This is a genomic window from Elizabethkingia miricola (genome assembly GCF_001675285.1).
In the GTDB taxonomy this organism is placed as follows: domain Bacteria; phylum Bacteroidota; class Bacteroidia; order Flavobacteriales; family Weeksellaceae; genus Elizabethkingia; species Elizabethkingia miricola.
Genome location: NZ_LSGQ01000007.1, coordinates 173014 through 230684 on the forward strand (window position 1 = coordinate 173014; position 57671 = coordinate 230684).

Annotated in this window: 48 protein-coding genes and 1 tRNA gene (2 of these 49 only partly in view); 32 read left to right on the top strand and 17 right to left on the bottom strand. The window is 34.7% G+C overall.

What is annotated here, in order from left to right:
- From ATE49_RS09025 to ATE49_RS09075, 11 genes are all read left to right on the top strand, one after another.
- Positions 1-1223, top strand: the 3' portion of a protein-coding gene (locus ATE49_RS09025; protein WP_065081906.1) for a TSUP family transporter. 289 nt of this gene lie to the left of the window's left edge; 1223 of the gene's 1512 nt are visible here — the last part of the coding sequence; its start codon lies off the left edge, out of view; its stop codon occupies positions 1221-1223.
- A 1144-nt stretch (positions 1224-2367) separates the two neighbouring features.
- Positions 2368-4017 (top strand): FISUMP domain-containing protein, encoded by a 1650-nt coding sequence (locus tag ATE49_RS09030; RefSeq protein WP_065081907.1) that lies wholly within the window; start codon positions 2368-2370, stop codon positions 4015-4017.
- Positions 4018-4154: 137 nt separating this feature from the next.
- A complete protein-coding gene (locus tag ATE49_RS09035; RefSeq protein WP_065082011.1) occupies positions 4155-4355 on the top strand; it encodes a hypothetical protein in 201 nt (66 codons plus the stop codon).
- A 128-nt stretch (positions 4356-4483) separates the two neighbouring features.
- Positions 4484-5428 carry a helix-turn-helix transcriptional regulator gene (locus ATE49_RS09040; protein ID WP_065081908.1) on the top strand — a complete coding sequence of 315 codons (945 nt, stop codon included), beginning with the start codon at positions 4484-4486 and terminating at the stop codon, positions 5426-5428.
- 121 nt (positions 5429-5549) lie between these two features.
- Entirely contained in the window at positions 5550-5882 is a 333-nt protein-coding gene (locus ATE49_RS20190; RefSeq protein ID WP_090346970.1) for a hypothetical protein, read from the top strand.
- Between the two features lie 26 nt (positions 5883-5908).
- Positions 5909-7702, top strand: coding sequence for a hypothetical protein (locus tag ATE49_RS09050; RefSeq protein WP_065081909.1), 1794 nt, complete (start codon positions 5909-5911; stop codon positions 7700-7702).
- A 928-nt stretch (positions 7703-8630) separates the two neighbouring features.
- Positions 8631-8951 carry a helix-turn-helix transcriptional regulator gene (locus ATE49_RS20575; protein WP_234108077.1) on the top strand — a complete coding sequence of 107 codons (321 nt, stop codon included), beginning with the start codon at positions 8631-8633 and terminating at the stop codon, positions 8949-8951.
- 305 nt (positions 8952-9256) lie between these two features.
- A complete protein-coding gene (locus ATE49_RS09060) occupies positions 9257-9466 on the top strand; it encodes a hypothetical protein (RefSeq protein ID WP_065082013.1) in 210 nt (69 codons plus the stop codon).
- Between the two features lie 25 nt (positions 9467-9491).
- Positions 9492-11279 carry a hypothetical protein gene (locus tag ATE49_RS09065; RefSeq protein ID WP_065081911.1) on the top strand — a complete coding sequence of 596 codons (1788 nt, stop codon included), beginning with the start codon at positions 9492-9494 and terminating at the stop codon, positions 11277-11279.
- 790 nt (positions 11280-12069) lie between these two features.
- Positions 12070-12606, top strand: a complete 537-nt coding sequence (locus tag ATE49_RS09070) for a helix-turn-helix transcriptional regulator (RefSeq protein WP_234108076.1) — start codon at positions 12070-12072, stop codon at positions 12604-12606.
- A gap of 198 nt (positions 12607-12804) precedes the next feature.
- Positions 12805-12999, top strand: a complete 195-nt coding sequence (locus tag ATE49_RS09075; RefSeq protein WP_065082014.1) for a hypothetical protein — start codon at positions 12805-12807, stop codon at positions 12997-12999.
- Between the two features lie 222 nt (positions 13000-13221).
- Here the strand turns inward: ATE49_RS09075 and ATE49_RS09080 are convergent, their stop codons facing one another.
- From ATE49_RS09080 to ATE49_RS09100, 5 genes are all read right to left on the bottom strand, one after another.
- The gene (locus tag ATE49_RS09080; RefSeq protein ID WP_065082015.1) at positions 13222-14259 is read right to left on the bottom strand and encodes a threonine aldolase family protein; all 1038 of its coding nucleotides are present in this window, start codon (positions 14257-14259) and stop codon (positions 13222-13224) included.
- A 1053-nt stretch (positions 14260-15312) separates the two neighbouring features.
- Complete coding sequence (locus ATE49_RS09085) at positions 15313-15954, bottom strand: response regulator transcription factor (protein ID WP_065081912.1); 642 nt, start codon at positions 15952-15954, stop codon at positions 15313-15315.
- A complete protein-coding gene (locus tag ATE49_RS09090) occupies positions 15944-17698 on the bottom strand; it encodes a sensor histidine kinase (RefSeq protein ID WP_233174390.1) in 1755 nt (584 codons plus the stop codon). Before ATE49_RS09090 ends, ATE49_RS09085 begins: the two co-directional genes overlap by 11 nt.
- Positions 17699-18058: 360 nt before the next feature.
- A complete protein-coding gene (locus ATE49_RS09095; protein ID WP_065081914.1) occupies positions 18059-19915 on the bottom strand; it encodes a M61 family metallopeptidase in 1857 nt (618 codons plus the stop codon).
- A 148-nt stretch (positions 19916-20063) separates the two neighbouring features.
- Entirely contained in the window at positions 20064-20570 is a 507-nt protein-coding gene (locus ATE49_RS09100) for a tetratricopeptide repeat protein (protein ID WP_065081915.1), read from the bottom strand.
- Between the two features lie 435 nt (positions 20571-21005).
- Between ATE49_RS09100 and ATE49_RS09105 the strand changes: the two genes are divergently transcribed.
- Positions 21006-21539 (top strand): TetR/AcrR family transcriptional regulator, encoded by a 534-nt coding sequence (locus ATE49_RS09105; protein WP_065081916.1) that lies wholly within the window; start codon positions 21006-21008, stop codon positions 21537-21539.
- 132 nt (positions 21540-21671) lie between these two features.
- Complete coding sequence (locus tag ATE49_RS09110; protein ID WP_065081917.1) at positions 21672-23420, top strand: FISUMP domain-containing protein; 1749 nt, start codon at positions 21672-21674, stop codon at positions 23418-23420.
- Between the two features lie 309 nt (positions 23421-23729).
- Here the strand turns inward: ATE49_RS09110 and ATE49_RS09115 are convergent, their stop codons facing one another.
- A complete protein-coding gene (locus ATE49_RS09115; RefSeq protein ID WP_081278446.1) occupies positions 23730-25325 on the bottom strand; it encodes a helix-turn-helix transcriptional regulator in 1596 nt (531 codons plus the stop codon).
- A gap of 365 nt (positions 25326-25690) precedes the next feature.
- Here ATE49_RS09115 and ATE49_RS20335 point away from each other — a divergent pair, with 365 nt between their 5' ends.
- The 5 genes from ATE49_RS20335 (at position 25691) to ATE49_RS09135 (ending at position 31617) form a co-directional block, all read left to right on the top strand.
- Complete coding sequence (locus tag ATE49_RS20335) at positions 25691-25867, top strand: hypothetical protein (RefSeq protein ID WP_164474826.1); 177 nt, start codon at positions 25691-25693, stop codon at positions 25865-25867.
- A 51-nt stretch (positions 25868-25918) separates the two neighbouring features.
- Entirely contained in the window at positions 25919-27514 is a 1596-nt protein-coding gene (locus tag ATE49_RS09120) for a hypothetical protein (RefSeq protein WP_065081918.1), read from the top strand.
- Positions 27515-27984: 470 nt separating this feature from the next.
- Entirely contained in the window at positions 27985-29109 is a 1125-nt protein-coding gene (locus ATE49_RS09125) for a helix-turn-helix domain-containing protein (protein WP_065081919.1), read from the top strand.
- 159 nt (positions 29110-29268) lie between these two features.
- Positions 29269-30315: a serine hydrolase domain-containing protein gene (locus ATE49_RS09130; protein ID WP_065082017.1), complete on the top strand. Its 1047-nt coding sequence runs from the start codon at positions 29269-29271 to the stop codon at positions 30313-30315.
- A 165-nt stretch (positions 30316-30480) separates the two neighbouring features.
- Positions 30481-31617, top strand: a complete 1137-nt coding sequence (locus ATE49_RS09135) for a hypothetical protein (protein WP_065081920.1) — start codon at positions 30481-30483, stop codon at positions 31615-31617.
- Between the two features lie 202 nt (positions 31618-31819).
- Here ATE49_RS09135 and ATE49_RS09140 read toward each other — a convergent pair.
- A tRNA-Ser gene (locus ATE49_RS09140) sits at positions 31820-31907 on the bottom strand.
- Positions 31908-31950: 43 nt separating this feature from the next.
- The gene (locus ATE49_RS09145; protein WP_065081921.1) at positions 31951-32976 is read right to left on the bottom strand and encodes an asparaginase; all 1026 of its coding nucleotides are present in this window, start codon (positions 32974-32976) and stop codon (positions 31951-31953) included.
- A gap of 91 nt (positions 32977-33067) precedes the next feature.
- On the opposite strand from ATE49_RS09145, the gene ATE49_RS20580 reads away from it, so the two are divergent.
- The 3 genes from ATE49_RS20580 to ATE49_RS09155 are packed head-to-tail and all read left to right on the top strand — an operon-like array spanning position 33068 to position 34925.
- Positions 33068-33607 (top strand): hypothetical protein, encoded by a 540-nt coding sequence (locus ATE49_RS20580; protein ID WP_260256135.1) that lies wholly within the window; start codon positions 33068-33070, stop codon positions 33605-33607.
- Positions 33570-34232 (top strand): hypothetical protein, encoded by a 663-nt coding sequence (locus ATE49_RS20585; protein ID WP_260256136.1) that lies wholly within the window; start codon positions 33570-33572, stop codon positions 34230-34232. The genes ATE49_RS20580 and ATE49_RS20585 overlap by 38 nt, the downstream gene beginning before the upstream one ends.
- A gap of 9 nt (positions 34233-34241) precedes the next feature.
- Positions 34242-34925 (top strand): TrmH family RNA methyltransferase, encoded by a 684-nt coding sequence (locus ATE49_RS09155; RefSeq protein WP_034866296.1) that lies wholly within the window; start codon positions 34242-34244, stop codon positions 34923-34925.
- Between the two features lie 76 nt (positions 34926-35001).
- Here the strand turns inward: ATE49_RS09155 and ATE49_RS09160 are convergent, their stop codons facing one another.
- Genes ATE49_RS09160 through tsaD form a run of 3 tightly spaced genes read right to left on the bottom strand, consistent with a single transcriptional unit; the run spans position 35002 to position 37172 of the window.
- Positions 35002-35697, bottom strand: coding sequence for an RsmE family RNA methyltransferase (locus ATE49_RS09160; protein ID WP_065081922.1), 696 nt, complete (start codon positions 35695-35697; stop codon positions 35002-35004).
- Positions 35698-35750: 53 nt separating this feature from the next.
- Complete coding sequence (locus ATE49_RS09165; RefSeq protein ID WP_065081923.1) at positions 35751-36110, bottom strand: four helix bundle protein; 360 nt, start codon at positions 36108-36110, stop codon at positions 35751-35753.
- A 45-nt stretch (positions 36111-36155) separates the two neighbouring features.
- Complete coding sequence (gene tsaD / locus ATE49_RS09170) at positions 36156-37172, bottom strand: tRNA (adenosine(37)-N6)-threonylcarbamoyltransferase complex transferase subunit TsaD (RefSeq protein ID WP_065081924.1); 1017 nt, start codon at positions 37170-37172, stop codon at positions 36156-36158.
- A 2-nt stretch (positions 37173-37174) separates the two neighbouring features.
- Between tsaD and ATE49_RS09175 the strand changes: the two genes are divergently transcribed.
- The 4 genes from ATE49_RS09175 to ATE49_RS09190 all read left to right on the top strand — a co-directional run bounded on the left by ATE49_RS09175 (position 37175) and on the right by ATE49_RS09190 (position 43391).
- Complete coding sequence (locus tag ATE49_RS09175; protein WP_065081925.1) at positions 37175-41923, top strand: translocation/assembly module TamB domain-containing protein; 4749 nt, start codon at positions 37175-37177, stop codon at positions 41921-41923.
- A 147-nt stretch (positions 41924-42070) separates the two neighbouring features.
- Positions 42071-42538: an Lrp/AsnC family transcriptional regulator gene (locus tag ATE49_RS09180; RefSeq protein ID WP_009089420.1), complete on the top strand. Its 468-nt coding sequence runs from the start codon at positions 42071-42073 to the stop codon at positions 42536-42538.
- Between the two features lie 69 nt (positions 42539-42607).
- Entirely contained in the window at positions 42608-42991 is a 384-nt protein-coding gene (locus ATE49_RS09185; protein ID WP_034866291.1) for a hypothetical protein, read from the top strand.
- 55 nt (positions 42992-43046) lie between these two features.
- On the top strand, positions 43047-43391 hold the full coding sequence (locus tag ATE49_RS09190; RefSeq protein ID WP_059155207.1) for a hypothetical protein: 345 nt from the start codon (positions 43047-43049) through the stop codon (positions 43389-43391).
- A gap of 35 nt (positions 43392-43426) precedes the next feature.
- Here the strand turns inward: ATE49_RS09190 and ATE49_RS09195 are convergent, their stop codons facing one another.
- On the bottom strand, positions 43427-45283 hold the full coding sequence (locus ATE49_RS09195) for a helix-turn-helix transcriptional regulator (protein WP_065081926.1): 1857 nt from the start codon (positions 45281-45283) through the stop codon (positions 43427-43429).
- A 316-nt stretch (positions 45284-45599) separates the two neighbouring features.
- Between ATE49_RS09195 and ATE49_RS09200 the strand changes: the two genes are divergently transcribed.
- From ATE49_RS09200 to ATE49_RS09225, 6 genes are all read left to right on the top strand, one after another.
- Entirely contained in the window at positions 45600-45920 is a 321-nt protein-coding gene (locus ATE49_RS09200; protein WP_065081927.1) for a DUF4870 domain-containing protein, read from the top strand.
- A 37-nt stretch (positions 45921-45957) separates the two neighbouring features.
- Positions 45958-46419, top strand: coding sequence for a hypothetical protein (locus ATE49_RS09205; RefSeq protein WP_065081928.1), 462 nt, complete (start codon positions 45958-45960; stop codon positions 46417-46419).
- A 3-nt stretch (positions 46420-46422) separates the two neighbouring features.
- The gene (locus tag ATE49_RS09210) at positions 46423-47370 is read left to right on the top strand and encodes a DUF3829 domain-containing protein (RefSeq protein WP_065081929.1); all 948 of its coding nucleotides are present in this window, start codon (positions 46423-46425) and stop codon (positions 47368-47370) included.
- A gap of 208 nt (positions 47371-47578) precedes the next feature.
- On the top strand, positions 47579-48025 hold the full coding sequence (locus ATE49_RS09215; RefSeq protein WP_065081930.1) for a hypothetical protein: 447 nt from the start codon (positions 47579-47581) through the stop codon (positions 48023-48025).
- Positions 48026-48030: 5 nt separating this feature from the next.
- Positions 48031-48543: a hypothetical protein gene (locus tag ATE49_RS09220; protein WP_234108075.1), complete on the top strand. Its 513-nt coding sequence runs from the start codon at positions 48031-48033 to the stop codon at positions 48541-48543.
- Between the two features lie 61 nt (positions 48544-48604).
- Positions 48605-51016, top strand: a complete 2412-nt coding sequence (locus tag ATE49_RS09225; protein ID WP_234108074.1) for a glycoside hydrolase family 3 N-terminal domain-containing protein — start codon at positions 48605-48607, stop codon at positions 51014-51016.
- Positions 51017-51173: 157 nt separating this feature from the next.
- On the opposite strand, the gene ATE49_RS09230 is transcribed toward ATE49_RS09225, so the two are convergent.
- From ATE49_RS09230 to ATE49_RS09240, 3 genes are read right to left on the bottom strand one after another with little or no spacing between them, the layout of a single operon-like run.
- Complete coding sequence (locus ATE49_RS09230) at positions 51174-52121, bottom strand: transketolase family protein (protein WP_034866266.1); 948 nt, start codon at positions 52119-52121, stop codon at positions 51174-51176.
- A gap of 17 nt (positions 52122-52138) precedes the next feature.
- Positions 52139-52990, bottom strand: coding sequence for a transketolase (locus ATE49_RS09235; RefSeq protein ID WP_045183780.1), 852 nt, complete (start codon positions 52988-52990; stop codon positions 52139-52141).
- A 57-nt stretch (positions 52991-53047) separates the two neighbouring features.
- Positions 53048-53671 carry a hypothetical protein gene (locus ATE49_RS09240; protein ID WP_065081932.1) on the bottom strand — a complete coding sequence of 208 codons (624 nt, stop codon included), beginning with the start codon at positions 53669-53671 and terminating at the stop codon, positions 53048-53050.
- 177 nt (positions 53672-53848) lie between these two features.
- Between ATE49_RS09240 and ATE49_RS09245 the strand changes: the two genes are divergently transcribed.
- A complete protein-coding gene (locus tag ATE49_RS09245; RefSeq protein WP_065081933.1) occupies positions 53849-54913 on the top strand; it encodes a peptide-N-glycosidase F-related protein in 1065 nt (354 codons plus the stop codon).
- Positions 54914-55037: 124 nt separating this feature from the next.
- On the opposite strand, the gene ATE49_RS09250 is transcribed toward ATE49_RS09245, so the two are convergent.
- Both ATE49_RS09250 and ATE49_RS09255 read right to left on the bottom strand, forming a co-directional pair.
- The gene (locus tag ATE49_RS09250) at positions 55038-56330 is read right to left on the bottom strand and encodes a glycosyltransferase family protein (protein ID WP_065081934.1); all 1293 of its coding nucleotides are present in this window, start codon (positions 56328-56330) and stop codon (positions 55038-55040) included.
- Between the two features lie 207 nt (positions 56331-56537).
- Positions 56538-57671 carry the final stretch of a YfhO family protein gene (locus ATE49_RS09255; RefSeq protein WP_065081935.1) on the bottom strand. It continues 1398 nt past the right edge of the window, so only the last 1134 of its 2532 coding nucleotides appear in the window; its start codon lies beyond the right edge, outside the window — the gene reads right to left on this strand; it ends in the stop codon at positions 56538-56540.

Genomic DNA, 57671 nt, shown 5'->3' on the forward strand with positions numbered 1-57671 from the left:
ATGCACACGTAAAGGGGGTGTTGGTAAATATAGCCGATAAGCCTGAACTATGTGATTTCTATCTGGGATCCATCGTACGTAAAGGTGAACTGAAAATAGCTATTTCCACCAACGGAAAATCTCCGACAATAGCTAAGAGACTCCGCGAAATTCTGACAGAAACTATTCCTGATGAAGTAGATGAGGTACTGGATAATATGCAGAATATAAGACAGCAGCTAAAAGGTGATTTTGAATACAAAGTACAGGAATTAAACAGACTGACTACAGAATATCTATCCAAAGAAGACAGTAAGGATAAGCAGAGCCTGGAAATAGAAAATCTGACCCGTATTACAAAAATTGTACAGCGGAGAGCTAATATTTATCTGGGGATTATCGGAGTATTACTTCTTATTGGAATACTTGGGATTATAGTTTATCAGTTTAATCTATGGGGAGATATTCAGGTTTTTCTTAACCAGGACGGGCATATATTTTACTGGATGCTGTTTGTAGGATTTCTTGCGGAAATTGTGGCCGGATCGATGGGGATGGGCTACGGAGTGATATGCACAACGGTATTGCTCTTGTTAAATGTACCTCCTCCGGTGGTGAGTGCCAGTATTCACTCTGCAGAATCTTTTACAACTGCAGCAGGCAGTATCAGCCACTATAAACTGGGAAATGTAAATAAAAAAATGGTTTGGGTATTGGTTCCTGTAGCTATTGTAGGTGCTATAATCGGTGCTTTTACCTTATCTCATTTTGGTGAACATTATGCACATATTGTAAAGCCTATCATAGCCTGCTATACTCTATATCTGGGAGCTAATATTCTGAAAAATGCCTTTAAGAAGAAGGGGGTTGCAATAAAGGCCAAAAGGAAAACAAATCTCAGAATACTGGGGTTGGCAGGCGGTTTTATTGACTCTTTTGCAGGTGGAGGTTGGGGACCATTGGTGACCGGAACATTAATGAAAGACGGAAGAACACCCCGTTATGTTGTGGGAAGTTCTACGGTTGCCAAGTTTTTGCTTACCGTAACCAGTGCTATTACTTTCATATTTACAATTGGCATTCATCACTGGAATATTGTATTGGGGCTTTTATTAGGAGGTATTTTCACAGCACCATTCTCGGCAATGCTTACCGCTAAACTGCCGACTAAAAAAATGTTTATTGTAGTAGGGAGTGTTGTTATTATCATGAGTCTTACAACAATTGTAAAAGCTTTGTTCTGATAAAATAAACAGAGTTACTCAGAATGTATAGGTTTTTAAAATCTATAAAGACTGGAACTTATTTGAACCATAAAGAGAATAGCCATTATAATAAAACTGATGTTATATTGAGCTTTTCTGAAAGAAAAAATAGTCGAAATATAATCAGTTTTCGGTCAATATATTGCAAAGCAAGCAGTGCCTTTGTGTTTAATAGTTTGTAGCATTTGATAGATTAGAAATTTATTTTAAACCATTAAGGAATCTAGAGTATTGAGTTTTTGAAGTCTGCTAAATTTCCTTAATCCCCAAATGGTTAAAATTATCTACTCTATTATATTGCACAGCAATTCGAGGCTTTGTGTTTAATGAGTATCTATCGCAAAGAACGCAAAGTTTTCTTTCCTGTTGATGCTGCTTTTTAAGGAACGCGAAGCCGCTAGCGCTTAGCAATGATTACAACCTTTAGATTTCTTAACCCCTATAATTAATGGAACTTATTCGAACTAATAAGAAATCTATCTTTATCCGCGCTCTGTTTAAGTGCTATAAAAAGGCCAGTTTTAAATTTAAAACCGGCCTTTTTATTTTTTTGTTTTATGAAAAGCTATTCACAATACCAATTTTTCATTTTGTTTTATTCAGAATTCTGTCATTTTTTAAAAATGACAGAATTCTGTTATTTCCTCGCCTTTCCTCATCATATACATTTGTAATATCACAAAGAAACAGATTACTATAATTAAAGAAAGCAGATGCTTTTAAAAATACTAATTATAGTAAGCCATAGAGCCTGTTTAAATTTTATTTCAAAAATATGCAAAGCTTTGATAGCTCGTCAGGCACTCATCAACTAAATTCAATCTGGCAACCCTAAAAGAGGGTGTTCTGGATAAGCAATATCACTCTGAGCCCGGCCTGTAGTGAGCATGATGAACTATCGAAGAGTATTAACTGTAAGATTTAAATAAGCTCTTAACATAAAAGCATCAACAGAAATGTTTGTTTCTATTTTTCCGGGTGCGTCTGTAAGATCAGAAGGAGATATTCCTTCTTGAGAAAAATATAACTCTGCTACTAAAATTCAGAGCTATTTCAAATGAATGGCAATAATGTTAAATAAAAGGTTTTGATAACCAATATATACTAATACAGAAAGAAGATTATGAATTTAGTAAAAAGAAAAGTTATAAGCCGGTTTGTGCTGTTTATTTTATTGTGGGGAGTTTCCTGCAGAGGAACAGCGAATTCAGAAAACATAGACGAAGGTACAACTCCAGGGAATACTGCAGTTATCGTCAGGCTACATCAGACCGAGTTCGATGGTGAATTGTCTACTGTTGCAGGAAAAAAGATACCTTCACAGGCAACCACAAAAACTATAAAGCAGGAGGTCTTATTAGATCCCAGTACTATAACGACGGTTGAAATGACATTAACATCTGCTCCAATTACAAATACGGATCAAAAAATAGCGGGACTCAATCCTCAGGCAGTAGTATCCGGAGCCAGTCTGCCGAACGGAACAAAATACAGGATTATAGCATACCGTAAAAATAACGGAAGTTACCATACACACGAAGATTATACGGTAGGAGATCAGAACCTGCCAGAAATGCTGTTAAGCCACGGAACAGAATATGAAATAGTAGCTTATACATTCAATAAAAGCTCTCTCCCGGTTATTTCTGATTCAGAGAAAACTACTATTAACAACGCAAATATTGCATACTCTGCCAGTGATATTAATAACGGATTTCTGTACCAGAAAATTAATTCTTTTACCCCTGTTTACGGAGGTAATAATAATACTCTTGATATTGTGCTGCGGCATAAGATTGCACAGATCACTACAATAGTAAATTCAGCGGCACTAACTAATATAACAGATGTTTCTGCTGCTGTAATCGGTTCGCATTTTACAAGTGGTACAATTAAATTGTCTGATGCTAATATAGCACGATCGAATCAGTCTACACAAAGTCTGGCTTTTGTAAATCCTCCTGCTCCAAGTTCTGAATGGGCAGCAGTTCCCCGGTTTGTAAATTCTGCTGCACAAATTTCGTTTTCGGCACAGGTTACTATAGGTACTGTAATGAAACCTATTAGTATTAATACCACTGATCCGCAGTTTGCCGTGAAGCCGGGATATAAACAAACATTCACCATAAAGTTTGGAAATAAAGAGGTAAGATGCGGAGCTTATCTGGGACCGATGCAAACCTTATGGAGAAATTTTATGTGTTATAATCTGGGAGTAACTAATCCTAATACGGATGTGAAAATTCCAAATAAAGAAAGCCACGGAGCAAGATACCGGTATGGAGCCAAAACTAATCAGCAGAACTTTTATCTTTCTCAGTCCGATGATCAGAATTCGGTCTATAATAGTATTATTAGCGGTTGGGGCTTTCCGGTAGATCCTGTTGGTGTATGGACAGAGAACTCAAAAAGTAATGATCCTTGTCCGGTGGGTTACAGAATTCCGACTAAGGATGAATGGAAGGCAGTACTAGACAATAATGTTGACATTTTTTTAAGTCCTACAAATTGGAATAATGATGTAAATAATTATTCTTCATATATAAGATTTAATAATGATAATGGAAAAGCTTTATTGGCACTTCCTGCTACAGGCTATCGCATAGGAAGTACCGGGAAGCTTGAAAGTCGTGGGTATTCCGCAGCATATTGGAGTAGTAGTATAGACAATAAGAAGTATGTAACATTTTCAATGTCAAGTCTGCACATCGGTGTTACTAACCAGGAACCACAAGACTCTGCTAATCCTATACGTTGTATTGCAGAAAAATAAGTGTTGAATAAACCATGAGAATTATTGGGAATACTCATTCGTTATTCCGGACTAAACATCATATAAACTGTCGTAAATATGACTTGTCTATATGATTGCTCAAAGATATACAGGTAATTAATCTAAAAAAAACAAAAATGAAGAAAGATTTTGAAAAAGAACTTGAACAAAAGACTACTGAAAAAAAAACATATACACCACCCGAAGTAGGCATCATATGGATAGAACTGGAGCAGGGTATTGCTAATGGCTCTACGGCTACGCGACCGGCAAATAATTCGGATGTTAAAACTGAATGGGAAGGCGAAAATAATATGGTAATAGAAACTCCTTTTTAATACTTAAAAGAGTATTATGAGTATCATTGCCTTTTTATGATAATCTAAAATCCTGTTTAAATTTTTTAGGATTAAAATTTAAACAGGATTTTAATAAAACGAATTTCAGATGAATTAAAAAGAATGCTATGTTTAAAAAATACTGGAATTATATAGCTGACCGGCATATTACAAAGGATATGAATAAACTGGAAGTTATACAGGCCAGAATAATTAATCAGGTTATATTTATTAAGGGAATTTTTTTTATTACAGACGCTGTAAGGGATTTGTTATTCGGACTGGTTACCAATTCCTATATTTTGTTTGGCATGGGATGTATGCTTCTTGCTTCTTTTTTCTTCCGCAATGTCCGTTTTAATCCATATGTTATTTTTATTATTTTTTTCTTAATCGGATTGATTGTTTTTTACTACGCATCCAAAGACGGCTTTGATAACGGTATTACATTTTATTATTTTTCCCTATTGGCAACAGTACTACTTATTCTAAACGGAAAAACAGGAATTAAGCTGATTATTGCTTTCTATATTATTATTTTTCTTTTCTTTTGTATAGGTCATACCTACGATTTTTATCTTATTGACAGTGAGTTATTGGTTCATGAAGATCTGGAAGATAGTGTGAGGATTATTACTTTTATTCAGGCATTTACTCTTTTGGCAGTGGCGGGCTATTTTATTGTGCTTAAGCATAATCAGCTCGCAGGTTTATACCAGCAGGTACTAAGAGGTGAATTTATAATATCGGAATTAAACAAGAAACTTGATGAGAAACCTAAGGTTAATATAGGGGAAGTGGTTTTGTTGGCAATGGATAATGATGTTGCTTTTATCCCTTTATTTAAGCAGGCCTTCCCTCATTTTTATGACCATATGGTAGTTGAAAATCCCGATATGACCATTGACGAATTCAAGTTTTGTGCTTTACTGAAACTGGGCTTTACCACAAAAGATATTGCCGAATATTGCCATTTTACAGTTCGTACTGTTCAAACTAAAAAGAACAGACTTAGAAAATCTTTTAATATCCCGTCTGAAACAGATTTATATGTATGGATAGATAAATTTTAATGATCCATATTTCGGGGTGTAGGCGTGTTGTACTACCATATTGTATCCGTGTAGTAGTGGTTTAGTAGGAGGTTTTTCTAAATCTGTTTACTATTACTGTGTAATTTTTAATCACAAGATTATGAGCACAGAAAAGAAAAAAGCAGATAAGAATAACCTGCAGAGATGCAGCCCGGAAACCATCGGAAATACTCAGATAGGAGCAAAGAAAAAAGAGATTGCAAAGACTGTTTCTGACAGTTCTTCCAATATAGACAAAACTCATCCAAAAATAAAAAGACCCAAAAGATGTCTGTGGGAGTATGTGCCTCCGACATTAGAGGTTGCCTGGATAGAAATGGAAAACGGAATAGCGGCAGGTTCGGGGTTTGCTCTTCCTGCCAGTACAAATACACTTGTTAATGAAACCTGGGATAATAAAAATATTACTCCTGATAAGCCAACCTATTGGTAATAAGTACTCCGGTCATGTTTATATTTATGAAGATTAAGGTACAAAGCTATATAATTGCAATACTTTTGTTATCCTGTCTATGTTTGTCATGCAGAAATGCAACAGATGATATTACAATAAGAAATAAGGTTGCTGTTAGAATAAATTTACTCGGAGTAACAGGATCCGGAAATATTCCGGATAACAGAACAGGATTGGTTTCTGCTGCTTATATTGGAGAAGTTGCTTATAATAAAGATTATAATGTTGTAGCAACTGTTATTCCCGAAGTTTATTCCGTAAGAGAAAATGCCGGGACTTCATTTAATCCGAGTGCATGGACATTTACACCACAGCCATCAACAATTAATGCTATCGAAGCCAAAGTAAAGTATCTGGTGATGATATTTGATGAAAACGGAAACCGGATAATTGCTGAAGAAAGGGTCTATGATAGCAGTAGTCAAAGCGATAAGGCAAATCAGATGACACTGGATGCCGGAAAAAGATATACGTTTGTAGCTGTTTCTTATAATACGGCTACAGCACCGGCTTTTAATGCTTTAGCTATGACACTGAATGATGTCAATAATACCATAGCAGTTGATCATACAACCGATTATTTATACTTCAATAGTGGGGCAATGAATATTGTATATGGAGAACAGAATTATATTAATATAATATTTAAGCATATTAACAGCAGAGTAGCTCTTAGTATAGATGCAACAGCAGAAATGGGTAATGTAACCAATATTTCAGCAAATATATCAGGTATAGGATCTGTAAACCTCGCAGCTAATGGCAGTACAACATCCGGAACATCTGCTGCTTATAATAAAGATTTTACATTCCCAGTACTTAATAAGCAAGTTGTTGTAAGTTCTCCGATTTTGATATCCTCAGCAGGCCATCAGCATACTATAAATATTGTTTCGGCATCTCTGAATAATACAACGGCAAGAACCGATATTCCTCCGATAATAGTCCCTGCAGGTACATTCCAGAAAGGGGTTAGCTATAAAGTAGATTTAAGTTTTCAGGCAACAGGTATTTTAGCAGGAGGACTGATCTGGGCAAGAGGAAATCTCGCTTATGATTGGGTAAACAAGATTTATTATAACAGATATTATCCACAGGAGACCGGGCATAATTATAAAGATACAGATTATTGGAATTATGCCACAAACCAATCGAACCCATTGGTTCCGAAAATGATAATACCTTCTCATGGTGATATATGGAATAGTTCTTCTAATGTATACTATTTTACAGACGGAACAAATGAGAACAGTACAACAAAAACTCTTTTGAATGATCCATGTAAAATGGTTGCCGGAGCCAAATGGCGAATGCCCTCATTAAACGATTTTCTAAATCTGGGCATATATAAAGTACATAATGGTAACGATGTCAGAGGCATTACGGACGGATTGCAAAATACTAGTTTTGATGGAGGAATGCATCAGGCAAATGGAGATATTATCAATAATTTTTTTCCATATGTTTATTTCGAAGGGACTAATGAAATATACGGAGGGGCAGTCCGTCTTAGATTTTATAAATCCGGACGCTATTATGGTAATGTTACCGAGGCAGACAGGGCATTGGGATATCAGAATGGTGGAAATCTTCCTTACATTCAGGATGCTGCAATTTATATGGCCAGTGATGCATACAATTATGAGGGTTCATCGTTATACAGGAGGCCATTTATGCCAGTTATTTATAATGGAGACAGAAGTAATGGATCAAATACATTTATAACCAAAAGAAAAGATTATTACGCTGATTGGTCAGCGGATGACAGGGTGTCTGTCCGCTGTGTGAAGAATCCATGATGGAAAAAGACATTTTTATAAGTAGTGAAATATTGTATTAGCTGGATTTTTTCTTTTGTGTTCTGTTTGGAATATTTTTAATAAGCTTTTAAATACTCCCTGAGTATCTGTAAAGTATAGGCACAGAGTATCTTTAAGGTATGTATTCTATCAGGTAATTATACAAATGTGCTTACTCTTGCATGTTGGAAAAATAAATTCTTTTCTTTTCAGTGACGATACATAATTGAAAATAGTAAAATATTGATGTGCCGGTTTGCATGTCAATATTTTAATATTAATATATAGCTTAAAATAATTGATTATGTTAAAGAAGTATTGGAATTACATTTCAAACAGACACGTTACAGATGAAATGAACAGGCTGGAAGCTATACAGAACAGGACTATTAATCAGTTTACCTTTTTCATTTCTCTTTTTTTTATTACAGATTCTATAAGAGATCTGATGTTTGATCTCATGATTAATTTTTATATTTTATTTACAATTGGCTGTCTTCTGCTCTTTTCATTTTTTTTCAAAAAGCTGAGGTTTAATTCCTACATTATATTTTCAACTTGTTTATTAATTACAATTCTGGTTTTTTATTATTCTTCTAAAGACGGATTTGATAATGGACTTGTCTTCTATTACTTTCCTATACTCACAGGCAGTTTGTTAGTGCTTAATAAAAAAAAAGATGTTCCTCTGATTGTTATTATTTATAGTATCATTTTTATTTTTTTTTTAATCAGTCATATTTATGATTTTCAGTTTTTTAAAAGTAGCTGCAAACAAAATATTTATCTTGTAAAAAACGTCAGGATTACCACATTCGTTCAGGTTTTTGTGCTTTTAACTTTGACCGGATATTTTATTTCCAGCAAACATTATAAGCTTGTCCGGTTGTACAGACAGACACTGAAGAGTGAGAAAATTATATCGGATTTGAAAAAGAAACTGAATGGGGTCTTTCAGGTCAATATAGAAGATGTTGTAAAACTGGCTATGGATAACGGAGTTACCTTTATTCCTGTATTCAGACAGTTTTTCCCCTTTTTCTATGATAATCTTATGGAGGTAAATCCTAATATGACCAATGAGGAGTTTAAACTCTGTGCCCTGTTAAAATTGGGTTTTACAACCAAAGATATTGCTGAGTATAACCATTTGGCAGTGCGTACTGTTCAGGGAAGGAAAAACCGTCTGCGAAAATCTTTTAATATTCCTTCAGATACAGATCTTTATATATGGATTGAGAACTTTTGATATATGAAGTCGGTTTTTCGAAGTTATTACGTGAATGTTCTTATTTATTTTATTTGTTTGATACTCAATGCATACTCTTTAAGCTACCTGATAGCTATCTTAGTTTTTATTTAATGTATTGTTTATCAGATGTTTAGTTGTTTTTGTTCTCGATAAGTAGCCTTCAGATTCATTGTTTCAGATACGTTTTTTATTGAATTTTGCTTCCATGCTTTGTCATAACCTTAGACTGTTTTTCGATCCGGTGCTGTCGAAAAATGCTCAAAGCCTTATCAAATAACACAAACTTCATAAATCAAATAAAAATGCAAACAAAGAAAAAAAAGGACGACGATCTGTCAGAAGAGACTTGTGAAAAAGATTACATCTCTCCTGGAATACAGGTTCTCTACGTAGAAATGGAAAACGGAATAGCCGCAAATTCAGGTACAGCTCTTCCTGCCAGTACAAATACGCCTGTTAATGAAACATGGGATAATGCCGATGTTACTCCCGATCAGCCAATTTATTGGTAATGTATAATCTTATTTTAATAAATCTATGAAATCAAAGATATTTACACCTATAATATTTATAATACTTTTCGTTATATCCTTTAGCATTTTGTCGTGTCGAAGTACGACGGATAATGTTGAAGCAGAAGGTCAGACGGCAGTTAAAATTAACCTGCTGGGAATTATAGAAGCATCGGAAGCTCCGCAGAAGCAGGCATCGATAAACAGAACAGAAATGATATCGGCAGCTTATGTTGCAGAAGTGCCTTATAATAAAGATTATAATATTATTGCGACAATTACTCCCGAAACGGTTTCTCCTGCAAAAGTAAATACCCAGGCATCTGTTAATCCTTCGGCGTGGACTACAACACCGCAGACGCCAACAACCAATCCTATAGGAACCAATGTAAAGTATTTGGTTATGGTTTTTGATGAAAATGGTAATCGTATAACGGCTCAGGAAAAAGTATATGATAGCAGCACCCAGAGTAATAGCGCTAATCAGATGATACTGAATGCCGGAAAGAATTATACGTTTGTTGCTGTTTCCTATAATACAACAACGGCACCTGTTTTCAATGCTGCGGCTACAACTCTTAATAATGTAGCCAATACTATAGCAGTTGATAATGCATCCGATTATCTCTATTTTAACAGTGGATCAGTTAATATTATTTATGGTCAGCAGAATTATATCAATATCGCTTTTAAACATATTAACAGCAAAGTGAGTCTGAATGTAGATGCTACATCTGAAATGGGAAGAATTACAGCTATTGACGCTAATATTGCAGGAACCGGATCTGTAAATCTTGCTGTAAACGGAACTACTACTTCCGGAACAGCAACTTCATATAACAAGTCTTTTGCTTTCCCTACACTAAATGCCCAGATAATTACCAGTTCTTCCATTTTGGTATCATCAGCAGGAAATGCTCATACAATTAATATAACATCAATATCTACTAATGGTTCCCCGGCGAGAACAGATATGCCTGCTATCAATGTACCTGCGGGCACATTCCAGAAAGGAGTGAGCTATAAAGTAAATTTAAGTTTTCAGGCTACAGGTATTTCAGCAGGAGGATTGATCTGGGCAAGAGGAAACCTGGCCTATGATTGGGTAAACAAGATTTACTATAACAGATATTATCCACAGGAAACAGGCTCTAACTACAGAGATACAGATTATTGGAATTATGGATCTACAGAGACTCCACTGGTACCTAAAAAAATTATAAATGGTTGGACAGATGCCAATACGGCTCCTATAAACCAGATAACACTACCGATCCAAGATCCGTGTAAACTAATCGCCGGAGGTAAATGGAGGATGCCTACAGTTAGTGATTTTGCCAATCTGGGAGTATTTAAAGTTCATAATGGCGGAGATACGAGCGGGGCAAATGATGGCCTGTCGGCGACAACCTTTGCAGGAGGAACAGCACAGCCAAACGGAAATATTACAGGAAACAACTTCCCATATGTGTATTTTGATGGTACCAATGAAATGGGAGGAACAGCTGTGCGTTTAAGATTTTATGCTGCGGGGCGTTATTTTGGGAACTTTACCACTGCCCAGGCTGCTGCTGGTTACCAGAATGGAGATAATGCGGTATGGACAGCAAACAATGCACAATATATGGCGAGTGATGCTATGCCTTACCTGACTGGTGCGGATGCAAATGTAAGGGCAATGGTTCCTTCTATTGTGAACGGTGATTCCAGTGGCGGAAGCAAAACATTTGTTACCAGAAGAGGGCAGCCTTCAGATGAAGTAAACTGGTCTGCAGATGACAGGATTCCTATACGTTGTGTAAAGAACCCGTAATAAAAGATATCATCATTTGTTTGTAAAACTTATTGGTAAGCTAATTATTTAATCATTAATGCAAAAACACTATTGTTTTTATGTTTGCCAAGAGTTTTGTAGGGTAGTGGAATTCTTCCGTTACCCTATTTTTATATAATAAAATTTAACGTTGTTAATCAGTTAGTTGCATATAAGGTAATAGGTAAAGGATAGTTTAGTTTTATAAATTGTAATAAGAAGTAATATATAAAGGGTATATATGTATAGATGTTATTCCAGCAGATATCTTGATTTTTGCTTATACATAATTCTACACCATTTTTACAACAAATAATAAACAAACATATAATGATGATTACAATTAGACAAACGAATGACTATCTGTTTATATTAGCAGATGAGTTACAAATAAAAACCACAATTAATACTGCTTCAATATTACTTTAAACGGGTATGGTGCTGCAGAGCGTTTTCCTCACGGAAATGAGTATGATTTATAGTTAATCTGTATTTATAATATATGAAAGACATGAATTGGCAATCTCATTAATAAGTATCGAAGATAAAAAAGGTTAATACATGAGATGACTATTTTTTTAATATATAAATAGTATATGCTTGCTAATTATATTCTTCCCCTGTACTAACTCTGCTCCTTAGCGCCTTTCCTTTAAGTATGTAAGTATTTAGATGTTATAATCTTTATTCTGACTACATGAAGATAAATATTGAAAAACAACTAATCATATTGTGGTTAGTGCATATACCTTTTTCCTGTAATTCATGTTTAAAAGCGGAGCCCTGTCATATGACAGAAGGAATTTTGTTGCCAAAAAATAAAGTTAGAAACAATAATTCAGTCAGCTTATTGGCTGCAAATAATGCAGAGTTTAAGGAGACTAAAGATAATGATATACTGCTATACACAGGTATATTTGTGGCTTCTGTTCTGGGATTGGGAATATTTGTATATAAACGAGTGAGCGTGTCCGAGTTTAAAAGAAAAATACTGGAAAAAGAAGCTCAAATGCTGAAAAATCAGATGCATGACAAAAGTTTTGAAGAGGTAATTGAACTTGCTAAAAAAAATGATGCTGTATTTTTTACCAGATTCACTGCTTTATATCCAGGCTTTGTACCAGCCCTGCAAAAAATTAATCCGGACCTGAAACGATCAGAACTTATGTTTTGCGCAATGCTGAAGCTTAACTTCTCTTCAAAAGAAATAGCTAATATTACAGGCGTACTGCATACCTCTGTTCAGAAAAGAAAAAATAAAATACGAAAGAGGCTCCACATTTCCAGTGAGGCCGATCTCTATTTTTTCTTTGATCAGTTGGGGTAAAGTTTTTTGTCTTGAAACTATCCGTTATTTATTGTTTATCAGTAATGTATTTAAAAAAGTCATAGGTAAATAATAGGTGGAAAGAGAAAATAAAAAATAAAGTATGATCCAAAGGATAGTATAATATAAGGCTTAATTCAGCAGATATTTTGACTTTTGTCTACACAAAAATTACAAGCAAATAACAAAACACAAATGATGAAAAAAAGTAAAGAAACTGAATGTAGCTTTTGTAAAGAAAGCTATAAAGAACCTACATTGATTGTAGAAACTATAGTGCTGGAATATGGCATAGCAGCCGGATCTGCAAAAGTGATCCCCCCTGATTCTTCAGGATCTGTAAAAGAAGAATGGGATACCGGGGCGGATGACAATCGTACAATAGAATGGTAATACACTCCCAAAATCACAAAAAGATGAAAAAGTAAAACCAGTAATGATATCTGGTTTTTGAATAATATACAAAAACACACTTCAGAAATATTATTCATTAATTGGCAAATTTAGTTTGCAAAGAACAGGTGGCCTTCGGGGCATCTGTTTTTTTATTAAAAAACAGCTATAGGTAAATTAAAATAGTATCATAGGTATCAGTACCTATGATACTAATATATATTAGAATTTTATATTGCTTATTTTTTCAGTAAAAAGATTTAGCTGGTCATCTGTAAAATCCAGGTGAGTGACAAACCGGACAAGATCTTTTCCAAAAGAAGAGCAGTAGATATTTTGTTCTTTAAGCTTGTTTACAAAAGTTGTAGAATCAATGGTTTCCGGAAGTTTTGCCATTACAATATTAGTAGCTACAGGATTGATGTACTCAACTTCTGGTAATACAGAAAGTATTTTTTCAAGTTCTTTTGCTCTTTTGTGATCGTCTTTTAACAAGTTTATGTGATTGTCCAAAGCATAAATTCCTGCTGCAGCCAGCCCTCCGGCCTGTCTCCAGCCTCCGCCCATTAGCTTTCTCAGTCGTCTGGCTTTAGTTATTTTATCTTTTTTGCCAATAAGCAATGAACCTACAGGGCAGCCTAGACCTTTTGAAAGACATATTGAAATTGTATCAAAGGCTTGGCCATAATCCAAAGGTGTTTCCCGTGTTTCTGTAAGTGCATTGAAAAGGCGGGCACCATCGAGATGGAAAGCCATATTGTTTTGTGTACAGATTTCTTTGATTTTCATAATTTCTTTGAAATCATAAAAGGCACCGCCTCCTTTATTGGTTGTGTTTTCCAGTGCTACGAGACTTGTTATAGGCTGGTGTATATCCTCTCTGTTATTAATGGATCCTTGTACAGCTTCTGCACTGATCATTCCGTATTTACCTTCCAATGGCCTTACAGAGCATAGTGAATTTACAGCAATTCCACCGCCTTCATACAAGTAGATATGTGCCAGCTTATCACAGATTACTTCATCTCCGGGCTGTGTATGTACTTTTATTCCCAACTGGTTTGTCATTGTGCCTGTCGGGCAGAAAAGAGCTGCTTCCATTCCGAACATTACAGCTACCTTTTTTTCCAGTTCATTAACAGTAGGATCTTCACCATATACATCATCTCCCAAGACTGCATTAGCCATTGCTTCTTTCATCCCTCTTGTAGGAAGTGTGAGGGTATCACTTCTTAAATCTATTTTACTTAGATTAATCATTTCGCGTATGTTTTTTATTGTAAGGCTAAATTTATAGTATTGTATTTTTAAATCCAAAATTTTTTTATTCTTCATAAGGTTATTTAGAATGTGTTGTAGTAAAACTTTAACTTTAAAATGAAATAACACAGATTATAAATAAAACTTTAATACAGCCTTAATTGTTGAAATTTTTAATAAATAGTGTAGGATTTATGTTTGTGAAAGACTGGTTGTGTATAAATATATAGATAAAAAAGAGACTGCCTTTTGGACAGTCTCGATTTTTTGTAGAAATCTCCTTCTTCTTAATGAATGATCTCAAAATACCAATCTCTCTGTTTATATATTGTGTTTGTGTTTTTATAAATCAGTTGTTTCGAGAGAACTGGCTGATGATCATTTGGATACTTCTGTAATAAATTTCATCATTTGCGTTTTTTATAACTATAGTTTAGTTTAGTATTTGCATAGTCATAAAAATATTTACCGGAAATTAAAAAGCCTCCTACCGCATTTTTAATTTTGTGTTTCATTTGGTAAATTTTGCTTCTACAAAGTAACGACATCCGGGAGACAGATACCTCATAAAGAGCCTCGATATATATCGATAAAGACATAGATATATATCGGTTACCTGCTGAATACAGATAAAAAAGACTGCCTAAAAGACAGTCTCAATTTTTTTGTAGAAATCTCCTTCTTCTTAATGAATGATCTCAAAAATACCAATCTCTCTGTTTATATATTGTGTTTGTGTTTTTATAAATCAGTTGTTTCGAGAGAACTGGCTGATGATCATTTGGATACTTCTGTAATAAATTTCATCATTTGTGCTTTTTATAACTATAGTTTAGTATTTGCATAGCCATAAAGATATTTACCGGAAATTAAAAAGCCTCCTACCGCATTTTTAATTTTGTGTTTCATTTGGTAAATTTTGCTTTTACAAAGTAACGACATCCGAAAGAAAGATGCCTAATAAAAGGCATCGATATATATCGAGAAGGGTATAGATATATATCGATGAATTATCGATGTTCAGTAGGAATGAATGAAGTGTTTTTTGAAACCCTATATTTTATGATGGGTTTTTATAAGGTCTATAAGTTCAACAAGGTTTTCTATTTTCAGTTTATCAAAAATATTTTTCTTGATTGTACTTACGGTATTCTGCTTTATATCCAACTGATTGGCAATTTCCAGATTACCATGTCCTTCTGCATACATCTCTGCTATTTGCAATTCTCTTTTAGTCAGATTGCTAAGAGGATTTACTGAACCAGGGTTATTGGCATACTGGACTAAAATATTTCGAACAGTTTCGGATAGGTATTCGCCTTTATGGACAATACTTCTGATAGCTTGTTCCACTTCTTCTTCTTCGCTTAGTTTACTAAGGTATCCATTCGCTCCTGCATGTATAAACTTAATGGCATGGAGATTTTCCTCAAGACCCGAAAAAATAAGAATCCTAAGGTCAGGATTTGCATCTTTTAGCTGAGGTAGTATATGCAGACTATTTCCGTCCGGAAAATGAGCATCAATTACCAGGATTTCCACACCTTTTGTCTTTATAAGTTCTTCAACCTGATGCAAAGCAGAGGTATGATGTACGATGGCATTCGGAACACATTCATGAATTACAATTTCAATTCCGTGTCTTACAATACTGTGATCGTCCGCTAAAAGAAATACAATCTCTTTATTCTCCATTTGTAGTTCTGTTACTGTCAATATTTAAATTTATTCTAAATGTTACCTGTGTTCCTTTACGGAGTTCACTTGCAACAGAAATATCACCGTTAAATAATTCTACAATTTCCTTGCATAAATTCAAACCTAACCCGGCTCCAAGATTATCGATTTCATCGGATACCATTCCCTGATAATAAGGTTCAAAAATCTTTTTCAGATCGGTTTCCGAGATTCCGGAGCCTGTATCACTAATCACCGTTGTCAGAACAATTTTATCTTTGCCTGCCATTTCGGTAGCCAGATCTAGCTTAATCTGTCCGTTTTCTGTAAACTTATTGGCATTCCCCAGAATATTCATCAATAATTGATTGATCTTTATATTATCTGAATGTACAACAATATCTGCAGGTATTTGGTCATTTACAATAAATTTGTTGTTTCTGGTTTCTATATAAGGAGCGATAGCTGTTGCAATAGCATTAATTTCATCTTTAAGAATAAAGGTCGTATTAACTAATTTCTGACCGGCATCCTGATTTTTTGTATACTCCAAAATCTGATTGGATTGTATAAGCAGAGAGCTATTGGTAAACTTGATAGAATTAAGGTAACCTTTTATCGTTTCATCTTTCGTCGTCCTGGTGATTTTATCAATAAAAATATTGATAATTTTCAATGGTGATCTTAGTTCATGACTTAGCATACCCAGTATTCTGTTTTTGAAACCAAGATTCTTTTTATTTAGCTCATTGGCCTCATTAAGCTTCATTTCATATATAAAAGCTATTCTTGTAAAATACATAATAAGGATAGATACAATAAACATAAGCACCATTAATCCAAGTACCAGATAGGTTCTGGTTTTATTATTCTTGGAGCTTTGCTCGTTATACTCTTTTTCTAATTCAGATTTGAATCCTTTAATAGCATTTTCATAAACGTCAATCAGCCCGTTGCTGTATACCAGCAATTTATTGAAGTTACTATAAAACCGAAGATTATCCCGTTGGCTTTTGGCTGCAGATAACTGTACTTTTTTGATCTGATCCGAGTAATGCTTGTTTATGGATTTTATAGCATTATTCATTTCAGTTTTTACATTAGAAATATCTATTGTTCTATGTTTACTCTTGTCCTTACTATTATTCGTTACAGTAACAATAGTACTTTCTTTTTCTTTCTCTTTCTGAACATCAACTTTCCCTGTTATTGCATCCTTAAGACGCCCAAAGAAACCTTTCTTTTTAATTGTATCAGTTGTGGTTGTCGTTGTATGCGTCTGGGTTTGTACATCCAGATTGTCGAAATTGCTTTTATACTTTTCCGGCTCATAATATTGATCCTCAATTCTTGCAGGATGCTTTAGAGAAGATTGGTATACAGAATCCATTAACACTTTCAGGTCTAAAAGCTTTGGTGTATCTTTTTTTTGCTGGGCAAGGCTGCTTTTTAGTCCGGGACTTATACTTTCGTATTCGCCTATTTTATCAAAATTACCTTTAAGTTTCTTTAGAGACTCAAAATATAGTTTTAGATCTTTGTCATCCTGACTGATCATATATTTCTGAAGATAGTTCTGAGCTTCTGTAAAATTCTTTCTTGAATTATCGGTCAAACCTCCCAGTACCTTGCTGTCTTTTAGTTGACTTTCGATAAACTTCAGTTTCTTTTCATTGGTGAATTCGTTGTAAAAGAAGACTGCTATAATCACCTGTACCAGTAAGATACATAGTATTAATGAGTAATGAACAATTTTCCTCAATTTAAAATTTAAGAATTTATATTTCATATCTGTCTATCAACTAAATTAATTGCCTGATTACTTAAATCCGTTTAGAATTTGTTTTTAAACAATATAATATTTTTCCCGGAAATATCGTAATTGGTGCATATCATTCAATGGGCAAAGTTAATGTAATTTCTGTTTTTCTGTTATAGTAAATGTCTGATAAAATGCAGGCTTTGCATTATATGACCATAAATTTACAGGATTTTGTGCTAAAAAATGCTACTGAATATAATTACGGAACCTAAAATGCCATAATATATGAAGCAAAAAAGCCTTGTTCATTGAACAAGGCTTTCTCTGTTTTTACAGATCTGAATTATATCTGATTAAATATTACTTTTTTCCTGTTAACCATTGGGTTTGCAACTTTTGCTCAGCAGGAGTAGGGTTAGCTTTATACTGTAATTTCTCGTTTACAAGTTTATCAATAATAGCTTTTCCTTTAAGATCGATTTTTTCTTTTTTATCTCCGTTTTGTCTTAAAACTGTGATAGTAACATCTTCACCTTCTTTAATGCTGGACATATAGTTGATAAAGTCTCTCATTTTTGAAAAATCAATAGTCTTTCCATTAACGGCTAGGAACTCATCTGTAGTTTTAAAACCAATGCTTTTTCCGAAAGGAGATACCTCTGCATCTGGTGAGAAAGTAAATGTATTGTTTTTGTTGTTGTAAGAAGTTGTTCCGTTCGGATTCTTCGTCAGCCAGAACATTGGTTTCTCTGTTTTTACAACTTCTACACCTACCTTGTTCAGATATTTCTCGTATGGAGTAGGCTCGCTTCCTGCGATATATTTATTGTAAAAGTCTCTTACCTGTGGATAGCCCGTAACAATAACCAGTTCATCAATTAGTTTATCATCCTTGAATGGTTTATTCTCTCCAAATCTCTGAGATAGTTTTCTGATCATATCACGGTAACCCATTTCACCCTTCGATAGCTCTCTCAGCTCTATATCAAGACACATGGTAAGAAGTGTACCCTTTTCGTATACATTTGCATACTGATCTTTATATGCATCCTGAAGGATGTTTTTACTCATTACAGTGAATGGTAAGGTGTCTTTATATCTTTTGGAACCTGAAATTTTTTGCCCTATTCTGGCTAAGAAATCATTCTTATCAATAAGACCTTCCTGTATCTGGAATAAATTAGCAAAATATTCGGTACCGCCTTCATACATCCATAAGTGCTGAGACATTTTTGGATCTGCATAATCGAAGTAATGTATTTCCTCGGAATGTGTTTTTAAAGGATTTACAGTATGAAAAAACTCGTGAGAAACAACATCCGTAAGGCTCTTATCAATAGCTTCTTTAGACATAGCTTCCGGAAGGACGACACTCGTAGATTCATGGTGCTCTAATGCTCCATAGCCTTTAATGCTTGGCCCGTCTCCACCGGATAAATACAGCATAATAGCATATTTCTTATTGGTGTTCATATCGCCTAAGAATTTCTTCTGAGCAACAACCATTTTTTCCAGATTGTCTTTAAAATCTGCTGCTTTGTATTTGCCGGTAGGAGAGTATACACCCAGAACCAAATCCATACCGCCTGCATTAAAGCTTGTATAATTTGGCTTGGTATACATTAATGGTGAATCTGTTACTTTAGCGTAGTTTGCCAGAACGTAAGTATCTGTAACATCAGATTTATCCTGATCTACCAAAGCTGTAGTACCATAGAAATCTGCTGGTTTTTGTATTACCAGTCTGTAAGGTACATCCTGCATTTTATCTATATAACCAATAAAACCATGAGTATTGATTAAATGTACTTTGTTTTCTTCAATATCCGTTCCTGAAGGTGAAAATACAGCTTTGTGTTTCGAAGTATCCGTTTCTTCATCGAAGCTGTCATTAACCAGATAAGTAACTTTAGTAAGGTCGCGTGCATTTTTAAGTGTATAAGTATTGTCGTCAACCTTTGTGTAAGCTAATTCTCTTCCTTTATTGTCGTAAAATTTGATACCTTCTATAAATCTTCCATAATCGTCCACAGAATAAGTTCCGGGAACAGTTTTTGGAAAATGAAATTTTACATCAGATGATTTCATTTTTGGAAACTCCATGGTTACCGCAACTTTGTCATCTTTTATATTAACAAGATCGATATTGGTTTTAATCGACTGAGCACTGACCATAGTAACGGCTAAAGCTCCTATCAGGGTTGTGATTTTATTCATTGATATTGAATTTTACCTAATAAGTTGTTCGGCAATAATTATTTGTTACAAATGGGATAAAAAAAACTATGAGTATTACATAAAAAATCCTCAGCTTTTTAAGCTGAGGATTTTGGAAATTTTACCAAATGTGTTTATAACATTGTTCCTATTGATTGATGCTTTTGCTTAGTTTCTTTGCATCTTCATTGTTAGGATCATATTCTAAAGCTTTTGCAATATGCTTTTTTGCTTCTTCTTTATTTGTTTCATACAAGGCGAAAGCAACATACATATGAGCATAAGTCAGGTTTTGTTTGTTAGCTTCAACTTCTTCAGGTTTTACCGTGGTGATAAACTTCTCAAAAGAAGCCTGCGCGTTTGCTTTGTCTTTCATAGATTGATAGACGTAACCCTGTCCATAATAAGCTGGTGCCCAGTCTGGAATAGATGCACTAACTTTTTTCCAGGTTGCGAGAGCATTGGTCCAGTCTTGTTTATCCTGGTAAGCTATTGCCTCTTTTACCAAAGCATTGTTGTCCTGTTGTTTTGCCTGATCAGTGGGTTGTGATTGTTTGGTGCTGTCTGTTGTTTGTGCATAAGCTACATTTACAGATCCTAATAATAACATTCCGATTACTACTTGCTTTACACTTTTCATTTTGTTCTTGTTCATTTTTCTCGTTTTAGTAATTAATATTTATTGTGATTAAAGTGCAGCAATTATGATTCCGTGTGCCGGAAAACTTTTTGAAACATTAATCTTTTTGTCTAAATATTAACAATATAAACCAGCTTTTTATGAAAACTTAAGATTGGCTTAAAGAGAAAGTATTGTGCTTTTTTGGTGAAATTTAATTTTATCCCGATCATAAAAATGGAATACTAAGCAATATTATGGAGTGAAAATAACCTGTTGTTTCATTTGAAAAGTATAGAAATCAAATCGTTTTTATATCGAGAATAGAAATTAAATGTTTTTTTTGTTGTCAAAAATTCCGTTAAATAGGGTGTTTGTTGTTATTTAATGATTGATAATGCATTATTTTATGCAAAGAATAGAACAAACAGACTTGTCTGTTTGTTTTTTTGTTATTTTTGCGATATTACCATGGGCAATTCTCCACGTGAAAGAATATTAAATACAGCCAGTATCTTGTTTCATATGCAAGGTTATAATAACACGGGTATAAATCAGATTATTGCAGATTCAGGAGTTTCAAAAGCTAGTTTTTATGATCATTTCAGATCTAAAGACGATTTATGTATAGAATTCCTGAATAAAAGATATGAATACTGGTCTTCACAATGGGAAATATTTATTTCGAAAGCCTCCGGCCGGAAAGAAAAAATACTCATGTCATTTGATTTCCTTATATATATGAATGAGAAAGAGAATTTCAGAGGCTGTAGTTTTCTAAATATATCCTCCGAAATTTCTGATGATAAAATCCAGATTCACAAAACAATCCGCCAGCACAAAAACGAATTAAGAAATTTTTTCATAAGAGAAATCCCTGATGAGATTTTATCAGCACATATTTATATGCTTTTTGAAAGCTCGATAGCTATGGGTAGACTTTATGGAAATAATGAGTTAACCATAAAATCTAAGATTATAGTAAACGGCCTGCTGAAAGATTAATTAGCCTAAATCCACAATCACATTGCATCTAAAAGCTGCCTGTATTATTTAGTACAGGCAGGAAAACTATTGTCATTTTAGAAATAAAGATGGCTTTTAAAGACAATGATTATAACTTATAAATAATAAACTATGAAAAGAGAACTATTCCCGAAAAAAAAATGTAAAGATTATTTCTTGCCACACCTGACAAAAGCGATGGCTTTATCTGCCGGACTGAGTCTTGTTTTTTCTTTGGTATCATGCAGAAGTGCAGAAACAGAGCAGGTTACAGGAACTGCTGAGGTGAAAATAAATTTCAAAGGCAGCAACTATGAGGGGATTGCTGAATTAGGTTTACAGGCCTCAACAGGAAGCAGTTTGCAATACCAAAACCCCAATCAGCATCAGGAAATAAAGATAGATAATGACTTTATTGTTGTTGCAGATCTTATTCCACAAAAAACAACTTTAGAATTACAGGCTGCGACAAGTAATACTAACAATCTTATGGCTGCAACTGCGCCTGGACTGCTGCCTAATGATATTTGTTATAAGCTTTTAGTATATGATAATAATGGTAATTATGTTGCTGAAAGGGATTATATCCGTGGTAAAGAGAGTGACACAGCAATTACACCTGCTCTTATGCTGGATGGGGGGCAAACATATACCTTTGTTGTCTATTGTATAAATACCAATACAATAGCTTCATTGCCGGTAGTAACTAATAAGAATACATTGGCAGGAGCTACTCTAAGTGATGTGGCAGGTACTACGGATTTGATGTATTTTAAATCAGCTCCTATAACATTGGTAGGTGGTTCTAATAATTATCTGGATATTGTGCTGAAACATATGTTCAGTCAGATTACCACAACGTTGGATGTTTCTCAGACCGGATATAAAATTCATACCATAGATGCCAATATTGCTCCGCATTATAACAAAGCAAGTATACAGTTGGCGGACGGAGTTATTACAAGAAATAACTTGGGAAATACACCAGTCCAGTTTACATTACCCGCTGGTGATATCATAGACATTTATCCTAATTCTGTAAGTAATGTCAGTATTATAGATAATGATATGAATAATACTACTGTTTTTAATATTGCTTCTCTCCGTCTGGGGGTTGGAAATAAAGTCACAGGAGGTGTCAGTATTGTTAATAAAGACATTAAAATCGAAAATCTGAAATTAACACCGGGAGTTAAATACAACCTGCATATTAATTTAGCTCCAGTGGACACTTATCTTACCTATATGGGGGTACCTGCGGCCAGAATAAACGGTCAGATATGGATGCGCTATAATATGGGCGTTACCAATATGGATCCTGTGGCCAATAATCCGGATCAGGATCCACAGATTGCAGCATTATATGGCAGCTATTATTTCTGGGGACTCAAAGACCCTTACAGTGCTACCAATAATACGCAAAAAAGTGGCCCGGTCGGAGCATGGAATAGCGGAAACAATTATGCACCTGTAAAAAATCAGACTTATGATCCTTGCCCGTCCGGCTTTAGAGTTCCGACAACCAATGAATGGCTTAAACTAATAGAGTATACAACCTCTGAAAATATCGGGAAGTGGGATGCTGTTCCGGTAGATTTCGGAGGATCCTATGGAGCGGGTAAAGTTTTACGGAGTAAAAAGAATACCAGTGTTAAGATAACGCTTCCTATTGCCGGAACATTTCATGCTGCTGCCCATGTAGATTATCGGGGATATATAGGGAATTACTGGACGAGTACAGAAAGTAGTAATGTTCAGTTGATCAGATTCTCAGCTGAAAATCCGGTTCCGGCAACGTCTGCTGTTGTGACAAGTATAAGCACTACAGATAAATCTTTTAACCAGTACTCTTTACGGTGTATTGCTGATGTACCTAACTAAATCTGAAAAATATCCCCTGCAACTTTAAAGTTGCAGGGAATATCAGTTATTTTTATAGCAGGTAAAGAGGGTTACCACATGAACTGGAATCAGAGTATAGCAATGTTTATAGTATTAGTAAGTTTAAAGAAAGAAATTAAACTGAAAGATATATGCTCTGGGAATATATTCCAATCAGATTGAGGCTAACACAAAATTTAATACATGGTTTGGCTTGCATTGTAATTTAGAAGTATAATCAAAGAAAAACTGTTAAAAGTAATCCTAGTTTTATCATAATTCTTGGTATGAGGAGCGTTGTGCCAAATGTTAATCCTTAATTCTTTGTTTTATAGACAGTTGTTTAATGAAATAGGAAGGAGTCATTCCTGTCTCTTTTCGGAAAGCTGTTATAAATACCTGATGTGAAGAATAACCACATTCTTCCGCAAGATAACTTATTTTATATTCTCTATATAAGGGATTATTATATAGTTTGTCTATTATATATTTAATTCTAAGTTCATTTATATAATCATTAAAATTTTTGTTTTTAATCTTATTTATAGTAATAGATAAATACCTGGGATTAATATTTAAAAGATGTGATATATAAGGGAGTGTTATATTTTTTCTTAAGAATTTCTCGGAATTTTCAAAAGCTTCTATTTTCTTTATAATATTATCCTCTTTATGTAATGGAATATTACTATTTACATAAGCTTCATTTGAATTTGCATTTATACGTTTAGTCCCAGTAATCTCTTGATTCTCCAGTTTGTTAATGAGTATATCATACTTTATTCTAAGTGTCCTGTTTCTCTTATAAAAATAAGCTCCAATTGAAAATACAATTATGATTGCAGCTAAACAAAACCATAATATATCTTTTCTAAGATTACTTACTTCTGATTGTAGGTAATAATTTTGTTTATCCGAATGAGTGATTATTGATTTATTTTTAATTCTTAATAGACTGTCATTAAGATTGCTGTATAATTTTAAGTATTTATTTTGTTTAGAAACATCTTTAATGGAATCATATATATTTTTCAGGTTATCATATGTTGCTAATCTCCGATCCAAGTCTGTATTCATTTTTTCCTCTACTAATGTCTTTTCAAAATACATTATGCTTTTTTGATATTCTTTTTTTTGAAAATAAAAATGCCCGATGGTAAAATATGCAAACAATGCATTTTCTTTAAAATATTCCGGTTGGGTCGTTGATAAACTCAAAGCTTTTGAATAATAAAACTCAGCTTTTTCAAAATTAGGAGGTTTTATAAAATGGGTATAAATAGAACCCATATTTAGATATTGACTAATAAGCATATTGTAATAATTGCTTTCTTGCAATTTGTTGAGTTTATGCTTAGGTATACTTTCAATAAATTCTAAACTTTTTTTTGAATAATAAACAATAGAATCATTTAAATCTTCTCCTTCTGATAATCCAGCAAAAGTTGTATATATCCTGCTTAATTGTATATTTTTATCAATCGTATTGTCTATTTTATCAGCATATTGAACAGCAATATTAAGGGCTGTTTTAGACTTCTTATGCATGTCTAACATTGCAAATGTTGTCCCGTCATACATATATATATTACTTAATGCATTATTATCATCAAGTTTTAAAGCATTTTCTTTAGCTTTCTCTCCATAATTAAGAGCCTTTGTATAGTCTCCTTTTCCAAGATAATACTGTTGTATAGCGATTAAACCTTTTAATATTCCTGTCTTATAATTTTTGCTAACTGAATATTGATAAAGTGTATTAACCTCTTTAAAGTTTTCATTTTCTAAGTTTTTTAAAGCAATTTGATTAAACCTCTTTTCAACTTCAATTTCTGATAATCCAATAGTTTGAGATTTACATATAAACCAACATAGTAGTGAACAAAAAAGTAAAGTTCCTTTCATATTAGAATAAAATTTTAGCGAAGATAGTATGACTCATTTATTAATTATAATTTCGAATTAATAACATATTAATAATAACATATTAATTTAAATCAATATTGATGTATTGATTTATTTAAGTGTTTGATTTTCAATTATATTTAATTGTAAAATAAAAAACAATAATATTTAAATATTGTTGTTTTTTTTATTTAAAATAACCTTCAATTATTATTTATTTATTAAATATAATGTTTGCATGTAATAATCAATTCCTTCTATTGTTGCATTGCGTAACAGTGAAAAGTAAATAAATTTTTCCCGTTTTACAGCAGCTATCTCCACTTACTAATAAATAAACAAACAATAATTAAATAAGTATTTAAATGATGAATAATTTAAAAAAAGAGGAATATATACCTCCAAAAATTGACATGTTTCTAATAGAGATGGAGAATGGAATCGCTACTGGTTCAGCTAAAGTACTACCGTCAAATTCAGACAATCAAGTACAGGAAGAATGGACAACGGATCCGGATGATAACCGTACAATAGAATGGTAGTCAGATTGAAATAACAAACAAATATGAAATAAATCTATTACCTCACAAACAATGAAAAATTTAAAAATAACAATTGCAGCTTTTATGTTATCCGGTTCGCTTCTGATAACATCATGCAGAAGCTCTGACAATGCTGTAGATAATTCTGGTGAAAATTTAATTACGAATGGTTCTGCTCTTATCAAGATGAACTTGCTAGGAAGTGAATATGAAACGGAAACGATCTCTACGCAGGCATCTGTTAAAAATACAGGTGTATCTTCTGTTGTAAAAGAACAGGTAAGTACATTCATGGCAGGTGAGCAACCAGTTATTGCTACGCTTACACCGGTTATCTCATCAGCAATTGCTCCACAGGCATCAATTAATCCTATGGCAGATGTTATTAGAAATCCATTGAAAGGTCCTAATGTAAAATATCGTGTTATTGCATACAGAACAAGTACAGGTGTCAAAGTAGCTACTAATGTTTATACTATAGATGCTAATGGAGTTTCTACAGCAGATACTGGTGATATGATGCTGGATGGAGATACTGAAGCAACTAACAAATATGATTTTGTGGTGTTGTCATATAATAATTCAACAGCTCCGGGGGATGTTACAGGAAATATCTCAACAGCTTCTTTATCCAGTATCTCGGGAGATAATGATCTGATGTATTTCCGTACCAATAATGTAAGGGTGTCCAAAGGAGATAATGTATTGAATGTTATGCTGACACATAAATTCAGCCAGATCACGACAACTATAGATGCTTCAGCTGTAGCACCGGGAACACCTATTTCCTCTATAGGTAATGGGATTAATTTTGATAAGCATCGTGGAGCGGCTGTTAATAGTATAAAGTTATCTGATGGAACCGTTACTTTTGGAGCAGCAACAACTACAAAAGCGGTTAGTTTTACTGCTCCAACACCAGCGAGTGCAATCTGGACAAGTAATCCTACATTGTTGGCTAATCCAGGAGGAACAGCTGCGAATATGTCAACATTGACCTTCCCAAATAATGCAAGCGGAACAATTACTGTAGGATCTAAGACCAAAGGGAATTTTTCTGTTAGTAACTTAGTTGTTACACCAGGAGTAAAATATAACCTTAAGCTGAAGTTTGCATGTACAACGGATGCAACGCCAACATGGCCTTTTAGTATGTCTGACTCAGGATTAGGGTCAGAAACAAGACTGACAAGAACATTCAATGCACCAGCTGCAGATGCTGGTTTTGTATTTGATGTTTATGAGCTGGATAACTCTTTTAACATGACAATTAACGGAGTGGATCTTGCTACTCAGGAAATTCAGTTTCAAGACCAAGTAGTAGGTTATCCAAGAAATATCAGATTTAAATCAGATGGATCGCGATGGGGCGAAAACGGAGTGCCGCAGATTTATGCATTGGGAAATTCAACAAATACAACCCCAATTATCAGAATTACAATCGGGCCTGACGGTTCGGTATCTATGATGGGGAGAAGAAGTTTGACATCCAATCTGGAGCCTCTTGAATTGTATGGCGGAACCCTTTTTAATACTGTTACGTGGAAAACTACAGGTTCCAACACTGTAGTGGCAACAATGTTGGTAACAGGGGCTACTGTAATGAGAGGTTTAGGAGTTGGCAAGAAAATAATAGCTTGCCCATAATAATATATTCAATCACTTATTACTTTCCATAAAGAAGAAGAAAAACTGTTAATATCCGGTATTTATTTATCATCATCCTATTTTTGTTAGTTAACAGTTGAAAGAACAGGTATCCAAAAGGATACTTGTTTTTTTTTGCTTTCTTACGATAGAGTCAACATAATTTTTTTCATTATAGTAATTTTGACTATAATTCATAATAGATTTTTGCTCTAAATATAGAGCCGGGGGTTATATAGGTAGAGTATCTAATAGTAAAATATTGTAAGAAACGGTTTTCATCATTCTATATTAATTACAGAAAAATTGCTATTATACATAATCTACTATCATCAGTACAAATTGGATCGATGCCTAGATGTTACCTTAATAAGCGGTGGTTGTATAAAGTATAGGTTATTTTTTGAAAAATGATTATTGACTATTATTTTTCTTTGTTACTTTAATCTTATTTTTACGAAAAAGATTAAATGGATAAATTAAGTTTTCTGCAAGTTATTGCTGCTATTGCTGTTTTTATATCAATACTGCTTTCCGTATTTTTATTAACGGTAAAAACAGAACGAAAACTAGAAAACAGACTATTTGCAATGTTCCTTATCATTAACGCAATTGATATCAGTGGACTTTTCATGCACTTTTTTACTGATAGTTATAATCTGAAAACTTTCAAAATATCTGCTTACTTATTAGTAATGCCTCTTTTCTATTTGTATGTTAATGCCGTTTGTTATTCTGATTTTACCTTAAAAAGAAAGCATTTATTACATCTTATCCCTTTCATTGTTGCCAACTTAATTTTAGTTCCAAAACTTTATTCAGCAGAAGGCCCTGCCAAAGAATACTTTTTTAAACATATGTGGAACTCTCCTGAAATGTTTTTTTATCAGACAATCGGGGAACTTCAGTATTTATTTTATATTGTTGGTGTATTCATTATACTTAAAAGATATAAGAAGATTTATCTTGAAAATTACACTAATCCAAACACCTTTTTGTATAAATGGCTGTTTCAGCTTACAATGATTTTCCTATTTATCCATATATGTATTATTTTCAAAAATATAATACGATACACAGCATACAACGATCTATTTATTTGGATACATATTGTAGCGGGAGCTTCTTTTTTATTAGCTGCCTGCTGGTTTATATTGAAGGCATTAAATTATCCGGAGCTTTTTCGCAGAGTTGATTCTACATTACAGCCGACAAAGGTTTTTGCTGAAGCTCTGAAAACTGAAAATAAAACCGACGAAATAAAAAATATTCAGATTGAACAGCTTAAAAAATTTATGATTGAAAAAGAACCTTTTTTAGAACCTTCATTAACGATTCAAGAATTGGCGGATCAGGTGAAAATTCCTGTTCGTGATTTATCTATATTAATTAATCATCATATGAATCAGCACTTTTTTGATTTTGTGAATGAATACCGTATTAAAAAAGCAATGACCATTCTGAAAGATTCCACAAAAAAAGAATATACAGTATTAGAAATTTTATATGAGGTAGGCTTCAATTCAAAATCTTCTTTTCATACTTCATTTAAGAAATACACAAACCAAACACCAACAATATTTAGAAATAGTTGATAACTAGAAAATTGCAAATACTCGAACTCCCTTTTGTAAAAAAGTCGGACTCATTTTATTCATTAAAATGAGTCCGACTTTTTTTAACGGACTTTTTTTATAATTCTCTACAGCATCTTTGCATTAGGTTATGAATGCTAAATTCTAAAAAATATGTCTATGAAATATTTAACTATTATTTTATTTTTTGCTCTACTTGGATGTAAAAGTGTTCAGGAAATCAATAAACAAAATATTGAAAATGTAATTACAAAAAATGCGCTTCAGTTATTAGAAGACAAAAGATTTCATTCTGTTTCCATTGCAGTGCTTAAAGATGGAGAATCCACAATAAAACATTTTGGAGAGCTGGCAATTGGAAAAGGAAATAAGCCAAATGATTCTACCCTTTATGAATTAGCCTCTGTGACCAAAACATTTACAGGTTATATAGCCGCTAAAGCTGTACTTGATAAGAAAATAAATTTAGATGATGATATTAGAATTTATCTTAACGAACCTTATCCCAATTTAGAATTTAAAGGTGATCCCATAAGAATCAAACATCTTATTACACATACAAGCGGATTTCCTAATTTCCCTATAAAAAGTGAAAATAAGCAGGCTTTTCTCGAAGGATTAAAACTAATCAAAATTGAAACGAAACCCGGAGAAATATATTTCTATTCAAACACGGCTCCAGAGTTGACAGCATACATACTTGAAAAAGTGTATCAAAAATCTTTCGAAGAATTGGTTATTGAATTTGTTTTGAAGCCCAATAAAATGAACCAAACCAAGTTTACACTAAATGAAAGTGATAGAACAAGACTGGTAAAGGGTTATAATGATAAAAATGAGTTAATGCCCAACTTCAATAGAACTTTATGGGGTGGAATTTCAGGGCTGCACTCTACGACCACAGATTTAGTGAAATATATGAAATTGCAACTTGATAAGTCAAATCTTATTGTAAATGAATCTCATAAGAAATTATATAAAGAAGGTTCTGATTTTTGGGAAGGTTATCATTGGTATATCATAGAAGATGATAATAAGTTAATGTACAGACACCACGGAGGTATATACGGAATGCAGAATTGGTTTGTGATTTATCCTAAACAAAATATAGGAATATCTATACTGACTAACACTAGTTTTAATGGAACAGGAGAGATTTTAGAAAAGGTAGTTGATAATCTGTATAGTGGCATCAACATAAATTAGAAAGATATGTTTATATATTTACCATTCACTACAAAAATTATAAAGGTAAAATAGAAATCTGATTTGTAATAGCCGTGACTTGATATGCATAATGTATAACAATTGTGGTCTATCCAATACATTACAATATACTGTATCTGAATTTTTTCACTTAATAAAAAATATATGAAGAAAATTAAACTACTTTTTTTAACCCTATTTATAGCCAATTTCGGGTATACACAAACTTCATTAATGGATAGTTTGATTCAAAAAAACTACTACACATTTAAAAAAAGCAATAATAATACTTTCGAGGGCAAAGGATGGTTAACGCTGCGGGATGAAATCAACAAAAACAATTCTGTATTATTGGGTGAGGTACATTTCACCAATGAGGTTCCTTATTTCACCAATGCGGTTATCAATAATATTAAATTCGACAACTATATCTTGGAAGTTGATCCCTATACAACCAATACAATAACAAAGAAAATTAAATCTTTATCATCCGCCGAACTGGATAAATTCCGTGATGAATCAGGTTCAGCTTTGTCTTTTTTACAAGGAGAAGCGGAGTTTGACTTATTCAAAAACATAGTCCAACAGAATATGAAACTATATGGTGCTGAACAAATTAGTTTGTTTTCAGACCGATTGCTGTTTTCGGAATTAGGTAAACAATCCGGAAATGCTAAAGTAAAAGAAATTTATAAGCAGATGATTGCTAATTCTGCTGCTTATGACACAAAAAATAACACCACATTCTATTTGTTCTCTGACGATTTTCTGGCGAAAATGAATGCGTTGAACGCTCTGAGTTTATCAACTAACGAAAAAGAGCAGCTTGCAGCACTGAAGTTAAGCAGGGAACTCTACTTAAATCGAATTCATCGTTTAAGAATTCAATACATGAAACATTTGGTTCTTGAAAAACTACCTGAATGGAAAGACAAGAAGAATCTTTTCAAATATGGTGCTAATCACATGCCTAAAGGAGAAAGTTTAATGGAAGTATTCGATATAGGTAATCTGGTTTCTAATATTGAAGAAGCAAATTACAGGAAGTCGTTACATATTATGCTTATCGGAAAGGAAGAAGGTAAGACTTTGGCTGATTTGGCTCAATATAAATCTTTCTTAGCTGTTGTAAAAGATGCCAATTGGTATGCTTATGATTTAAGGCCTTTAAAACAAGCGATCTCTAAACAGAAGCTTAAAGTAGAGGATTTGGAGTTGGAAAGAGTTATAAAAGGTTACGACTATTTGATTTTCATTCCAAATATTACCAGAACTCCCAAAAGAGGCAAACAAGACCATTAAATCCTTTGCAACAGCTGTCTGTGTTATAAAAATAGCTGCTCTTTATATTTATAGAAAAAGAACTAAGGTGTGAATTCTCTTGAAAAGTATAGCTATGTGCTTCTAAAAATCTATTATCTTCAGAAGGTGATTTTCTTAGATCTGAAAATTCGTTAAGAAAAACAAAAACCTACTATTAATAGTAGGTTTCTTTTGTTGTTTGCAGAGAGGAAGGGATTCGAACCCTCGATACCCTTTTGGAGTATACACACTTTCCAGGCGTGCGCCTTCGACCACTCGGCCACCTCTCTAATTGCGGTTGCAAAAATATAACTTATGTTTGGTTTTCACAAATTAATTTGACATTTCTCCTCTTAAATTTTTCTGGAACAATGTACCGAAGCTTTCCTTATAGTGTGGGTTTTCGATAAGGTGCATGGCTTTGGTAAGCGCACTTTCTGCAGTAAGGTCACCACCGCTAATCGCACCAATACGTTTGAAAATGTTGCTGTTGTCATATTTTCCAACAGAAATTTCACCGGAAATACATTGAGAAATAATCACGATTTCCGTTCCGTTTGCTCTTATATTAAGGAGGATATTTTCGATGTTTTTATCTGAAAAAAATGTTCCGGATCCAAATACGCGAAGGATTAATACTTTTATTTCGGAGGCTTTAATGAAATTTTCCAGCTCATTTAGATTCATTCCCGGGAATATCCATATCAGGAATACCTTTTTGGAAATATGCAGATCGATATCGAAGGTTTCATCCTTAGGAGCTCTGTATAAGATGTTACGATCGGCTTCCAGGTTTACACCAGATTGTCCTAAAATAGGGTAGTTAGGTGTTTTAAAGGCGTCGAAATTCTCGGCACTGGCTTTTATACAGCGGTTGCCTCGTAATAGTTTGTATTCAAAGTATAGAGCGACTTCCTGAATCACTGCCTCATCACCATCATAGAAGCTGGCATAATATAAGCTGGTCAGCAGATTTTCTTTAGCATCTGTTCTCAGATCACCAATAGGAAGCTGGGAACCAGTAAGAATAACGGGCTTGCGTAATCCTTTCAGCATAAAGCTAAGGGCGGAAGCTGTATAAGCCATTGTATCGGTGCCATGAAGTATCAAAAATCCCGAATAATCTTCGTAATTTTCCTTGATAATTTTGGCTATAGCTGTCCAGTGTTCAGGACCTACATCGGAAGAATCCAATGGAGTAGAAAACTGACTTAATGTAACATCGCAGTCCAGGAGATTAATCTCCGGAATACGGTTAGCAATTGTTGAGAAATCGAAAGCTTTAAGGCTTCCGCTTTCGTAGTCTTTCTCCATACCAATGGTACCTCCGGTGTAAATAATGAGTACTTTGCGCTTCATGTGTTCAAAATTACATTAAATTATCGTTAAATAAGAGTTTTGAATCTGAAAAATGATTTATTTTATTCTATAAAACATTAGAAATGTGCCTATGAAAATTTATTATTTTCTTTTTATATTATCCTTTGGTTTATTTTATTCTCAAAGTTCCAAAACAATGCTTGTGCAGGATGCTACAGACGGGAAGCCAGTAATACATGCCAGGATATTGATAAACAATGAAGTTTTCTATACAAATGATGATGGTAAAGTTCCGTTGCCTGGAAACGCTGTGAATATAGAAATATATGCAGGGAATTATGATAAAGTTATATTGAAAAATTTTGCCACCCTGGTGAAGTTAAAACCACGTGTAAGGAGTATAAAAGAAGTGCAGATCCGGAATTATAACAATGTAGCCAGCCTTATTAAATCGGTGTATAAAAAGTATGCAAAGCTTTATTATACCAAACCATCTATCTACAATGCTATCTACAAACAAAAAAACACCAGAAACGAGGAGATAAGCATGCTGTTGGTAGCTGATATGGATTTGTGGACATTGGATAATATGTATCATCCGATATATGTACGCCGGAAAGATTTTGACTCGTTTGTACAGGCAAGATCTGCACAAAATCAAATATTATAAATCTATAGAGAATAATACCGCATTTAATGGTTCCAGTCTGGACAGCTCAAAGGACTTTATCGGTGATATGTTTTTCAATTATACCTTGTATAAACTGGATAAATTCGTACGTATGAAAGATGCCAGGGTAGATGGGAAAATTATAGATGAGGACGGTGATTTAATTACAATTTCATTCAAATTGTTTTCGCCAAAGTATAAAGTTACCAACACGGGTTTTTTTATTTATCATAAAACGGATAAAGTAATCACACATCTTGAAATGAATTATGATCAAGGTGATGTAAAACCTTTTAAAACAATTAATGAAGCTGATGAAGAGTATCGCTACATGACAACCAACGGAGAAGTAATATTTGATTTTTATAAGCTCAATGATAAGTATTTACCATCTTTTGCCCACACTTCAGGTGAATATTATATGCTGTATGATGATCAAAAACATACCGGAACTTTTAATCGCGAAATTACATTCAGTCAGTTCTATAAATCAGACATTAAGGGATTGACTAATAAAATAGATTTTGGAAAAAAACTTTGGAAGAATATACAGAGTGGAGAAGTAAAAGCTACATCTGTTTTGCTTTCAGAAGAAGAGCGCCGCTTTATCGATGAAAATAAGTAATTTTGGAGCATGAATGATCCGCGATACCAAGATGTCTATGAGTATATGAAGGGATTTCTTACCGAAGAAAGACTTTCTAAAATTGAGAAATATGCAGAAGAAAGCTCCGATTTTGTATTGCCTGTGCTGGAGAATATATATCAGTTTCGCAACGCAGCAGCAATTATTCGTTCGGTAGAAGCCTGTGGATTTCATAAGATTGCAGCATTGGAAGAAGAAAATGTATTTAATCCTAATACCAGAGTTGCCCGTGGAGCGGATACATGGATGCAGGTGGAAAAAATGCCTAAAACAATGTCTTCACTGCAGCAGATCAGAGACAAAGGTTATAAAATATTAGCCGTTTCTCCGGAAAAAAATGCGGTTTCTTTACCGGAATATGAGCTGAAAGAACCTGTAGCCTTAATATTTGGTACCGAGATGGAAGGCGTTTCTCAGGAAGTATTGGATTTCGCAGATGAAACTCTGATTATTCCGATGTATGGTTTTACCCAGAGTTTTAATGTTTCTGTAGCTGCGGCTATATGTATGTATGAGCTAAAACAAAAACTTCTGAAGTCGGATATTGATTACAAACTATCTGATGAAAAAAAACTGGCAATGAAAATTCGTTGGGCTGTTAACAGTGCCCGGTCTGGCGATGAAGTGTTGAATCATTATCTGAAAAAACACAATATAGAAGCTGCTTTCTAAGATTAAATAAAGCCAGAATATAAAAAAATGGTCAGAATGCATTTCTGACCATTTTCTATATGTTATAAATATAAGGTTAAAACATTTTTTCATATCCCCAGGCTGCTACAAATACACCTGCGGTTTCTGTGCGAAGACGCTGAGGTCCCAGGCTTACAGCCTTGATTTGTTTTTCTTTAAGCATCTGGATTTCTTTCAGGCTGAAGTCTCCTTCTGGACCTATAAGGAAGCAAATGTCTTTTTGTATTTGCAGACGGGTAATATCCTGTCTCTCTAATTCCGAATGGCAATGTGCTACATAGGTTTTTTCAGCATTTACCTTTTGCAGGAAATCAGAGATTTTAATCAGGTCATTTACTTGTGGGAAATAGAAACGTAAACTTTGCTTTGAAGCTGCAATAACCTGCTTTCTGATTTTATCAATATTCAGATTTTTACGTTCCGTTTTTTCGGTTAGTAAAAAGCTAATTTCTGTTACACCCATTTCAGTCGCTTTCTCAATAAAGAACTCAGTGCGGTCAATATTCTTAGTAGGAGCAATGGCTATATGCAGATGATGTGGGAAATCAGGCGTTTCTGTTTGTAGTTCAGTAACTTCGATTAGCGCCTTTTTTCCTTCAAAATAAAGTTTGCCATGTGCTAAAGCACCTTCTCCATTGGTAACCGAAATCTCTTCACCTTCCCGCATACGCAAAACCTTTGCAATATGTTGTTGGTCTTCTTCATTAATCTGAACAGTGTTTTCAGTAATATTTCCGTAAAAAAGTTTCATTAAAAGGTAAGATGTTAATTTGTGTAATTGTTTAATCGCGAATATGCTAATTATTAAGCACTGAATCTCTTTTCGAGAGCGTTTAGCTGATTCGCAATATGTTCTATTTTCTTTCGTAATTCAATATAGACTTCCTCAGATATTAATTTTAGCTCAACAGAAATAATTAAAAAATTTAATAATTCTATAGTGGAACCATATGCAATGTTTATAAATCTGCTTTTGTCTTTATTAGATTTTCTTGTGGACCCTTCCGCAATATTAGCAGCAATACTAACCGATGATCTGTTCATCTGTGAAGTTAATCCAAACCGTTCTTTTTCAGGGTAATTCGACGTTAGCTGATAAATAATTACAGATAAATTTTTAGCATTCTGCCATACCTCTAATTTTTCAAAATAAAACTGATGCATAATGGCGATTTTACGGTTACATGATTAATCGAATTTACAAAAAAACTACAAATCATATTTAGCAGTAGCAGTAGCTCTAAGATCAGTAAATTCTCCTTTCTCGTATTTCAGTTTGGCAACCATTGCAATCATTGCAGCATTGTCTGTTGTATATTCAAACTTCGGAATGTAATAATTCCATCCTTTTCTCTCAGAAAGCTCTTGTAGGGCACTTCTCAGTTTTGAGTTTGCAGATACGCCACCTGCAATGGCAATTTCTTTTACACCATAATCATCAGCCGCTTTTTCCAGTTTTTTCAGGAGAATATCGATGATGTTTTTCTGGACAGAAGCACAAAGATCATTCAGGTTTTCTTTAACGAAATCCGGATTCTTTTTTACTTCCTTTTGAAGGAAATATAATACTGAAGTTTTAATCCCGCTGAAAGAGTAGTCGTAACCCTCTAATCTAGGCTTGTTGAATTGAAAAGCATTTTCATCCCCTTCCTTAGAAAGTTTATCTATAATAGGTCCGGCAGGATAATCCAGATCCATAATCTTACCTATTTTATCAAAAGCCTCCCCGGCAGCATCATCTATTGTTCTGCCAAGAATTTCCATATCGAAATAATCTTTTACCAGTACAATCAATGTATGTCCACCACTTACAGTAAGGCAAATGAACGGGAATTTTGGTGGGTTAGGATTAGCATCTTCAATGAAATGTGCAAGGATATGTGCCTGAAGATGATTGACTTCTATCAACGGGACATCCAGAGACATCGCTAATGATTTAGCGAAGGAGGTTCCCACAAGAAGTGAACCCAAAAGACCAGGTCCCCGGGTAAAACCTATGGCACAAATTTCATTTTGTTGTATATTTGCTTGGTTGAGTGCTTGGTGAACAACAGGAATAATATTTTGCTGATGCGCGCGGGATGCCAGTTCTGGTACAACGCCACCATATTCCAGATGGATTTTCTGGTTGGCTGCGATGTTGGACAAAATGTTATTCCCCTGTATGATGGCAGCAGAAGTGTCATCACAAGAAGACTCAATACCTAAAATAACAGACTTGCTCATAGATGGCAAATTTAGAGAATAATAAGGACAATAACGAAAAACCGATTGAAAAGCAGATCGGAAAAGCTGTAGATAAAACCATAGATACGGTTTCTAAAGCGGTAGATGACGCAGAACACTTTGCCGAGGATGTTGCAAAACAGGCAATAGAAGATGCATCACATTACAGCTGGTGGGCCAAGCTATTATTGTACCTTTTTTATATAGGATTGGGTATAGTCGGGCTGTTTTTTATTATTGTCAGCCTCCCGGTTACCAAAGACTGGGCAGCTACTAAAGCTTTAGGCTCCCTGAACAAAGATTTCGGAATCGAAATTTCTAAAAAAAATGTAGAGCTTAATATTTTCGGAGATGTTACCATAGAAGGATTAGAAATAAAAGACCACAGAGGTTTTCCTTTTATAAAAGCAAAAGAATACCGGGCGAGTTCCGACTGGTTTTCTTTACTGGACATTGGAAAGACGAATACTTTGGCTTTTAAGTCCATGGTTTTAAAAAATGCTGATGTAAAAGTCATTACTTATAAAGGTGACTCTATAGACAACTTCAACCGCTTTATCAGCAAATTCGATGATGGCAAGCCCAGAAATCCTAATAAACCAATATTTCAGCTGCGTTCCAGAGTACAGATTCTGGATAGTAAAATTTCTATTGTCAATCAGAATCATACCGGTGAGGAGGCAAAATGGCTGACAGCAGATCATTTTAATCTTACAGCTCCTTTACTAAAGGTTAAAGGCCCTGATGTAAGTGCCCGGATTAATAATATGACATTTCAGACAGTTCGTTGGGGGAAAAAGCACCTTGTGGAAACTTTCTCTACGGATTTCTCTTTGACTAAAGAAAAGCTTACATTTAAAGATCTTACATTAAATACAGATCATTCACTACTAATGGGAGACCTTGTTCTGAACCTGGATAAGAAAACCCATTTTGCAGATTTTACCAATAAAGTTTTCTGGAATATGACCCTGAAGCAGGGAAGCCAGGTAAGCGGTTATGATATCAGTTATTTTGTAGACAGATGGGATAACTATATACCGATTAATATTTCCGGCCAAATGGATGGCCCACTGAACAAATTTACACTGAAGAACTTTTTAGTTCGCGGGAAAGATGTAAAAGTTCAGACATCCAAAATGCAGGTGAAGGATCTCCTCAAAGGTAAATACCATATTACCACAGATCAGATGTCTGCAGACTTCACATATCCTGATCTGCGTGCTATGCTGCCGAAATTTATTTCCGGGAAGATGGGCAATTTTGCAGATGTTTTCCAGAATATAAAGTTCAATGGTAAAGCAGATGTAGATCCGCACCGCGTTATTGCCAGTGGTAATCTAATCACAGGAATAGGGCAGGCCGAAATAAAAAGCGTAACCCTCTCGGATTACAGTTCAAAAGATCCAAAATATGTAGGCGATATTTTTGTGAAAGACCTTAATGTTACAGCATTTACCAAAAATAAAGATGTAGGACTTATTACAGGGAATATCAATGTAAATGGACAGGGATTTGATGTTAATACACTTTCGTTACAAACAAAATCCGATATACAGCGTATTCAGATTATGGGGAAAGATGTACACAATCTTTCTTTGGATGGTAACCTTGCTCAACGGAAATATGACGGACTTATCGTTATTAACGATGACCAGATTAAAGGAAATGTAAAAGGGCTAATTGACTTTAGTACCAAAAGAATACAGGCTGATGTAAAAAGTGAGATAGAATATCTCAATCTGAACTATTTCGGCAATAATGCCAATGCTAATGCCAGCGTAAGCGGCATTTTCGACGGTAAAATTTCGATGACAGATATTAATGACCTTAATCTGGATGCCAGTCTGGAAAATCTGAAATTTACTTCCTCCGATCAGAAATTTGAAATACCAAATGCCAATGTCAAAGCCTTTTTCGATAACGGAAACAGAATTATTGATGTAGATGCACCAGGCGCTGCAAAAGGTAAAGTTGTAGGACGTTTTAATCTCGGAGATTTGGCCGGTATGGCACAAAGTGGTCTTGGAAATGTATTGGTAGGTTATCTGCCGAAAAAAATATACAAAGGACAAAATTTTGATCTGGAGTTCGATGTGCAGCAAAAGCTTATCAGCTATTTCTTACCAGATGTATATATCCCTTCCGGAGCTCATATTAAAGGAGCTTATATAGGCGATACCAATGACCTTAATTTGGATGCGGATGTACCAAGTCTGAGATATGTAATGACTAAGAAAGAAGAGATTAAGGAAGCCGACAGAGCATTGGCAAGACTTAATCCTCAGTATAAAATAGAAGAAAAAGCTGTTGTTACAGACAGTGCTGTTGTGGACAGTATTCATCTGAAAATTAATACAGCACTTCATCAGGAGCAGATTCTGGCAAATATTCAGAAAATAAAATACGACAAGAATATTGTAAGGAATATTGTGCTGAAAGGAACTAATGAAGATGACAAAATTCTGCATATTGCTTCCACATTTAAAGTTGGAAATGAATCGCAGGATGCCTCCGGAAAACTTAAGGAATATGCAGTCAACCTGAATCAGGTAACTGATCCCAACGGAGATATTGCTGTACGTTTTGAACCAACATCCGTAAAACTGAATAAGGATACCTGGAGTGTGGACACGTCCGCAGAGCTCAACCATTCTATTGTTTACCGAAAGAAGCAAGGAGATTTTCTGGTGAGTAACCTTAGGTTATTTTCAGAAGAAAGTAGTATTCTGATTAACGGAATGTTTAAAGGCGGAAAGGATTTTGATACCGAAATAAAACTAGATAACCTGCAATTGGCTAAAGTTCTGGCTTTTCTGCCGGGAGAAAACAGTATGGATATACGTGGTATTGCCAATGGGTCGGCAAAGATCAAAATGAATAAAAATGATCTTCAGCCTATTGTCGATATTAAAGTTGAGGCAATTAAAATGAGTGGGCAGGATGTAGGTAATCTTGTATTAAATGCTAAAAACAGCAATGCTGTAAATGTTTATGATATCGACGCACATATTGCATCGGACTCCGGAGTATTGGGGGATAATAATCTGGCTCTTCACGGAACAATTAATAACAATACACCTTCTCCAACATTAGACCTTACAACATCGTTAAAAGATTTTAATATCGCATTTGCCGGAGAATTTGTAAAGAGTCTTTTTTCTAACCTGAGAGGTAAAGCCAATGGTGAAGTGAAAATATCGGGTCCACTGAGTAATGTTGATTATTCTGGAGATATTTCAATGACCGGACTTGGATTCAAATTTATCTTTACAGGTGTAGACTACAATTTTGCAGATGCGGTAATTCCGGTTTCCAAAGGTCTGGTTATTCTGGACGGACTTAAAGTAAATGATGGAAGAGCTAATTCTTCCGGAACTATAGCAGGAGCTATTAATTTTGAAAACCTTTCATCACTAGGAATCAACCTTATTATACAGGCAGACGATTTATTATTGTTGAATACTTCTCAAAAAGATTTCGATACTTTCTGGGGACGAGTTACCGCAAAAGGGATTATCAACATTTCAGGTTTATCTTCAAAATTAAACATAGATGCCAAGGCTGCCGTTCTTGGCGGCAGCGAATTTACACTGAATACCAGTACAGCGTCTTCGGTTGAAGAGTTTAAGATGCTGAGGTTCCTTAAGGTAGACGAAAAAACAGGTGAAGTTTCTATAGAACAAAAAGTAAACTCAGGAGCCAATATGAACATTGGTCTGATCCTGGATGTGGATAAAAACTCTACAGTAAATGTACTGGTGGGAGATAATGTTGGGAATATTAGCGTCAGAGGTATGGCCAATAACCTTAGATTCAATATGAACCGTACCGGAATGATGTCTATGAATGGAGTTTATGCAGTAGATAATGGTACGTTTGTTTCTAAAGCGATCCTGGAAAGAACATTCCAGATTCAGAAGGGAAGCAGTATCTCGTGGGACGGAAATGTAATGAACCCGGATCTGAATATTGTGGCAAATTACTACAGAGTTGTTACCAATCTTGGGGAATACCTTACTGTAGGAAAGCTTCAGCCTACGAATGTTGAATTGCAGATTAAGATTAAAAACAAAATGCAAGAGCTGAACCGACAAGGTGCTATTGCTATGGATATTATATTACCGGATGCTTCCAGTCAGATTCGCGAAGCTTTGGCTTCTAAACTAAATACAGAAGACGAGAAGATTAAGCAGATCGGTTCGGTACTTATTATGAACAGCTTCAACGTAACCTCTTCTTTAGATGGAGTTACGATAGGGAATGCAGCGGTATCTACAGGCTACAGTATGCTGTTCAAAAATCTGGCATCAGTATTTAATGCTATTAGTAACGATTTCCAGATCGATATGGATTATATTAAAGGAGATCAGGCATCCAATACAGGAGACCGTGCCAATACAAGTGTTAATCTAACCCTTTCTCCGCGTGTGAAAATTAAAACAGGTATTGGTATTCCGATTACCCGTACTGCAGATGTACAGAACAATTACCTTTCTGGTGAAGGCTCTATAGAGTACGATGTTTCCAAGGCAAATGATGGAAGTCTCGTTCTTCATGCTTATTCCAAACCAGCCAATATTGGACTTGTGGTAGGATCTAACGCCAGTGATAATCAGAGTTATGGAGCCGGTGTAGCTTATACCAGAAGTTTTAATAAGTTCAGTGAACTATTTGGAAAAAAGAAAAATAAAGAGAAGAAGAAGAATAAAACTGACACCAAAGCCGTTCAGGATTCTATAAGAAAGTAACGTATCTATTTTGTTGTTTTTATCGTAATTGATTTTTTATAGTGCATATATATTAAAAATCGTTAAAGTTTTTTGTTTAAAGTATATTTTCTTAAATTTGCATTATAAATAAAGAATAATATTTTTTTTTAAATTAAAATAAAAATTATGAACTATCAATTGGACGAAATAGACAACAAGATTCTTGGCTATTTAGTTGCAAATACGAGAATGCCTTTTACAGAAATTGCAAAATTAATGGATGTTTCTGCGGGGACTATTCACGTAAGAGTTAAGAAGATGGAAGATGCAGGAATTATCCTGGGATCTTCTCTGAATATAGACTATGGGAAATTGGATTACCATTTTACTGCGTTTATCGGTATCCTGCTTACAAAGTCTAACAGAACGCAGGAGGTGTTAAAGGAATTAGCAAAAATCCCTAATGTTGTGGAGGCGAGTGTTATTTCTGGAAAATATAACATTTTTATTAAAATAAGAGCTAAAAACACAGATGACGCTAAGCGCATTATTTATCAAATCGATGATATTGCAGATGTTATGCGTACAGAAAGTATGATTTCTATGGAAGAATACTTAAGTGATAAAAATCGTCTTATTCAGGCAATTATTTAAAACTTTATTTAATAAATTTACAGTACAAAAGCTTTTGAATTTTCAAAAGCTTTTTTATTATTATTTTATATGGAAGAACAGGACTATTTCGAAAACGAACATGAGCCAAAACGCGGAACCCCTTTTTATTTAATATTGGGAGTTTTATTGTTATTATTGATTAATAATCTCAATGTAGATTATATGACAGTAGGAATGAAAGAACAAATGCAGATACCACAATGGTATATTACCTTGCTGTTTAGTCTGGATGCTCTGGCTATTTTGTCATTAGTAGGGATTTATTACTTCAGAAAAATTGCAGTTTACTTGTTTCCTGTGCTCATTATGATCCACTTTATTATTCACCTGAACTATCTGATGACATTCCTGTATACAGATGTATTTATGATGTTCTTTTTTATTGGAGTAGGTCTGTTGGTATTTATTCCGAAGTGGAGATCTTTTAAATAGTCTTCCGATAACATATTGGCATCTTCGATCACTTTAAACCCCCAAAGTATTTGCTATGAGAAAGTTTTTTGTATTTGTTACGGTTTTTAGCAGTTTGTTGTTTTTTGCAAAAAATGATGTGCCTAAACCATATCCATCTTTTAATAGAAACATTAAAATAGTTGCCGGGCAAAAATATGCTTATGCAGAGGTTGTTTTTCAGCATTATTATAAAGATAAAACATGGGTGAACGGTAAATATGTTAGTGATAATATAAGGGCAGATATTTCCAAAACGACCAGTCCGTCGCAAGCTCTTGATATTATGGGCGAAAATGGCTGGGAGCTCACAACTTCATTCACCCGGAATTTTGACGGTGGGTACGAATATTACTATTATTTTAAGAAAGCGATTAATTAGGCTGTAATTTTTTGCACCATTAGCTTACCAGCTGTTTACAGGATTTTATCCGGATCCGTATTGCCTAAGATCGCTGAAAAGAAAGTATCGAGATCAGTATCTTCATCCAGTCCAAACTTCTTTTTCAGGCGGTATTTTGCCATTCTTACACTCTTTGGCTCCACATGTAACAGATGGGCTATTTGTTTTGTATCCATTCCCAGATAGATATAAGAACAATATTTTAAATCTAGCGCCGTAAGTCTTTGCAGCGCTTTTTCACTGATACTTCTAAAGAAATCCGGATGCACTTCCTGAATTCTGAATTTAGCTTTTTCAAAATCCTTGTCTACAAGACCTACTTCTTTTACTACCTGATTAATATTGATATCTGTATCCGATAATCGGGTTTGTAATTGCTGAAGGACTTCATTTTTGTGCTGAAGATGCAGATGGTTGGCCAGTACTTCGGTTTGTAATTTCTGTTGCTGCAAGGTCAGCAATTCTTGTTCAGCTTTTAGCCTCGCTTGCTCTTCTTTTTCCAATTTTACCTGTATTTCGGCTTCATTTTTTTCTGTATTCAGCTGTTTTTCTCTTACCAGAGAATACCTGAGTCGGAAATGATAGGATCGGAACATAAAGAAAGCACCGGTTAAGCCAATGCATCCCAGTATAATATATAATAGTTTTTGCTTTTCCAGGGATTTTACTTCTTGCTCTTTCTTATCGGATTGGTATTGTGCTTCCAGCCTTTTCACATTGGCAGCTTCATCTTCATTAAACTGCTCTACACTATATTTTGTTACCTTTTTCTGATATTCCAGTGCTTTTGCCAGGTTTCCTTTCTTCTCATATAATTCTGCCAAGTCATTTACAATCTGTATCATGATATAATAATAGACTGGTGACTGCGTTAGTAAAATTGTTTCTGCCTGCAGAAGATATTTTTCCGCCTTATCGAGATCGTTATCCCGTGTTGCAAGATTAGCGAGCATACCAAATCCTCCAGCCTGTATAGATTGTGGTTTTGTTGTATGTATCGAAGCGTTTAGAGCCTCACCAATGTTATATTCTATTTGTTTGCGAAGGTCGTCTGTTAGTTCAGGAAAGTATTTCAGCAGGTAACTGGCTGTATTATTTCGGGCGATAGCATAAGTGTAATCGGATACCTGTCCCGGAAACTCGTTATACAAAGCAGCCGCTTTTTCGGAATTATTCATAATAGCTTTCAGGTCTTCCCGGCTGTTTGTTTTTTCATATTGATAGGTATATGCAGTTGCCAGCGCAGAATAAGCATTGCTTAGCTGATTTTTGTTACCGGATTTTTCAGCCTGTTCTATACTTTTTCGGGCATATTTAAAACTGTTTTTCAAATCATTCCAGGTGGTATAGGTACCATACAGCAAATAGTATAGTCTGAATTCAAGCATTGGGTCACCTTCTGTTTTTTCCAGTAAGGACAGGCTTTTCAGAATGTATGTTACTGATTTTTTATACTCGTAGAGCGAGTGCGTATAATAGGCAGGTAAAAAGCTGGCATATGCCTGTGCTATTTTATTAGTGGTTTTGGAGGCACTTGTAGAGGCGGAATCTATATAAGGCTGTACCTGATCATATTTCTCCAGATTACACATTATAATTCCTTGGAAAACATGGGCTTTTGTTATTGCCAGCAGATTATCTGATGTTCTGGCAAGTTTTAGGTATTGCTTGTTATAATCGGAAGCCTTATCATATTGCTGTTCGTTCCTGTATTTTTCAATAACAAGTTCATAAACTTTTAGCTTTTCAGCAACAGTTAGTTGTTCCGTTTTTAATCGGTTAACCAGGCTATCTGTATAGATGTTTTTTGCTTTTACAGAATGGAACAAAAGAATACAGAATAATAGTATCAGATAAAATTTCCCTTTCATTAAACAAATGCTTTATTAATAATGTGTTCAGATTCTGTATTATTTTTTATAGAAGTCTTCGGTTTGGTTATAATTTTAATAAAAGTAACAAAAATCCACAGCCTACCCAATTATATCACAACTAAATGTGTTTTTCAATTTATTGTTATTCAGTTTATTACAAAATCTGTAGTCACTCTGTAGTCGTCTGCTTTTTTATGGTAGCTGTTCTGTAGTAGCTGTAAAATTGATTTTACTATTCCGATTGTACAATTTTGTCACAGTCAACAGTAAAACACAAAACAACATATTTTATTAACCTTTAATCAATTTTATTATGGACAACAAAACTTTATCAGTCATTTCGTACATCACTTTTATCGGATGGATCATATCTTTTGTTATGGGAAAAGATAATGCCAACAGTTTGCTGAAATACCATCTTCGCCAGTCTTTGGGATTGGTCATCTTTAGTATTGTACTGAGTATAGCACTTCAGATTATCATAAGTATTTCAGGGCTCTATATCTTAGGCTATCTGGGGCTTATAAATTTTGCATTGATGATTATTGGAATTATCAACGCAGCAAATGAAACTGAAAAGCCATTACCATTAATTGGGAAAATGTTCGAAGATAAATTCGCATTTGTAGGCTAAGCAAAAATATTCCTGCATTTAAAGTAACTATATAAATATGTCGGTCTATAAACATTTGAAAAAAGATGGTACCGGGTATCTTGTAAAACAATATCCTTCGCTCCAGCATGTGATAGTACTGGCGTGGATACTCATTGGTCTTGTTCTGATAATTAATACCAGTTACTTTAAAACGGGTATTGTAATATTTGTATTGTCATTGCTCATTACAATATTAACTTTTCGGGGACCTCAGATTTATATAGATATCAGTAAAGAAATAATTACTGTAAAACATGGTTTCAGACAGAATCAGTATGATTTAAAATATTTTGAAGGATTTGAACTGCAAAGTTTTGTGCTGATGGGTTTCATTCCGATAGGCAGTTATTTGTATGCTAACTTTAAAGATGTACCTAAAATAAAACGTCCGGCAATATCACAATCTTTTGGTAAAAAAACAATGCAGGAAGTATATAATGAGTTAGAAGAATTGATAAACAATAAAAACACACAATAAGGAATGAAAAAAATAACAATTGCAGCAGGTATTTTTATACTCACATTTACTGCTACATCCTGTGACAAAATAAAAGAAAAGTTATCACAACAGGACAAAACCACCAGGGTAAATCCATTTAGTGTTGATTCCGGAAACGAGAGCCAGGATATTATTGCTTTCAATAATAAAATAGTAAAAATGGATAAAGCACAGGCAGACTATATAAAAAGCTTTGAAGAAGGTTTAACCAGTATGGATGATTTTGTTAAAAATGCTTTGGCAAATCCAAATGCTATGCGTTTCACTCCCGTATCTACACCCATCTCTACATTTATTGCTCTTGAAGAAATAAAAGCACCAAAAGTATTAGGAGGCGAATACCAGAAGTTAGCGGATAAAATGATCAGCACATTTAAAGATCTAAAAGCGCTGCAGGAAGAACTGTCTGCTTATAAGAATGCTGAAGACTGGAAAGATGATAAAGGGAAAAAGGTTACTGAGATTAAAGCTAAGGCTGATAAAATTATTGAAGAAAACCGAAATGCTGCAAGTCAGTTATTTACAAAGCTAGAAGATAAAGCTGACAAGGCAGAGGTAGAAATGTTAAAGAACCACCCGCTTAAACAGCAGATTACCCAATCCAAAGAGATATTAGATCTTACGCAGAAGATTATTGATGATTCTTATGATATTAAAGACGAATCTGCATATAAAAAGCTTTTTGCACAGCAATACCAACAATTAGAGAAATTATATAACCGGAATCTTGAGAATAAAATCCCGTCTGCAGAGAAAAACAAAGAAGCAAGCTATAATTCATTTAACAATGCTGTAAATACTTTTTTGGGGCAAATGCGAATTGTACAGCGCAGTATGAATGAAAATAATGAGCAGCTGATGAGTGATCTGGATGACTTAGAAAGAGAAGCTAAAGATGTACTCGGCCGGTATAATTATTTTGTGGATTAAATCAATAGGATATAGTAAATAAGAGATGAAAAAAATATTAGGCATTATACTTATCATTATAGGCTTTTGTATTACTGTATTAGTGAAAATAGGTCCTTCCGAAAAAACAAAATGGGTTTTTACTTACGGGGACTTACCAATAATAATTATAGCATTAGCCATTATAGTTCCGGGGTTAATAATCTATAATAAAAACAGATAAAACATCATGTATAGATTCTATAAAAAAGAAAGTAATCGGTATATTTTCAAAAACCAACCTGTATTGATGTTTATATTGGCTCTTCTTGTCTTTATAATAGCAGGAATGTCTTATAATGTTTCTGCAATACTGGGAATTGTTATTGCAGCTGTAGCAGTTATTATCATTATAAATTTTTTTACCAAAAAGTTTATAATCGATATGGATCAACTAACGGTTACCGGAAAACACGGAATCTTTATTCCTGAGAGGACATATCCGATATCAGATTTTATAACCTTCGAAGTGATTCATACCAAATATATGGGACTTATTACAACCAACCTCATATTGGCGGCTTATTTCCAAGTGGATGGGAAAGAGAAAGTACTCACTGTTGGTCAGGCAGTGACTACAAGAGCTATTCAGCGCTTGCTTAATGAGACAGAAGATATTATGAAAAGTAAGACGTAAGTACAATGAATGTATTCGACAGATATCAGTTTAGGGAAAATGGCAGCGAAATCAGCTTTATGCCCAATTACAATTTTCTTCGCACTTTAGTATGGTGGCTGGTGCTTGGAATTGTTGCTGCCCCTGTTATCTACCTTTGTATGGATTATATGTCGCGGGATAATTTTCTTATAGCTCTTATAGTATGGGTACTTTATATGGTCTATTTTGTCTTCGACTTAATATTCAGGATTCCTGTAAAATATATTTTTTATAAATCTGAAAAGAGTATTTACCATAAAAATATTTTCAGCAGGAAGATTATGAATTTCGATGAGATGACTTATTTTGTAAAAGATGAAGGTGGAGGTTATTGTTATGCTATCGGGAAAAAGAAAAAGCAATTTATAAAGAACTACAGAGTAAGTAATTACTTTTCCAATTCAAAATCCTCGCAAAAGATAGAAGATGAATACTTAGAAAATATACTTTTCCCTATATTGAAACTAGTAGGAATAGCAGTTGAGAATGAAAAATGATTTTACGAAAGTAAAATCATTTTTTTATGGAAACTTGTATAACTTTGTGAAAACTAATAACATGAATATCAATAAAAGCATATTGACACTACCTTTGCTGGCAGTGTCCTTTTTAGGCTTAGCACAAAAGTTGAAAGTTTATCATAAAGACTGGATAGACTTTAACAAAAACGGGAAGAAGGATATCTTTGAAGACAGAAAAGCTCCTATCGATAAAAGAGTTGAAAACCTGCTTTCCCAAATGACCCTGCAGGAAAAAGCCAATCAGACGGTAACTCTCTACGGATACGGAAGAATTTTGAAAGATGAGCAGCCAACACCTCAATGGAAAAATGAAATCTGGGTGCATGGTCTTGCTAATATCGATGAAATGCTAAACAGCCTTCCTTATCATAAAAGTGCTGTTACAAAATATTCTTATCCTTACAGTAACCATACCGAAGCACTCAACAATATCCAGAAATGGTTTATAGAAGAAACGAGGCTCGGAATTCCTGTTGATTTTACCAATGAAGGTATACACGGCCTTACTCATGACAGGGCAACACCATTTCCCGCACCTATTAATATTGGGAGTACATGGGATAAAGACCTGGTAGGCAAAATCGGAAATACTATAGGAAAAGAAGCTTATTATCTGGGATATACAAATGTGTATGCTCCTATATTAGATGTTTCAAGAGATCCGCGATGGGGCAGGGTTGTGGAGACTTATGGAGAAGACCCGTTTATGATAGGTGAATATGGAAAGCGTATGGTAAAAGGAATCCAACAAAATGGAGTAGCCTCAACGCTGAAACATTACGCTGTTTATTCTGTGCCCAAAGGCGGGAGAGATGGCCTTGCCAGAACAGATCCGCATGTGGCTCCCAGAGAAATGCACACAATGTATCTCTATCCGTTTAAAGAAGTCATTCGTAAGGAACATCCATTGGGAGTAATGGCAAGTTATAACGATTATGATGGTGTACCCGTAATTAGCAGCAAATATTTTTTAACAGATCTGCTGCGCAAAGAATATGGATTCGATGGTTATGTAGTGTCAGACAGTGATGCACTGGAATTTGTACATAGTAAGCATCATGTAGCAAAAGATTATGAAGAAGGTATTCAGAAAGCTTTAGAAGCGGGGCTAGATGTCCGTACTAATTTCACCCAACCCAAAGAATATCTTACAGCATTGATGGATGCTCTGAAATCTGGAAAGATAAAAGAAGAAGTACTCAATGAAAGAGTAAGAGCTGTCCTGAAAACAAAGTTTAAATTAGGCCTGTTTGATGAACCGATACGGAGTTTTGCTAAAGAAGCTGATCGTAAGGTACATACTAAAGAGGACGAGGCTCTTTCTGTAGATGTTAACCGTCGTTCTGTTGTCTTACTTAAAAATGAAAAGCAAACTTTACCTCTTGATATAGGGAAATTAAAGAATATCCTGATTACAGGCCCACTGGCAGATGCAGTGAATTATACCACGAGCCGCTACGGTCCATCCAATAATCCGGTGACGACGATTCGGAAGGGGATTGAGGATTATGCTTCACTTCATCATATCAACACTTCATATGCTAAAGGCGTAGATGTTATTGATGAAGGATGGCCGGAAACAGAAATTATCCCTGTGGAACCTACAGAAAAAGAAAAGTCTGAAATAGCCAAAACAATAAGTATGGCGGAAAAATCAGATGTTATCGTTGCTGTAATGGGAGAAAGTGAAAGAGAAGTTGGAGAGAGCAGGTCGCGAAGCAGCCTGAATCTTCCGGGAAAGCAAACTTATTTCCTGCAGCAATTATACAAAACAGGAAAGCCTGTTGTATTGGTTTTGGTAAATGGAAGACCTCTCACTATAAATTGGGAAAACAAATATCTGCCTGCCATTTTGGAAACATGGTTTCTGGGACCGCAAAGTGGAAAGATTGTGGCAGAAACGCTCTTTGGGGATCATAATCCGGGAGGTAAACTTCCGATATCATTTCCTAAATCAATCGGACAGCTAGAAATGAACTTTCCAACGAAGCCTGCAGCACAGGCAGGACAGCCCGGAACCGGACCAAATGGCTCAGGCAGCAGCAGAGTTACAGGGTTTTTATATCCGTTTGGCTATGGTCTTAGCTATACCAATTTTGAATTTACTGACTTTTCTCTGTCTTCAAAAAAAATAAAAGCCGGAGATGAATTACATGTGAAACTAAAAGTAACCAATACTGGCAAAGTAAAAGGGGATGAAGTTGTTCAATTATATCTTTCAGATCTTGTGTCTTCAGTTACAACCTATGAAATGGATCTTAGAGGATTTGAGAGAGTAACTCTGGAGCCCGGGGAAACAAAAGAAGTACAATTTACCCTCAACAAAGAACATATGCAGCTGCTTAATGATAAGATGGAATGGGTTGTAGAGCCAGGAGAATTCCGGGTAAGCATAGGAAACTCTTCAGAGAATATTAGATTTAAAGAAATATTTGAAGCTGAAGATTGATCTGTACTATAAACAGGACGGTAAACAGGTTTAACTAAAAAATATTGTCAGGGTTAATGCTTAATGTTATACCCACCTTGACAAGGTTGAATAAGTTAATTCTAACTCACAAAAAAGGCCGGATATTTTCCGGCCTTTAGTATTTATAAGATTTTGATTATCTGTTCAGAATTCTTTTTACAGCTTCTTTTACAGCATCAGCATCTATTTTGTACTTCTTCATAAGTTCTGCAGGAGTTGCAGATTCTCCGAAGCTATCGTTTACAGCAACAAACTCTTGTGGAGTAGGTCTTTTTCTTGCAAGCATACCTGCAACAGATTCTCCTAAACCTCCAAGGTAGTTGTGCTCCTCAGCAGTAACAATTTTACCGGTTTTTTCTACTGACTTCAGAATGATTTCATCGTCCAAAGGTTTAATCGTGTGAATGTTGATAACTTCACAAGAAATGCCTTCTTTCTCTAACTCGTCAGCAGCAACAAGAGATTCCCAAACAAGGTGACCTGTAGCTACGATAGTTACATCTTTACCTTCTTGTAGAAGAATTCCTTTACCAATTTCGAAAGGCATATCTTCCGGAATAAATACCGGAACAGTTGGTCTACCGAAACGAAGGTATACAGGACCTTCATAATCAGCAATAGCAATAGTTGCAGCCTTTGTCTGGTTGTAGTCACATGGGTTGATTACTACCATGCCTGGTAACATTTTCATCATCCCGATGTCTTCTAAAACCTGGTGAGTAGCACCATCTTCTCCTAATGTAAGACCAGCATGCGAAGCACATATTTTTACATTTTTTCCGGAGTAAGCAATAGACTGACGGATTTGGTCATAAACTCTGGATGTAGAGAAGTTAGCGAAAGTTCCGGTAAAAGGAATTTTCCCGTTAATTGTCAAACCAGCTGCAATACCCATCATGTTAGCCTCGGCAATACCTATCTGGAAGAATCTTTCCGGAGCTTTCTCGATGAATTTTTCCATCTTCAGAGAGCCGATAAGGTCAGCGCATAAAGCAACTACATTTGGGTTTTTATCTGCAAGTTCAGCAAGCCCTGCTCCAAAGCCTGAACGTGTATCTTTTTTTTCTGTATAGGTGAATTTCATTTTTTTGTTTTGAAGAATTAATAGTCTGCTACCTCGTCTAATTGTAACTGATCCAAAGCTTTGGCTAGTTGCTCATCATTAGGAGCTTTTCCGTGCCAAGCGTGCGATCCCATCATATAGTCTACTCCGTAACCCATCTCCGTATGCAAAAGAATAACTACAGGCTTTCCTTTTCCTGTTTCTTCTTTTGCTCTGCCCAGAATTCCGATTACTGACTCCAGGTTGTTACCGTTTTTCTCTTCCAGAACTTCCCATCCGAAAGCTTCTAACTTAGCGTGAAGATTACCAAGGCTTAATACATCATCTGTATCACCATCAATTTGTCTTCCGTTATAATCTATTGTAGCAATAATATTATCTACTTTCTTAGCAGCAGCATACATGAAAGCTTCCCATACCTGTCCTTCCTGAAGCTCACCATCTCCATGTAATGTATATACAAGAGCTGTATCACCATCTAATTTTTTACCCTGTGCAGCACCGATAGCTACAGAAAGTCCCTGTCCTAATGAACCGGAAGCGATTCTGATACCAGGTAAACCTTCATGAGTTGTAGGGTGGCCCTGTAATCTTGAATTTAATTTTCTGAAAGTATTCAGCTCTTCAACAGGGAAGAAGTCGAATCTTGCTAGTGTACTATAATATACAGGAGAAATATGTCCGTTGGACAAAAAGAAAAGATCTTCTCCTTTTCCTTCCATAGTAAATGGTAACTTGTAGTTCATCACTTTACCGTATAATGCAGTAAAAAACTCAGTACAACCTAAAGAACCTCCAGGGTGACCACTGTTTACAGCATGAACCATACGTACAATATCTCGGCGGATTTGTGTAGCGATGTTGCTTAATTCATCAATACTCTTAGTCATAATTAAATTTATTTCCGAGCAAAAATAAGGAAATTATATGGTTTTTGAGGAATGAGATTAGTCGACTTCTATTTTTATTTTTCCAATATTTGCAGCTTTATATCCTATCGTCTGTATACAAGCCTTAGCTGTACAATTATAAGCCTGAAGAGATTTGTCCTTTATACTTCCTATTATAATATAAGGAATACGTTGTGACTGCTCATCCGAATGTATACCTGCGAGAATAAAACGATCGTTGTCTATCCATACAGCATCCTCTATCCATGCAGAAGATCCCATAAAATAGATCCGGGAACTTTTGTGATTTTGCATATCGCCAAGGTCCACCTGTGAGTCTATGTCGTATGCTGCTATATACTTCTTTTTCTTTTCATCATAATAGACAGAAGAACTGTACAAATCAATAAAATGTTTTTTATCCGGAGAGAAAATCAGCAGGTTCTTATAGTTTTTTACGAATGCAGTAAATTCTCTGACAGGCTGATCTTCCTGAGAAATATTATCAAATCCGAAATTATTATGTGCTTTGAAATTTTGAACAGAAAACCCCGGAATAGAAGCTTTCCAGGTTTTGAGTTGCCGGTCTAAAATCTTTTGAAAATCAGATAAATCCTGTGGTGCTTTTTGTCCAAAAGCAAAAGAACTAAGTAGTACAAAAACAATCAGGTAATTTTTCATCCATATATATTTAACTAAAAGTAATAAAAATAGAAGATCTGTATTGAGTATTGTTGATGTTTTATAATTTGAATGATTAAAAAATGAATCTTTGTTAATAAATCAGTGTTTAATTTGACTTTTAAAACGATTTATTAAATAAATACGATATATTCGTATAACAAATCGCAATAAATTATGAAAAAACTACTAATTCTTAGTGTATCTGCTTACTTGATGGCAGGTATCGTTTCGTGCAAAGGTGTAGACAGTGCAACACCTGTAACAGAAGATCGCTTAGCTCTGAATGCGGTAAATGCTCCGGCAGATAATACCGTAAATATTAAAACATTCGACAAAGTAAAAAATGCCTTTGGCGATGGATTGTCCCAAAGTGCTGAAGGAACCTTTACATTTCCGGTCGATGTAACAACTGTAAAAACAATTAAGATGTTCATTAAAAATGAATGTCCTAACAAAACTTGTGATGAATGGGATCGTTATGCCAATGTTTATGTAAAAAATAAAACAACAGGAGAATGGTATGAAATAGGACGCTTTATTACTCCATATTGGGTGGGTACGGAAAAATTACCTCGTGGACTGGAAATTGATGTTACCGATTTCAAATCTTTACTGTCCGGAAATACAGAGCTTAAAATTTATACGGAGACATGGCTTGCCAAAGGAAGAGAATACAGTGTAGACTTTGATATTGTATATGGTACACCGGATTATAAATATTCGGCAGTAGTACCTGTAATCCAATATAACAAATCATCCATTGATGGTGTTCCTTATGGTAAAGCACATACACTGGGATTAAAAAAGAATATTCAGTTACCAACAAACACGGAAAAAGCTTATCTTAGAACTACTATTTCCGGATGGGGACATGCCAAGCCATATGATGCGGGAAGTAGGGGCTGTGCAGAATGGTGCTTCAGAACACATACTATAGCAATAAATAATGCGAATACTTTCCAACACCAGCTGGGTACTTTAGGATGTTCAGCAAACCCTATTAATAATCAGAGTCCGGGAAATTGGGCTCCTGACAGAGCAGGATGGTGTCCGGGAATGGCGGTGCCAACACGTATAGATGTGTTGAATAACTCTTTAACGGGTAGTACTTTTAGTTATGAATATAAGTTCCAGAACTGGACAAATAACGGAACCAATGGAGATGCTTTTTATGCAATTTCCAGTTTTGTAATTGCAAAAAGTAATACACCTATTAGTGCTCCGGTAGTTACAAACTAAAAAACAGCATATATTCATTTATAGATAAAACCGCCTTGGCAAGGAATCAATTACTTTTCGGGTATTTGAAAAACACCCCGCAGATGAATATCTGCGGGGTGTATTAATATTGATGTGTAAATTATTATATTATTGAGTCGAGAAGCTGAGCAAGTTTAGCTGTAAGGTTTCTTCTTGAAAACTGCATTAGGTTTTCAGAATTCTGGTTAACAGTATTATTTTTCCAACTGTCATAATTTTCAAGAATAAAAGATCTTATAGCCTCATGATCCTGGTAGGTGAAGTGTTTACCTGCTTTAGTTTCATTCAGGATTTTTTCAACATCTGCCTTTTCCGGCCCTACAGAAAGAATAGGGTTTTGTGTGGCCAGGTATTCAAATATTTTCCCCGGAATAATTCCTGCCGATTCTTGTTTCGGGAAATTGGTAATCAATAGCATATCTGCATTTTCCATTTCCTTTACGGATTGTTCATGCGGAATATATCCAATTAGGTTCAGATTATCTTTTACGGGAGAACTTTGTAGATTTTCAAGTATAATATCATCCACACGTCCTACAAACCGAAGTTCAAAATTTTGGGCAAAATCAGAATTTTCCCGAACAATATCGGATAATACCTTCCATAGATTTTCAGGATTTCTCAGCTGCTCCAAAACACCGATATAAGACAGTGTGAACTTTGAATTTTTAACGGATTTTTTATTGAGCTCCTCTTTATCAAAACCATTAGTAATACAAGCAGAGTTAGCACCTGCTTTTCTAAAGTTTTCTGCATCACCATAGCTGGTTGCGAGAGTAACATCAGCTGTCTGAAATACTTCTTTTTCCAGCTTTCGGTGTTTCTGATCTGCCCATGAAGTCAGTTTCAGGTGTTTGTAATATGAAATTTCCGTCCAGGGATCACGAAAGTCTGCAATCCATTTAATAGCAGGAAAGTGTTTTTTCAGACCTTTTCCTATCAAATGAAGACTATGAGGAGGTCCTGTCGTTACAATAACATCTACCGGATTAGCTTCAAGGTATTTTTTCAGAAAAGAAATTGATGGGTTAACCCAAAATTTTCGGGCATCCGGAATAAAGAAATTACCACGGACAAAAATAGAAAGTTTAGATTTCCACGACTGGTTTTTTCCTACGTCGAATTGTCCAGCTTTAAATTTTTTATTCTTTTTGTTTAGCTTTTCAGCAAGCTGATAAGGCTCCCAGATTTTGTTCTGTATAATCTGTATATCCTTTGGAACATCTTTTACCAGACTCTCATCCAGTAGAGGATAAGACGGGTTCTCCGGTGTATAAATAATAGGTTCCCAGTTGTTCTCCGGGAGATATTTGGCAAACTTTAGCCAACGCTGTACACCAGGTCCACCCGCAGGAGGCCAGTAATAAGTAATGATAAGAATTTTTTTCTGCTTCATAATTTTAACCGCATAAGTGGCAAAATAGAAAGTATATGCTCAGAGCCTGAATTTATGAACCACATAGAAACATCGTTTTTATAATGTAAATGAAGGTGTCTCCGACACTAATTGAGAGTACATAGCTAATGTGTAAACTTTCATTTATCCAATAACCTGACTATGTATCTATGTGGTTGATTAAAATTTAAATATACCTATAGTGATTTATTTTTCACTTTTGGTAGCTTGTTGTTTTTTGCGGTTCATAAAAATAAAACCCAATGCAGCTAATAAAACAAATACACCTACAGAAGCCAGTGAAATAGCTTTTCCTTTTTGGATTACTTCCGGTTCAAAAGCCATTCTAATCTCATGTTTTCCAGCAGGAACATGAACGGCCCGTAAAAGATAATCTGCTTTTATATAGTCTGTTTCCTTTCCGTCGATATAGAATTTCCATCCATGTGGATAATAGATCTCAGACATTACTGCTAACTGAGGCGTTGCAGATGAGGTTTGATATACGATTTCATTAGGCTGATATGTTTTAACTGCAATCTTTGCAGCAGGATCTGCCTGAAGAGCTTTTCCGTTAAAATATTTCTCATCTTCTTTCCCGATAACAGCTACCTTTTTATTATCAACTTTGGAAATAAGATCAATTTCTTCATTTGGAGTACCCGCTATTTTTACCTCACTTACAAACCATGCAGGCCCGTTGGCAAATGGATTTTCCTTTGGCTGAATACCCGTGCTATCTGCCACCAGTACATATTTGGTGTTAAGCATATTCAGTACATTCGGATCTCCTCCGCCACTAAAATATTTGCTGATAAGATCATCATAACGTCGAAGCTTTGCAGCACTATAACCACCTACGGAGTTTACAAAGTAAGAGGTATTGGTCTCATTGAAAGGTCCTAACAAAGTATTGAAAACCCTGTAATGACTTTTATCCGCTTTAGCTATATTTTCCAGTGCATGATTAACAGGAGCCTGTTGTAAAAGTCCTTCGATATAGGAATTACCATTTGATTTTGCCAGAAAACTTTCAGAAGCTTCTGTAATAAACGGATTTCTTGCAAACATTTTATCTGCAAAATTGTCATTGTTCAGATAGCGCTTGTTTACTGTCCACAGGTCAAATAAACTAACCAAGCCGATAATAATTAAAGCGATATTCTGATTCAGTTTTTGTTTCATTACCATGAACATAGCCCCGGCTGTAATCAATACATATAATATTGCTTTTATAGCATCAGTACGGAACATGGAATATCTTTCACCAACTAAATAATCAAGAAGATAAGACGGTAAATATTGTCCCTCTAAATCTGTATGGAAACCCAGAATGGTTTT

Coding starts and splice junctions, on each gene's coding strand:
- ATE49_RS09050 (WP_065081909.1), top strand. CDS start 5,909: ATGAAGATTAAGGTACAAAGCTATATAATTGCAATACTTTTGTTATCC.
- ATE49_RS09095 (WP_065081914.1), bottom strand. CDS start 19,915: ATGAATAAAATCACAACCCTGATAGGAGCTTTAGCCGTTACTATGGTC.
- ATE49_RS09205 (WP_065081928.1), top strand. CDS start 45,958: ATGTCGGTCTATAAACATTTGAAAAAAGATGGTACCGGGTATCTTGTA.
- ATE49_RS09160 (WP_065081922.1), bottom strand. CDS start 35,697: ATGAAACTTTTTTACGGAAATATTACTGAAAACACTGTTCAGATTAAT.
- ATE49_RS09200 (WP_065081927.1), top strand. CDS start 45,600: ATGGACAACAAAACTTTATCAGTCATTTCGTACATCACTTTTATCGGA.
- ATE49_RS09135 (WP_065081920.1), top strand. CDS start 30,481: ATGAAGAAAATTAAACTACTTTTTTTAACCCTATTTATAGCCAATTTC.
- ATE49_RS09115 (WP_081278446.1), bottom strand. CDS start 25,325: ATGAAAGGAACTTTACTTTTTTGTTCACTACTATGTTGGTTTATATGT.
- ATE49_RS09215 (WP_065081930.1), top strand. CDS start 47,579: ATGTATAGATTCTATAAAAAAGAAAGTAATCGGTATATTTTCAAAAAC.
- ATE49_RS09210 (WP_065081929.1), top strand. CDS start 46,423: ATGAAAAAAATAACAATTGCAGCAGGTATTTTTATACTCACATTTACT.
- ATE49_RS09080 (WP_065082015.1), bottom strand. CDS start 14,259: ATGATTAATCTAAGTAAAATAGATTTAAGAAGTGATACCCTCACACTT.
- ATE49_RS09230 (WP_034866266.1), bottom strand. CDS start 52,121: ATGAAATTCACCTATACAGAAAAAAAAGATACACGTTCAGGCTTTGGA.
- ATE49_RS09240 (WP_065081932.1), bottom strand. CDS start 53,671: ATGAAAAATTACCTGATTGTTTTTGTACTACTTAGTTCTTTTGCTTTT.
- tsaD (WP_065081924.1), bottom strand. CDS start 37,172: ATGAGCAAGTCTGTTATTTTAGGTATTGAGTCTTCTTGTGATGACACT.
- ATE49_RS20190 (WP_090346970.1), top strand. CDS start 5,550: ATGAGCACAGAAAAGAAAAAAGCAGATAAGAATAACCTGCAGAGATGC.
- ATE49_RS09155 (WP_034866296.1), top strand. CDS start 34,242: ATGAATGATCCGCGATACCAAGATGTCTATGAGTATATGAAGGGATTT.
- ATE49_RS20335 (WP_164474826.1), top strand. CDS start 25,691: ATGATGAATAATTTAAAAAAAGAGGAATATATACCTCCAAAAATTGAC.
- ATE49_RS09040 (WP_065081908.1), top strand. CDS start 4,484: ATGTTTAAAAAATACTGGAATTATATAGCTGACCGGCATATTACAAAG.
- ATE49_RS09220 (WP_234108075.1), top strand. CDS start 48,031: ATGAATGTATTCGACAGATATCAGTTTAGGGAAAATGGCAGCGAAATC.
- ATE49_RS09185 (WP_034866291.1), top strand. CDS start 42,608: ATGGAAGAACAGGACTATTTCGAAAACGAACATGAGCCAAAACGCGGA.
- ATE49_RS09225 (WP_234108074.1), top strand. CDS start 48,605: ATGAATATCAATAAAAGCATATTGACACTACCTTTGCTGGCAGTGTCC.
- ATE49_RS09125 (WP_065081919.1), top strand. CDS start 27,985: ATGGATAAATTAAGTTTTCTGCAAGTTATTGCTGCTATTGCTGTTTTT.
- ATE49_RS09060 (WP_065082013.1), top strand. CDS start 9,257: ATGCAAACAAAGAAAAAAAAGGACGACGATCTGTCAGAAGAGACTTGT.
- ATE49_RS09165 (WP_065081923.1), bottom strand. CDS start 36,110: ATGCATCAGTTTTATTTTGAAAAATTAGAGGTATGGCAGAATGCTAAA.
- ATE49_RS09110 (WP_065081917.1), top strand. CDS start 21,672: ATGAAAAGAGAACTATTCCCGAAAAAAAAATGTAAAGATTATTTCTTG.
- ATE49_RS09120 (WP_065081918.1), top strand. CDS start 25,919: ATGAAAAATTTAAAAATAACAATTGCAGCTTTTATGTTATCCGGTTCG.
- ATE49_RS09130 (WP_065082017.1), top strand. CDS start 29,269: ATGAAATATTTAACTATTATTTTATTTTTTGCTCTACTTGGATGTAAA.
- ATE49_RS09065 (WP_065081911.1), top strand. CDS start 9,492: ATGAAATCAAAGATATTTACACCTATAATATTTATAATACTTTTCGTT.
- ATE49_RS09070 (WP_234108076.1), top strand. CDS start 12,070: ATGACAGAAGGAATTTTGTTGCCAAAAAATAAAGTTAGAAACAATAAT.
- ATE49_RS09245 (WP_065081933.1), top strand. CDS start 53,849: ATGAAAAAACTACTAATTCTTAGTGTATCTGCTTACTTGATGGCAGGT.
- ATE49_RS09075 (WP_065082014.1), top strand. CDS start 12,805: ATGAAAAAAAGTAAAGAAACTGAATGTAGCTTTTGTAAAGAAAGCTAT.
- ATE49_RS09145 (WP_065081921.1), bottom strand. CDS start 32,976: ATGAAGCGCAAAGTACTCATTATTTACACCGGAGGTACCATTGGTATG.
- ATE49_RS09100 (WP_065081915.1), bottom strand. CDS start 20,570: ATGAACAAGAACAAAATGAAAAGTGTAAAGCAAGTAGTAATCGGAATG.
- ATE49_RS09180 (WP_009089420.1), top strand. CDS start 42,071: ATGAACTATCAATTGGACGAAATAGACAACAAGATTCTTGGCTATTTA.
- ATE49_RS09250 (WP_065081934.1), bottom strand. CDS start 56,330: ATGAAGCAGAAAAAAATTCTTATCATTACTTATTACTGGCCTCCTGCG.
- ATE49_RS09190 (WP_059155207.1), top strand. CDS start 43,047: ATGAGAAAGTTTTTTGTATTTGTTACGGTTTTTAGCAGTTTGTTGTTT.
- ATE49_RS20580 (WP_260256135.1), top strand. CDS start 33,068: ATGAAAATTTATTATTTTCTTTTTATATTATCCTTTGGTTTATTTTAT.
- ATE49_RS09085 (WP_065081912.1), bottom strand. CDS start 15,954: ATGGAGAATAAAGAGATTGTATTTCTTTTAGCGGACGATCACAGTATT.
- ATE49_RS09030 (WP_065081907.1), top strand. CDS start 2,368: ATGAATTTAGTAAAAAGAAAAGTTATAAGCCGGTTTGTGCTGTTTATT.
- ATE49_RS09195 (WP_065081926.1), bottom strand. CDS start 45,283: ATGAAAGGGAAATTTTATCTGATACTATTATTCTGTATTCTTTTGTTC.
- ATE49_RS09235 (WP_045183780.1), bottom strand. CDS start 52,990: ATGACTAAGAGTATTGATGAATTAAGCAACATCGCTACACAAATCCGC.
- ATE49_RS09105 (WP_065081916.1), top strand. CDS start 21,006: ATGGGCAATTCTCCACGTGAAAGAATATTAAATACAGCCAGTATCTTG.
- ATE49_RS09035 (WP_065082011.1), top strand. CDS start 4,155: ATGAAGAAAGATTTTGAAAAAGAACTTGAACAAAAGACTACTGAAAAA.
- ATE49_RS09175 (WP_065081925.1), top strand. CDS start 37,175: ATGGCAAATTTAGAGAATAATAAGGACAATAACGAAAAACCGATTGAA.